We start from the raw sequence: 57671 nt of genomic DNA on the forward strand, positions 1-57671 counted from the left end.
GATCCCTGTAGCGTGGAGGATTGCGTTTCGGACGGCGGGCGCCTGCGGAATAAGCGGCGGTTCGGCCAGCCCTTTATTTCCGAAGGGCCCTGACGGCTCAAACGTCTCGACGAAATAAGTCTCAATCTCAGGCATATCCATAGCCGTTGGCGTCTTATAATCAAGCAAATTATTATTCAAGGGGCGCCCTGTCTTCGGATCAAAAAGCAGCTGCTCGCCAAGCGCATACCCAAGCCCCATCGCGATACCGCCATGGAGCTGACCATGAGAAAGCGCAGGATTCAAAATCTGCCCGCTATCATGAACCGAGTAGACTTTGTTAATTTTGACCTTTCCCAAAGGAACGTCGACATCAAGATCGATATAGCTGACGCCATAGGAAAAACAGATCGACTGCGCGGTGTAGGTCGCTTCGGCGGTAAGATGCTCCGTCATTGTCACATGATCGTTGGTATGATTCATGAACGTACAAAGCTGTCCAATAGTGCAAATAATTTGCCCGGTCTCAATATTCTTAATCTTCTCGCTCTCGAGACAGAGGGACTCATAAGCCTGATCATATACCGCCGCGGCGCGCGCCAGAAGCTTTCCACGCAAGAGTTCCGCCGCTTTTCTGACAGCGCCGCCAGACACATAAGTCTGGCGGGAGGCATACGCGCCGCTGTCATACGGAGATACGTCCGTATCGCAGTATGGAATTAACGTCAGGCGATTTTCTGGAATCGTCGTAATCTCGGAAACCATCTGGCAAAAAACCGTGTCTGAACCTTGCCCGATCTCAGTTGCCCCAACTTGAATCACAGCGGTTCCATCCTCATTCATCACAATTCGGCAGGACGCGTTCTCAACTTGAATTGGCCAGACGCCGGTCTTATATGAGAAGCAGGCCATTCCGATACCCTTTTTGATATTCTTCGACGTCTTATTAAATTCGGAATATTCTTTCCGCTTACGATCCCAGCCGGAAACTTCGCGGCCCCTCTGAATACAGCCCTGCATTCCACAACTGGACACAACAAATTTATCAAACGGGTCAACAAATCCGTCGGTTTGAATATTTTTCAGCCTCAGGTCAACCGGATCCCATCCGTGCGCAAGCGCGATATCGTCCATTTCGGACTCCATCGCAAAAGCCAGCTGCGGAATACCGTAACCCCTGAGCGCCGCGGCCGAAGGCAGATTCGTGTATGCCGTCGACGACTCCCCAACCTGAACGCCCGAGGTCGGGTAATTTTGGAAATTGTTCGTTATTGCGTAAGCGGTAACCGCATGCGTATGCGCCGCATACGCCCCTCCATTTGAATTGATCCGCAAACCGCGCTTGATCATTTTTCCCGCTGCGTCGACCTCGGATTTAATCAGCATATCAAAAGCATGCCGAACGCGGGTAGAAGTAAAAGTTTCTTCTCTCGTAAGAATGATCGCGACCGGACGTCCGCCCAATTTCATTGTACATAAAGCAACGATCGGCTCGTACATGGTGTCCTGTTTATTTCCAAAACCGCCGCCGATATAAGGTCGGATGACGCGGATATCGCCGACCGGAATCCCAACAGCTTCCGCCACATTTCGCCGCAGCGTAAAAGGAACCTGGTTGCAGGAACAGATAATCAACTTCCGCCCTTCCATATAAGCGAAGCAACCGTTCGGCTCAATATGACAGGCGTTCACCATCGGGACATAATACTGAACGCCAACCAGATCCTCCCGCCCGGCAATTTCCTTCTCCGTCGAAAACTTCCCTGTATAGAAATTTACTTCTCCTTCCGGCGAAATATTGAAATCCATTCGAGACAATTCGTTCCCAGGTCTGAATTCATGAATTGTACAGGGGTGATGAATCGCCGCAGCCGGCGTCAGCAAAGGCTCAAATACCTCGTACGTTACTTTAACTTTTTCAGCCGCAAGTCTTGCGTTCAACGGCGTATCCGCGACGACAACCGCGATATCGTCTCCATAATATCTGACGCGCTGTTCAAGAATAAGCTTATCCTTCGTATCAGTGTGGTTCGGATCCAGAGAAAGCGGATGCCCCGAAGTCGCGAATAAATTTTTCGGGACGTCGAAACACGTCAAAATTAATTCAACGCCCGGCATTTTCAACGCTTCAGAAGTATCGATCGACTTTACCATCCCATTCGCGATCGTACTGCGAACCATCTTGCCGTGAAGCGCACCGACAGGGATCAGATCCTCAACATATTTTGCTTCCCCGGTCGCTTTCTGGACAGCGTCCAGGCGAACGACATTTCTTTTAATACCCAAAACAAACCTCCTTTGACAAACTACCTGAATGTTCCCGCTATATGCAAATTAAATCAATCGACGATATCGTAATACCAATCTAACGAATAAGAAATATGATCAAACTTATTAAGATAGCTCCCGTCAATAAATCGCTCCCAATCTTCAACGTAGTAATCTCCGTTTTCATATACCAGCCGAACCGTATATTCCATCCCAACGATCCGAGCCGCCTGTTTGAAAACGACCCGAGCCGCCTTCCTGTCTGGGGCAATTGTCAATTCCGGATAAAAAATATAAAGCGGGGTAATATAAGGATAGCTTCGTTCCTTCGCAAAAGCCTCGCAAAACGCCTCCTCGCTGATGGCGGAACGAATTTCAGCGGTCAGGAATCGATAAATTTTCTCAGGCTCCCGATAATCATGATTAATCGCGTCCGCATACGCATTGGCCCTCTCTTCCGCCCGATCGAGATCGGGCTCGTACGAGGTCCAGCCTGAAGCGAAGAATACAGCGAACAGAATCGTAATACCCGTTAAATATTTAAACACGATTACCGCTCCATCCGTGAGTAAGGAATCGTATATGCGCTCGGGAACTCCGCCTTTTTGGAAGCGAAGATCAGCGCCGCGATCGTCAGAGCATACGGCAGCATCAATAGCAGCTGCGATGGAATTCCTGATCCCAGCGCCTGAAGCCGAACCTGAAGCGCCGAAGCAAACCCAAACAGCAGCGCGCCGCCCATCGCCCGATAAGGATCAAAACGTCCAAAAATAACGACGGACACCGCGATATACCCGAAACCGCCAATAACGGATTCCGTAAACATATTCAAATAAGCGATGGTCATAAAAACCCCGCCGGCGCCAGCGTAAGCGCCGCCGATCACCACCGCCGCATAGCGAATCCAGGGAACGCTGATTCCCCTGGAATCGGCGGCTCTTGGATGTTCCCCCACCATCTTAATCTTCAACCCGAACATTGTCTTTTCCAGAAAAAACCAGGTCAGCGGGACCATCGCGAAAGCAAGATACACCAGAATATTATGCTGAAATAAAATCGTACCGAGATATGGAATTCCTGAAAGCCATGGAATATTGACGGCGGGGAAAGACGTAATCTTAGCGGGAAGCGCGCGAATTCCGAAAAGAAGCCGATAAATATACGCAGCCAACCCCGTCGCGAGCACGTTCATCCCGATTCCAGCAATAACCTGATTCACACGGAGAGTTACGCTGAGCCACGCCATCAGCAAAGCGTAAACGGCGCCGGTAATAATTCCCACAATAAAGCCGACCCATAAGCTGGCGCCGGACGCCACGGCGGCAAATCCGAGGATCGAAGCAATCAGCATCGTCCCTTCTACCCCGAGATTTAATATCCCGGCGCGCTGCGTATAAATCTGACCCAGCGCAGGCATCAGGATCGGCGTAGCCAGCCGAATCGTCCCCGCGAGCAGGCTGGTAAAAAAACCGATCGACAGAATTTCATTCAGCATGTCCACCCGCTTCTTTCTTACACATCAGACGCATGATATTAAAGCGCTCGCTATGCTCGCTGAAAACGCTCTTCGCAATCACAAATATAATAATCAGACCCTGAATAACGTCGACAACCGAGTACGGAATGTCCGTCATCCGTTTCATCGACGCCCCACCGCAAAGCAGCGCAGCGAAAAAGATCGCTGCGGCGATAATGCCATAAACGTTCAAAGATCCAAGCAGCGCAACAATCGTAGCAGTATTGCCTAAACCTCCGGCAATTCCATCCAATAAACGGAACTGTATGCCAAAAATTTCAATCCAGCCCGCAAGCCCGATCAAACCCCCGGAAATCGCCATTGTCAAAATAATGGTTTTCTTAACCTGGATTCCTGCGTACGTCGCGACCTTCTCCCCCTGGCCGGTAAGGTCGATCCGATATCCCAGCGCCGTTTTCCAGAAAAAAATCATCAGCACAACCACAGCCATCATAATAAACAATCCGGAATGCAGCCGAAAGGTCGGACCGATAATTTTCGCCAGGCGCATCCCATCCGGAATCACATCTGTCTGCGGCAAATCGCTGTATGGATCCTGCATCGGACCATTAATCAAATAAAGCAGCAAATAATGCGCAATGTAATTCAGCATTAACGTTGTAATAACTTCATTCGCGCTGAATTTCGTTTTCAGCCAGCCGGCAAGCGCAGCCCACCCTGCCCCAGCTATAACCGCCGCAACAAACGACAGCGGCACGCGAAGCCATAGCGGGACAGGAAGATAAAGAGCAATAGCGACGGAAACAATCGACCCGATCAGAAACTGTCCTCCCGCGCCGATATTCCATAACTGCGCACGGAACGCAACGGACACGCCTGACGCCATAATCAGGATTGGAATCAGTTTAACAACGACTTCGGTTATTTTCTGCTTAGACCCAAACGCCCCCAGGATCATCGCACGATAGGCCTCCGCCGGACTGTTTTCCGACATAACAACTAAAATCGCGCCAATTAACAAAGCTGCGATAACCATCAAGACAGTTCCACTGATTTCCAGAGCAATTTTGAACAACAGCCTACTTTTCAACTTGAAGATCCTCCGCCCTCTTCCCCATCATCAACGCGCCGATTTCCAGCAGGTCGCTTCCGCGCGGAAGAATCCCCATTAGCATCCCGCTGTAAATCACGGCGATACGATCCGAAAGCTGTAAGATTTCTTCCAAATCCGCGGAGATAACCAGACAGGCAGTTCCGCTGTTCCTGGCTTCGATAATCCGGGTCCGGACGTATTCCGCCGCGCCGACGTCCAGTCCACGAGTCGGCTGATTCGCGATCAGGACGCGAGGGTCGCTGTTTAATTCTCTTGCCAAAATGACCTTTTGCTGATTGCCACCGGAAAGCGACCGCGCGCGTTCATCGCCATCGACAGCGAAAATCTTATATTCTTTTTCCGCGCGTTCCCAATTCTCTTCGACTTGCTTTGATTGAATTATTTTATGACTGCAAATCGGAAATTTCCCGAAATTTTTTAAGACCAGGTTGTTTTTAAGACTCCAGTTTAACGCTAACCCGGTCGTATGCCGATCTTCAGGGATATGCGAAACGCGCTTTTCAATATAAGACGCCGGATCACGGTTTGTAACGTCTTCCCCGTCAAGTTCCATTCGCCCCGAAATCGCAGAGCGTAAACCGGTCAGCACCTCACAAAGTTCTTTCTGACCATTTCCATCTACGCCCGCTAAACCAACGATTTCGCCTTCCTTCAACTCAAGCGAAAAATCATTCAACGCCGGAACACCCTTGTCGTTCATCGCACAGACGCCCTCTAAACGCAGCCTGACCTCGCCCGACTGACGCATAAGCGGGGGAAATTGAAACAGAACGTCGCGCCCAACCATCATTCGCGTCAACTCGTCTTTTGTAACCATCTCGTCGATACGCTTCGACGCGATCAAACGGCCGTTTCGCAACACGGTTACTTCGTCGACAATCGATAAAATTTCTTCGAGCTTATGCGTAATAAGAATGATCGACTTGCCATCGTCGCGCATTTCACGTAAAGTATCAAAGAAAATTTCCGTTTCCTGCGGTGTTAAAACGGCGGTCGGCTCATCCAGAATCAAAATTTCCGCGCCCAGATAGATTGCGGAGAGAATCTCAACCCGTTGCTGTTCTCCGACGGAAAGCTGCCAGATTTTTGAATAAGGATCAATACCCATCCTGTATCGCGAGGATAACTCGCTTAGCTCGCGAGCCGTTTTATCCGTATCGAGCAAAAAACCCCGGCGAGACTTTTTTCCTAACATGACGTTTTCAACAACGGATAACGGACGGGCCAGCATAAAGTGCTGATGAACCATGCCAATCCCCAACGCGATCGCTTTCGTCGGAGACGAAATATCAACAGGCTGTCCGTTAATTGCAATCGTCCCTTCTTCTTGCCGGTACAGCCCGTACAGGACGTTCATCAAAGTCGTTTTCCCAGCCCCATTTTCTCCGAGAAGTCCATGAATCGAACCTTTCCATACATCGAAATCAACATGGTCATTTGCGTTAACGCCATTGAAAGACTTCGTAATCCCTCTCATTTTGACAGCAAGGGTATCCATATTTTCTTCCTCTAAGAAAGCGATATGCTTATTTGAAAGAAGAGCACGGCAAAGCTGCGCTCTTCTTCAGAATATAGAATCAGGGAACGACCGGAAGATCAATCGCGTTTTCGCCAAGCTTCGAATAAATATCCGCGATCTTTTCAACGTCCTCATCCGACAGCCAGCCCTTCACGTCATTCAATTCCGTCATCGTCAAGCCTTTATTTTCGACGTTAATCATGATCGTTTCTTTCTTGCCTTCATGAATAAACGAGCCATTGTTAATGGAGGCAAAGATCCGTTCCAACGCGTTGCCCCATTCATACTGCAGCCCGGAAAGAACGTTCTTCGGGGCGAGCGTGTATTGATCCTCAACGTTACCAAGCACATATTGATCTTTTTCTTCCGCAGCCTGAACGACGCCCAGTCCAATCCCATCGCCAGAATGCCAGATTACGTCGACGCCGGAATCATACATTCCAATCGCCGCTTCATATGCCCCAGTTGTATCGTTCCAGTCTCCGGTATATACTTCTTGAATATCAATATCAGGATTGATAAACTTCGCGCCAGCCTTAAATCCCTCATGCCCACGGGTAATCTCCGAACCTTCGCCGCCGCCAATCACGCCAACCTTACCGGATTGGGTCGCTAACGCGGCGACAACGCCCATCAGATAACCGCCCGCCTCGAGCTGAACGTCATAAATTTGGGAATTCGCGCGATATTTTACCCCACAACCAAGCAAGAATACAACCTCAGGATATTGCTCCGCGACGGTATCAACTGGTTCCGTAAATTGATACCCATGCCCAATAATAACGTCATATCCCGCGTCGGCATAATCACGCAAGGTCGGATCTATATCCGCAACGTCATAAACGCCTTCGACGACCTTCAATTCAATAGCGTCTGGATGCAGCGCCGCAAACGCCATCGCACCGCGATACATCGCCTGATTAAACGAAACGTCGTCCGCTTTTCCGGGCAAAACGAGAGCGACTTTCAATTTATCAGCCGCCGATACAGCGCCTGAGCAGAAGAAAACCATAACCAATACAAACACCACTGAAAGAACAGTCAATACCTTCTTCATTACTTATCTCCTTTTATTTTTACACAAAGCGCAAAATATGTAGAATATTCTAAGCTTTGAAAAAATGTCTGTCAACTGTCAAAAGGTACTAATTCAGCCGGATTTTTTCCCGTTCAAATTATGATATTGTTCACATAGTATAGACACATATTGTTTTTAACGACGCTATTCGTTGTTGTTAATTTTCTTATACTATCAATATTTTTAGAAATTAATGCAAATTAAGACTGCGCGCAAATTTATAATGAATCCGGCGTATCAATTAAAAAATATTCATTCGTTGAATAGAAGCGGGATATCTACTCTATCTTTTTTCACTGAGCACAGCGAGATTAAACGATTTAACCTGACAAAAATATATCCGGGAATACAGGATCAGTTTACCTTTTACAATCTTCGGCCCTTATCCTTTTACAATCTTCGGCCCTTATCCTTTTCCAATAAAGGTTGCATTTTCTTATTTCCCTTTCGATGCCCGGTGTTCTCTAAAAAATGTGCCTTACTCCACAATCTTACAAGCCATAATTAGTTATCTTCTCGTCCTTTTTCCTCTTCAGATGACCCCGTTAGACGTAATCTGCGGCTTCCTTGTGTTTATTATTCAGGAACACATCAAATCTATCGCTTCATTTTTCAAAGATTATTCTGGACACGGACTTGTCAATTCAGTTAATCGAGAGGAAAAAGCGCTAAATTTACTTTTCACCTCAGGGCTTTTCTTTCCCTGCACCCCACTAATAATAGATCGCATCATCCGAAAAAAAATGCTCTTTTAATTTATAAATTGCGCCCGACAGCTCTAACTCCTCCAACGGCGTTGCGTCAGATTCCAGTCGATAATACCGACTCGGAGGAATAATGATTGAATTGGATAATTGGTCTCTGACCGCGTCTTCAAACAAGCGGTTATAGCAAGCATAATATCCTTCGATAACGAAAATATCAGGGTCATAAACGACCGCGATATTGTAAAACACTCGGGCAAAATATGAAGCCAGCCTGGCCAACTCGTCGATACAGCATACGAACCCACGATCTGACCCTGAGACAATATCGCAAAAAAGAATTTCATTCAGCGGTTTACCAACAAAGGTTAAAAATGATTCGAGGTCGGGCTCAGATTGAATTCTATTCCGGATTGAAACGGGCGAAACCAGCGCCTCAAAGCAGCCATAGCATCCGCAATTGCAAATAATCGACGAATCCGGATCTATTAACATATGCCCAAATTCCCCGATAATCGGGCTTGACAGACTGATTAACTCTCCCTGATGGAAGAGGCAGCCTGCGATCCCCTCAAAAGTATAAAGCGTTACAACGCGCGAATATTGGAATCGATTCGCAGAATTTCGTATCGTCCCGATACCTGCGACGCGACTGATATTGTCAATGAAAATCACTTTCGCCTTTTCAAAGAGTTTATTCATTTTTTCGGCAATTGGAATGTCCTGTCCCCAATTCTTATTAAACGGATTAAATCGTAAAACCTGATTCCCTTCTACAACCCCTGGGACGATCAGCGATATTCCATAGATAACTTCTTCCGCAATATTCTGATCCGACATAAAATCACTCGATTTTTGTCGGATCAAGCGCAAAAAATCGTCAAAGCTCCCTTGGATTGGAATTGGAATTCTTTCCGTCGCCGCGATTGCGGCTTCGGCGGCTAACGAATAAAGACTGATCGTGAAATACCGGACCCGCGTCAAAATAACCATAAACTTTAATTCCGGCGTCAGGCTGAAAAGGACAGGTTTCTTCCCGCCGGAGTCTGTCGAATCGCCTTTCCCGATTGAAACGACGATTTTCGTTGCAATAAAATGGTCTATTGCTTTGGTTACAGTCTGACGGCTGATTCCCGTTACTGAAGAAATATCCGCAATTGAAAAAGCGCCTCCTTTTTTCAGCACGTTCATGATCAATTTGCGATTCGACACCTTTAATTGAAACGGTTTAGCTACAGTATTGTTTCCAACGAGCATTAGAGCTTTCTGATCCTTCTTTCTGGAAAATATAGAAGAATTTTCCAAATCACCAGAGCAATATGATTTTCATCCCTGATTTACGGCTTAATCTCACTTTCTTTTTACCGTCTTGGAAATTATAATACATCACAAGCCAGTTAAGTAACTTTGTTACGAAACGCACCGACATTATAAAGGAGTAAAAAAGATGAAAAAATTTTTTGGGTTTGTTCTTATTATCTGTGCTGTTTTTGGTTCTGTGCTATCCGCTTGCGCGAAGGATAAACCGCTGGTCGGCGTGATCTGGTATAACTTTGCCGATACTTTTATCCAGAATTCACGGCAATCGCTCCTGAACGTTACGAAAGCGGGAGACCTTTTCGATATCATTGACGCCGACTCGCAAGGAGACATCGGCACTCAGACAAACAATCTGAATAATATGTATTCGAATGGCGTCAATTATTTGGTTCTCAATAACATTAATACCGGCGCGATTTCTGAAATCAGTCAGCAAGCGAAAAACGAAGGTGTAACGCTGATTTTCGCAAACACGGATTCGCCCTCTGACGAAGATTTCGAGCAAAACGAAAATCTCTATTTGGTTTCGTCACGCGCCCCCCAGTCCGGAACGATTATGGGTGAAGCGGCCGCTAAGTATTGGAAGGAAAATCCGGACGCGGATCGAAATGGCAACGGGAAGATGGATTACCTCATGCTTCTGGGTTTAACATGGCATTATGATACGCAGGTACGGGCGGAATACTCGATAAAAGCGGTCGAAGACGCAGGCATTACGACCAACCGCATTGGCGGAGAAATTATCGCCGAATATAATCGCGGATTGGCGCAGGAAAAAGTCGCCGCTTTGCTGGCGAATTTCCGAGATGATATCGACGTTATTTTTGCCTGCAACGACGACATGGCGCTGGGAGCAATTGAAGCCTTGAAAGCAAGCGGATTCTTTCAAGACGAAAAAAGCTATCTGCCAGTCTGCGGAGTCGACGCCACGGTTGTTGGCTGCGATTCTATTGAAGAGGGGACTTTACTGGTAACGTCCCTGAATAATCCGGTTAAGCTAGGGAAGGCGATTTACAAGATCATAACTTTGTTGGAAGAAGGCAAAGAAGTAACGACTGAAAATTTAGGGCTGGAAGGCGCGTCAGTCGAAGAGCACCGCGTCTGGTTAGATTACACGCCGATTACGAAAGAAAACCTCTCTGATGCAAAGTACGATATTACAGATACAAGTTTTTAACTTATGACAGAAATTGACGGGATCGTCGGACGATCGCCCGGCGATCCCTGTTGGTATGGAGATCCTGATGAACGATGATAGGAACTTGCTGGAACTGAGAAATATCAGCAAAACCTTTCCGGGCGTAAAAGCTTTGGATCGCGTCTCATTTCAAATTAAGCCCGGAATAGTTCATGCGTTGATGGGAGAAAATGGAGCCGGGAAATCAACGCTGATGAAATGCATTTTCGGAATATACCGTCAGGACGAAGGCGAAATTTTCCTGAATGGCAATCTATTAAAGATTGAAAGTCCGCGTCAGGCGCTGGATTCCGGAATCGCCATGATTCATCAGGAGCTCCAGCCACTCAGAACGCGATCCGCGATGGAAAATATTTGGGTCGGAAGAATTCCCTTCCATCGCTTTTTGGGTGTTCACTGGGTTGACGATCAAAAAATGTTAAAGGATACGAAATCCCTTTTTGAAGAGTTAGGGATTGATATCGACCCAGGAACCATCGTCAGCAATCTCTCATCGTCGCATTGTCAGCTGCTCGAAATCGCGAGGGCGGTTTCGAGCGATGCGCGCGTCATTATCATGGATGAACCAACTTCCTCATTAACGGACGCCGAGGCGAAGCTGCTTTTCGGGATTATCCGGAAATTATCCAATAAAGGCGTTTCGATCGTCTTTATCTCACATAAAATTGACGAGGTCCTGGAGATATCGGAAGAAGTTACCATCATGCGCGACGGCCAGATCGTAGGAACCTGGCCAACCAATGAATTGAATAACGATTTAATCGTGAAACGGATGGTCGGACGGGAAATAAATCATCGCTTTCCGCCCAAAACGCATACGCCTGGCGACGTTATTCTGGAAATACAGGGATTTACCAGCGCAAAGAATCACAGCTTCGCCAAGGTTAACCTCTCGTTACGGAAAGGGGAGATCTTAGGAATCGGCGGTCTGGTTGGGTCGCAGCGGACAGAGCTTGTCGAATCTATTTTCGGATTACACCCTGTCCGCAGCGGGAAACTGTTTATCAACGGACAAGAGACAGTCATCGACTCCCCGAGAAAAGCGATTAAGGATAAAATGGCGCTGCTGACCGAAGATAGGCGGATATCCGGAATCTTCCCCAAACTCACAGTCATGGAAAATATAACGATCGCAAAGCAATCTTCCGATCCCGCGATTTATCGGAAAGGCCCGTTCCTATCCGATCCGCTGCGGATTCATGCCGCCAATCAATATATCGACGCTTTCGCTATTAAAACCGCGTCACTGAAGACGTTTATAAAATATCTTTCCGGAGGAAACCAGCAAAAAGTGCTGTTAGGAAGGTGGATGCTGACCGATCCGGAAATTTTAATCATGGACGAGCCAACGCGCGGAATCGACGCTGGCGCTAAATATGAAATTTATTCGCTGATCGAGAAAATGGCGAAAAATGGGAAAGCGATTATCATGATCAGCTCTGAAATGCCGGAGCTTTTAGGAATGTCAGATCGAATTGCGGTCATGTGCGAAGGGAGGCTTTCCGGCATCCTCGACGGTAAAACGGCAACGGATGAACAGGTCATGCGGCTTGCAAGCTCATACAAATTATCAGACGAGGATAGGGTTTCATGAAGAAAATACAATCGGTAAATATTCGCAGCTACTTTGAAAATTATGCGCTCTATATTATTATGTCGCTGATCATTGTCGTAATCGGTCTGATGTCGCCGAGATTTTTTTCCTTTCGAGTTCTACGCGATATTCTGATTCAGAGCTCAACACGGGTTATCGTTGCGATGGGTTGCATGTTTATTATCGTGTCGGGTTCAGCCGACCTGTCCGGCGGACGGACGGTTGGCTTAGCGGCCGTTGTTGCCGGGTCCTTAGCGCAAAAAGGCGATTATTATATTAAATTCTGGCCAAATCTGCCCGAGCTGCCATTGATCGTCCCAATTATTGCGGCCGTAGGAATCGGTTTAATGGTTGGCTTCTCCAACGGATTCGTAGTTGCGAAATTGCGCGTGCCGTCTTTCCTGGCGACATTAAGCCTGATGATGATTGCATATGGCGCGAACCTGCTTTACAGCAACAAACCGCCGAATAATTCCCAACCGTTAGGCGGCTTTTTGAAATCGTTTTCAACGCTTGGGACAGGGGCATTCCTGAGTATTCCGTTTATCATCTATATTGCGTCAGGCGTCATTCTTGCAGTTCACTTATTACTGACACGAACCGTTCTTGGACGCGAAATTTTTGCAGTCGGAAGTAATCCTGACGCCGCTCGCGTATCGGGGATCAACGTCTTCAAAATTCAGATGGTAACGTTCGGCTTGGCGGGAGCATGTTATGGTCTGGCCGGGTGTCTGGAAGCCGCGCGGACCGGTTCCGCGACAAGCCTGTACGGCAACGGCTATGAAATGGATGCGATCGCATCCTGTATCGTTGGCGGCTGCTCAATGACGGGCGGCGTCGGAAACGTTTTCGGCGTATTTATCGGCGTACTGATCTTTAACGTGATTAATTATGGTTTGACCTTTATCGGACTCAGCTCTTATTGGCAATGGATCGTAAAAGGAGTCATTATCATTGTTGCAGTCAGTATGGACATGAAGAAATTTTCAAAAGATCGTTAAAAAGAAAGAGCAGATAGATATGGATTATCAGGATTGTCTTAAGGTTCTTGCACATAAAATCAGAATTGAGCATCAGGACGGATTAGAAATCAAAATTAAACCGGTCCCGGAATCTGACCGGCGCGGAATTCCTGACGAGCGCGAAGCTGCATGGATGCGCAAAACTCAGCATAGTCTCGGAAATCATTACCTGGTTCCGGATCCAACCCGGTTAACCCGCGAAGATATTCAAGGTTTACGCGATGCAATGGGCTGCAAAAATCAGGATCTAAGCAAAAATATAATTACCTCACATCGAGTTATATCGACCGAATACGGAAATATTCCGTTTTGGGTCTATACGCCTCTCGGCGCAAAGCAATCCCCGCTCGTCGTTTATTTCCATGGAGGCGGTTTTTTTGGAGGAACGACACGCGTCGTTGAAAACGCATGTAAATTGCTTGCAGAACGATCTGAAGCTGTTGTTATTTCTGTGGATTACGTCTTAGCGCCTGAATATCGATTTCCAAAAGGTTTGCTCCAGTGCTGGGAAACGGTCCAATGGGCGTATGCCAACGCTGTGGCGTTAAATATCGACCCGACGAAAATCGCGGTATCCGGGGACTCCGCCGGGGGAAATCTTGCGGCGGCCTGCTGCCTTTTAGACAGAAAGAGAATGATAAAGCTGCAACTGCTGCTTTATCCCGCTGTAATTGCCGAATCCTTTACCGAATATGGATGGACGGAAGATGCGTATGAGATGAACGAAGACATTGAGATTCTCAAGTTCATGGTAGATGATATAAAGAAATCTGCCGGCCTCCTTGAAAAGATTTATCCGAAGTATCCGACTGATTGCTATAATCAGCTTTATTCGCCATATCTGGCTTCGAACTATGCGGATTTCCCTGAAACGTTTATCGCCGTTCCAGAGTACGATTTTCTTCGCCAACAAGCCGAAAAATTTTCGGTCCGCTTAGTCCAATCCGGCGTCCCGGTTCATTTTTACCGCTACAGCGGGATGGCGCATGCCTTTTTCGAGCATACAGGCGAATTTCCGCAGGCGGAGGACTGCACGAATGAAATGGCGAAGCTGATTAAGGCAATGTGATCCATTCATCCCCGCAGCCGGATCAACCCGCCGGACAGCCGCGTCGTCCGGTACCAGTTCATCAGGTCGAACCGCCGCGCAATCCCCTCGTCGCTCGCCGTCGCATACAACCCCTCGTCGCTGATTTCCGCGCTCACGATCGTAATCCAATGCCAGTTTTGCAGCGCGGTTTCTTTTCCCCGTGACAGCGCCAGGAAAGCGATCGGCTGATCCTCCGCGAGCGCGTCCCGAACAAACGCGCGCAGCTCCTCCGCCCGGTTCCGCTCGAAATAATCAATCCCATGAACAGGGAACATCAGCGGCGTCATCAGGACTCCGATCGATTTCAGATACGCCTCCATCCCTTCGCGGTACAGCCCGAGACTATTCAGTCCCATCGGCCCCGGAAGCAGGTAGCGGAACAGGGTCTGCATATGACGGACGAAATCCGCTTTCCCAAACGTCGCCTCTCGATAGAGCGCGCCGTATTTCTCCGGCCGTGTCCGCGCCAGATACGCCGTAATCAGCGCACCGCTCGTCGGTCCGCAGCCTGATATCCGCGCGCGTTCCTCCGGATACCATTCCTGATCCGGGCCAAACGTCATTTTCCCATCTTCGGAAACAATATTGATCTTGTCAAGCTGTTGAAGGCTGTAAGTTTCCGTCATCAATTCCCTCTGCTCAGGACAGCGAAAACCTGTCGTCATGCGTTAAACCAATCCGTCCGAATTTCGCGTTTTCTTTCAGATCGCCGAGCGCATATTCTACCTTACTTTTCGCCGAAACGAGGCAGATCCGATTAAAGCGTGCGCCAGAATCAAACGCCGGCTCACGACGAAAGCCGCGGATCGGCCCGGGCCGACGCTTCCTATTTGCACTTGACCTGATAAACGAGAATCTCCTCCGCGTAACGAATCGCGAGATACTTCGCGTCGTACGACCAAGCGCTTTGAAGAATACCGTCCCCTTCAATACCGAGCTGATATTGCTGCTTCGTTCGATCGTCGAGAATCCAGACCGCGTCGCGCTCGTCAATATAGAAAACCAGATTCTCCGACCTGGACCAGTTGCTGTAACTCATCTCTGGATAATAACGGACGTCAAGCGTTCGAACCAGCGGTTCAAAAACCCGCCCGGAATGCCCATGCTTCCGCGTCTCTTCCTCAAATACCAGCGCGCCGGTATCGCTATTAATCCGGTACACCTTTTCGCAATCGATTCCGCAGCTGGTCGATACGCGGACCTGATTTTCCGACGTCCAGCCGATAACCGATTTCTGACTGCTGTAATCGTCGGTCGACGCCGAATTTCCCGGGAAAAGATCGCTCGTCAGCTGCAGCCCCGAGCCGACGCTCGCGACGTAAACCGTGTACAGCTTATCCGACGGACGGAAAACGACGAACGCAACCCTCGAACCGTTCGGCGAAAAAGCGAAATCGCCGAAAACCTTGAGCCCGTTCGTAAATACCACGCTCAGGTCGTCGGGGTCCTCCGCAATCGTCAGCACCGCCGCATCGCCCGAGAACCATGCCCAATAGCGGTTTTCCGGCGTAACGTACGCGAGACGGTGCTGGCCCTCGGCCCATTGAAAAATTCCGCCGTCATCCGCGTCGTCGAACGTCGTTATCGACGGCGCGGCGTAAATAACGCAGCCCTGCTCCCCAACAACATCGTTCCCCTTGAGATCCAGCGTCGGCTGAACCGAGGTCGGCGTCACCAGCGCGGTCAGCGTTGCCGATTGCGGATCGACCGGCATCATTTCCGTCACCACGCTGCACCCAGACAAAGCAAGCAGCGCCAGCCCAACTCCAAAAACCCGAACAGCGAAGACCTTCCCGCTCATTTTTCAACGCCTTTCGTTTCGCTTCGGCTCGAAAGCTTCAATAATCTGGTACCCGTAGCAGTTGATAATCCGCGTCCGATAGTAAACCGTCTCGCGGACCGCGTCCTGCCGATACAGGTGGATATGCCCATGCAGGTGAAACTGCGGACGGAACGTTTTCAGGAACCAACGGAACGCCTTAAAGCCGATATGCGGCGGATCGTCCGCGTCATGAATCTGGTATGGCGGCGAATGCGTCGCGAAGATATCTAAAAAACGACCGTACAGCGCATAGTTCAGCATCAGCCGCGGAACGCAACGTAAGCACATCGACCACATCATTTCCTGCGTATACTGCGCCGGGCCGTAATTATAGCGGATACTGCCTTCCATTCCCAAAAACAGCAGGCTGTCTTCAAAACGCCTGAAACGCTGATGTAAATTATTTCCGCAGTCCCAATCCGCCGGTCCCCTCCCGTAACTCGCTTCCTGCCGTTTCGAATCGGCGTGATGGTTCCCCAGGACGTAATACAGCGGGACGTTCAGCGCGCTGGAAATATAATCCAGATAATACATCGGCAGATCGCCCAAGCTGAGAACCAGATCGATTCCCTGATGCCGATCCCGGATGGACGCGTTATACAGCTGCCCAAGCTCTACGTCTGAAATCGCCAGGATCCGCGCCATTTCCGGTTTATCCCTTTTCCACGCCGGCCGCCGCGACAACCGCAGCCGCGTACAGCTTCGTATGCGTCAGGCTGACCGACCAGTCGCTCAGGCCCAGCGCCGCCGCCTTCGCCGCCGCTTCTCCGGAGAGGATCAGGACCGGCGCCCCATTCTCCGCGGCATCGATTTCAATCTCCTTCCAGCCAATCTCGCCGATTCCCGTCCCCAGCGCTTTCGAAACCGCTTCCTTCGCGGCGAAACGCGCCGCGTACCGTTCCATTCGCCCGGCGCAGATTTCCCGCTCCCGTTCGGTATAAACCCGCGCGAAAAAGCGCTCGCGAATCGACGGGTTCAGCGTTTCCAGCCGCCGAATTTCGATCAGGTCGATACCGGTCCGAATGGCCATGCGGATCAGGCTCCCCGTTCCAGCGTTCCAGCGCTCGCGATCACCGCCCGGTCCAGCTCCATGTACCGGCGCGACGCATCGAGGATTTCCTCCGCGCCGATCCCCGCAAGCTTGCTGCCGATTTCGCGATAATAATCGAGCCCCAGCCCGCAGCGTTCTATCCTGAGCAAAGCGCTGCTGATCCCGCGGTTTGATTCGAGAACCAACGGTAAAACGCCGTTCTGAAACGACTTGACATCGGCGAGCTCTTCCGCGCTGACCGGCTCGGCCAGGTAACGGCGCGCTTCCGAAAGCGTCAGCGCCAACGCCTTCTCAAAGTTATCCGGATTCACGCCCGCCTGAATAAGCCATGTCCCGCCCAACGGGAGCGGATTCAGCGCGGAAGAAATCGAATAAGCGAGCCCGTTCTGATCGCGAACGACGTTCCCGATCCTGCCCATCATACCGAACTGCCCCAGGACGCAGTTCCCTAGGAGCAAAGCGTTATAGTCCGGATCGAGAATCGCCGGCGCGGCGAATCCGACCACGTAATTCAGCTGGCTCATGCCCGGAATTTCATAATGCTCCCTTGCGGCGGACGGCGCGCCCGCGACCGGGTCGGTCCGTTCCGAAAGCGTCGGCGCCGCGTTCCACGAACCAAACGCCGCCGCGACCGACTCCAGGACGCGCTCGGTTGGGATCCCGCCGCTGAACGCCAGGATCGTTCCGGCGGTTCGAAGGGCCGAACGGAACTGCGTTTCGACGTCGCCGCGCGTCAGCCCCGCCAGCGTCCGGACCGTCCCCATCCCATCGACGGCGTACGGATGATCTCCGTAATAGAGCTTCCGGAAAAGCAGCGAAGCCATTTCCCCGGTATCATGCGCGCGGTACCGGAGCGCCGCGGTCATCTGGTCGCGGTTCTGCTGGAATTTCGCCTCCGGGAAGGTTGGGTCCTGAACGATTTCCGCCGCAAGGCTCAGGACCGGATCAAAATCCTCCGCGATGCAGCTGATCCGCATCGATAACCCGTGCATCCCGCTCGAAAAAGTTATCGACGCGCCGATCGTCTCGAGAAACGAGCTGATCGCCTGGTCATCCCGCGTACCGGTTCCGGAGGTCAGCAGCGACGCCATCAGGCCGCTGAGCCCTTCCTTTCCCTGCGGGTTCGTCATATCCCCGCCAGGAATAAACGCGCTGATCGCCGCCGTCCGGCTCGATTCGTTTTCCCGAGCCAGGAGAATCATGCCGTTCGCGAGTTCCTTCCGAAGAATATCGTCCGCTCCCGGCGTTCCGGTTCGCTTCGTCATTGCGCGCCTCCAATTTTCGTATTTTTTTCCTCTCCGCCGCCGTCCTGATCCGGCTCTGCCTCTTCAGCGCCGGGCTCACCGCTGAACTCCGGGCCGGGAAAACCGGCGTCCTCCGGATCGTATAATCCGACGACACGGTTATCCGTCCGAAGACGGCGCTTCGCGTAATCGATAACGTCGGACGCGGTCACCGCTGCGACGCGGTCAACATAGGAATCAAACCAGGAACCGTCCGCGAACATCTCCGAATACCCCAGCCAGAACGCAATATTTGTAATATCCTCGCTGCCAAAAATAAACATCGCGCGCGCCTGCCTCGCGGCCTTCGCGACTTCTTCCGCGCTGATTTCGCCGCGGTGGATCCGTTCAATTTCGCGGTCGACGGCCGCGACCGCTTCTTCGGGGGCCACGCCGCTGTTCAGGACCAGCGTAATCGAATACAGGCCGGGATCGATCGAAGCCGAAAAATCGCCCGCGATTCCGACCGCGAGCCCTGTTTCGACCAGCGCGCGGTAAAGCCGGCTCATGCGGTTGCCGGTCCCGCCCCCGCCGAACTGATTCAGGCTCGCCGGGCCGGCGAGAATCGACGTCAGGACCGCCAGGACGAAAAACGCGTCGTCCCGCGCCGACGGCGCCCGCCAGGACAGCTGAACGTACGCCAGCTGGCCCGGACCGCTGACCTCGACCGACCGCGCCTCAGGGATTTCTCCTTCCCCGATCACGGCGCAGGGATCCGTTTCCACGCGCGGAATCGGTCCGAATCGCGCCCGGATCTTTTCGAGCGTTTCGTCCGCGTCAAAATTCCCAGCCATCGTCAGAACCGCGTTGTTCGGCGCGTAATGATTCCGGTAATACCGGTAAAGATCGTCGCGCCCCATCACGTTCAGGTCCGCCGTCTCGCCGATGATCTCGTTTCGGTACGGATGAACGTCGAACGCAGCCCGCTTGACCGCGTCGTCCAGCTTAAACATCGGATCGTTTTCAAGCCCTTCCCGCTCCGATAAAATAACCGTGCGTTCCGAATCGACTTCCTCAGGCAGGAATAAACTCCCGACCATCCGGTCCGCTTCCAGGTCCAGGACCAGATCGATTTCACCGTCTGGAACCGTTTCATAATACGTCGTCCAATCCTCCGCCGTCATCGCGTTCCAAACCCCGCCGACGCGGCTGACCGCGCGGTCAGCCTCTCCCGGACCGTATTTCGCGGTACCTTTAAATTGCATGTGTTCAACCCAATGCGAAACGCCGGTAGCCCCTGCCGTTTCGTTTCGGGACCCGACACGGTACCAGACCCAGAGACTGACGATCGGGGCAGAATGAACCTCGCGTAAAACGACGGTTAACCCATTCTCTAACGTCGTGCGAATCGTTTTATTTTTTCGCATGCGCGTGACCTCGCTTCTGAAAAATTGACCCATACTTTAACTTGTCTAATTATAAGCAGGAATTCCCTTCGCGCAGCCCCATTCCGGAACTTTTTCGCCTTTTCAAGCGTATAATGAATAAATCAAATTCAGTACAAACCGTTGACAGGAGTCTGATCTCATGAAACTTAAATACGCGCTTCTCCTTTTCCTCAGCGTCCTCCTTTTGACCGCCTGCGGCGGAAAAAGCGCTCCGGAACCGACAATTTCGGCGGAGCAGATTCAAAAATGGGCGGCCGAAACCGTCGACGCAATCGTCGCGCAAGACAAGCCGGCAACAACCCAGATCGCCGTCCTCCCACAGGCGACCCCGACCAGCCAGATCATCGCAGTCCCGCCGACGATCCCCGCGCTTCCAACCGCGATCCCGACCCTCCCCGTCGCGGCCCAGCCCAGCGGCGGTTCCTACGCCCCCCCAGCGCAGACCGCCTGCGACCGGTTCGCGTTCGTATCCGACGTTTCGATTCCCGATAAGACCGCGATGCAGCCGAACCAGACTTTCCAGAAAATCTGGCGGATCCAGAACAGCGGCAGCTGCACCTGGACAACCGCGTACCAGTTCGTATTCTACAGCGGTGAGCAGATGGGCGCGCCGGCCGCAGTGCAAATTCCGTCGACGGTCGGCCCGGGTCAGACCGTCGACGTCGCCGTCGACATGCGCGCGCCCAACGCCAACGGCGAATTCCAGGGGAACTGGCTGATGCGCAACGCGTCGGGGGCCCTCTTCGGAACCAGCGCGCAGACGACCCCGATCTGGGTCAAAATCGTCGTCAGCGGCGCGACTGGAAACGCCGTACCGGCCGGCTCCGTTTCCTCCGGCGGCGGTACCTGCACGGTGCAGAGTATTTCGCCGAACGGTTCGGAAGTCTTCGGACCGAACGCCCCGATGACGTTTTCCGTAACTGTCCGGAACGACAGCGCCGTAGCCTGGGACACGGCGAATTATGACCTTGCGCTGATCGAAGGCAACAACATGCTCCGGAACCCGGCGCTCACGGCGCAGGACATCCCGACAACGATCGCCCCGGGGCAGACGCTCACCATCTCGTTCGAAGGGATCACGCCGAATACCGGCGGACTTTTCACGATGACCTGGGGAATCGTCCAGAATAACGTGATCAACTGCCAATTCACTTTCCGCGTCAACGTTCGTTAAAACGCGGGGTTTATATAGGGGAAGGACGGCCTGGCAAGCTCCGTCCTTCCCCGCACATCCGCTACAGCAGGACCTCAGCCCAATCCGTCCCTGTAATCAGGTTCGGGAAAATTTTCCGGGCGTTGCCCCTTTTTCATTTATGCCTTTAAGAGACGGCAACAGTCGATAAAGCGGCGTTGCCCTTTACCGGTGACGCGCACGGTTTGGGTCAGGTAAGACGCCTATTGATTTTTCAGCACCCAAACGATAAAATAAAGGCAGCTGGAAATAAAAGGTGAGCTATGAATATTAAAATCAGTCGTGAAAATTATTTACTTGAAGGATTCGACAGAATACTCTCGCCGACAGGTAAACTTTACAGGAGATATCAGGGGAGATTTACCCGGAAACCTGAGATTCGGCTCAAAACGTTCGCAGACGACGCGGCGAAATTAAGAAATGACTGGGGAAACGTGGGATTCGATTTAATCAGGGCCGCAGAAAAATCCAAGGCTGGAGTTAAATAAAATGAGCAATCCCGACGATACCAGCTTAGAGAATAAAGAAATTGATAGCCAAAACAGGATCTTCGATTCGGATACAGAGCTAAGTCAACTCGCAGAAGCAATTGTTGATGATCTGGATATTCCGACCGAAAGCAAAAACCAGAAGATTGAACAGGTTATCAGGACCTTATCAGTATCCAGACAGCTAATTAAAAGCCCGGTTCCGCCGCCTGACTGGCTGGCAGGCTATAAAGAGGTAGAACCTACCGCCCCGGAACGGATTCTTCGCCTAGCTGAGAACGAACAACAACATCGTCACGCAATGGAGAAGCTGCTGGTAGAATCCCAGATAGAAAGTCAACGAACGGAATCTAAATTAGGCGAGAAAGAACAAGAGACCGATCGTTGGTTAGCGAATCGGGGTCTTATATTCGCTTTCATCATTGTTTTGGCATTTCTCAGTTTTATCGCTTTTTTAATCTGGAAGGATAAAACTGTCGAGGCATTTTATTCCGCGATGATCGGATTAGCGGTTTTAATCGCGAATTTTATTTTTCGATCGCGAATTTTTTCTTCCGATAGAAACGGGAAAAATCGGGATAAGACCTGATTTCGAAACGTATATTATGGATGAGCCTGATAAAACCCTTTGCGGTCTGAATCGACTGAACAAATTCGGCCCGGGAAAAAGGCGATCGGAACCATACCGAGGCAGCTTGTATTTCCCCCGATCGTCTTTTTTTCTCCATCCTTCCCCGCACATCCGCTACAGCAGGACCTCAGCCCAATCCGTCCCTGTAATCAGGTTCGGGAAAATTTTCCGGGCATCCTGAACCGCGCGCGACCGCGACCCCATGTCCATATACGCCGCCGCGCCGAAATGAATCAGGAGCGTCCGTTCAGCGTTCGCCGCCAGCGACAGCCGCGCCGCGCCCTCCGGATCGAGATGCCCTGCCGGTCCCGTTTCTCCCGGAAGGAACCCCGCCTCCGTGATCAGCAGGTCGGCGTTCTTCGCCAGCCGCTCCGCGTTTTCACAGCGCGCCGTATCTAAAACGAAGGCGACAATCCGTCCCTCGACTTCCAGTCGGTATCCTGTCGCCGGGACCGCGTGCACCAGCGGCAGCGCCTCCGCCCGAAACGGGAGCGGCCCGCCCGGAAGCGTCTCGGCTTCCACGATCCGGCTCGCAAAAGGGGCCTTCTCCAACGGCGACATGAACGGGGGACGCAGGATCGCCTCCAGCTCCGCCTTTCCGCCGAGCGGCGTAACGATCGTCAATCCCGCCTCAAACGGGAACAGGCCGATCGTATGCAGCCCGCTGATATGATCCAGATGCAAATGCGTCAGGAAAAGAAACGCCGGCTTCTGGAAATCGACGAGCGAACGCGCCCGCGTCAGCCCTGATCCGGCGTCCAAAAGAATCGTCTCGTTCTCCGTCTCCACGAGAACGCAGGTTGTCATCCCGTTCGCGTCGTCGTACCAGCCGTTCGCTCCCAAAACCGTAACCTTAACCATGCACACCTCCTTTACGCCTGGTTCGAAAAAAGCGGGCGTCAGCTGCCCGACCCGCTTTTTCCGTTTTAAACTTCCCAATTCATAGCCGAACGATTACTTGAGCATCGACTTTTCCCAAATCTTCATTGGCTCGAACCCCAGAAGCTCGACAACCGTCGCAGCGATATTCGCCAGACCGTACTGCCCGTCGGCGAATTCAACCTTCCGTGTCCGGTCATAAATAATAAACGGAACCGGGTTGAGCGAATGCGACGTTTTCGGCTCGTACCCGCCGTCTTTTTTCTTCTTCAACATGTCGTCGGCGTTGCCGTGATCGGCGGTCACGACCAGCGTGAAATCAACCGAATCCATCAGCTCCATCAGCCGTTTCAGTCCCAGATCGACCGACTCGACGCCAATCATCGTCGATTCCATAACGCCGGTATGCCCAACCATGTCGCCGTTCGGATAATTCAACCGCAAGAAGCCGTACTTCCCGGACCTGATCGCCTCAATCATTCGATCGGTAATCTCCGCCGATTTCATCCAGGGCCGTTGGTCGAACGGAACGTTATCCGACGGAATTTCGACGTACGTCTCGAGTTCTTCCGAGACCTTCCCGCTCCGATTCCCATTCCAGAAATACGTCACGTGTCCGTATTTCTGCGTTTCGGAAATCGCGAATTCGTTGACGCCCTTTCCGACGAGGAACTCGGTCAGCGTATTCGAGATCGACGGGGGATTAACGAGATATCGGTCCGGAAGCTTCAGGTCGCCGTCATACTGGAGCATTCCGGCGTACAGAACCTTCGGACGCCGGCCGCGATCGAATTTATCGAACGCGTCATAGTCGAACGCCATGCTCAGTTCGATCGCGCGGTCCCCGCGGAAATTGAAGAAAATGACGCTGTCGTTATCCTCGATCGTCCCGACCGGCTTCCCGTTTTCGACGATAACGAACTCGTGCATGTCCTGATCGATCAACGGATCGATTTCGGAGCGGTACGTCTGAATCGCTTCGGTCGCCGAAGCGAATTTCCGTCCCTCCCCGTGAACATGCGTATCCCAGCCGCGCTTGACCATCGGCCAGTCCGCCTGATACCGGTCCATCGTAATATACATCCGCCCGCCGCCGGAAGCGATCCGCGCGTCAAACGAAGCGTCGTTCAGCCCGGCGAAGAAGCGCTCGATATCCTCAACGTAGGTCAGCGCCGACGTCGGCGGAACGTCGCGTCCGTCGAGAAGAATATGCAGCCGGACTTTCGCGACCCCGTCCTTTTTCGCGTGCTCGATCATCGCTTTGACATGGTTGATATGCGAATGTACGTTGCCGTCCGAAAACAGCCCGATCAGATGCAGCGTCGTACCGTGCTTCCTGACGTTGTCAACGAGTTCGCGCCAGACTTCTGACTCAAACATCTTCCCGCTGGCAATACTTTCATTAACGAGCTTCGCCCCCTGCGAATATATCTGGCCGCAGCCGATCGCGTTATGCCCGACTTCGCTGTTGCCCATATCGTCGTCCGACGGCAGCCCTACCGCCGTTCCATGCGCCTTCAGGCGTACGTTCGGACAGTTTTGCAGCAGCCAATCCAGATACGGCGTATGCGCCTTACGAACGCAGTCGCCAGCTTCGTCTTTTCCGAAACCGACGCCGTCCATAACGACTAAAACCAAAGGTTTTTCCATATAACCCTCACTTATAGATGAATCATTTTTCGGGAAAATCCCGAGCTGTCAGATAAGTTTCCGTCCGCCCCGCGGCTTTTTTCCCGCGCCGCGAACGCTCAAAAGCAAAACGGGAAGAAGAGATCCTCCTTCCCGCTCGCCTCCCAGGATTAAGGCATTGGGTTATTATTCGCCCATGCGTCCGTAATCGTCACGACAAAGTCGATCGAACTGTTCGGGTCGTAACTCATCCGTACGAACTCGATCGGAACGTTCAGGACCGAACGCAGGAATTTTCCGGTAAACGGCTTCCCGGTAATGATCTCCAGCCCGTTCGCGTAAGAGTTCTGAGCCGGCCCCTGATTCGCGATTTCGATCCCGTATGTCTGGAAGTACGCGACCGTCCGATCGAAAATTGCCGGATCGCTCGCCCCGTTCAGGAGCGTTATCCGCGCTTTTTCACCCGCGACCAGGACCGATTCGTCCTGACCCTCCCCGAGCATCGTCGCCGGAGAAGCCGCGACCGACGCGCCGAAAATCGCGTCGCGCGATTCGCGGATCTTATCCGGGATCGGAACCAGAATATCCTCGCCGTTCGGGCTCTTTTCGAGCTCGACCTGATACGGCGGCGCGATCACAGCGCGGGAAATCTCCCAAGGCTCGAGATCGGTTACCGTCCAGGCTAATTTGACCATGTCGCTGATCGATAAGTTCGTCTTGACCGCTTTCGTCACGGCGTCGTAAAGCTGCTGCGGATTGGCGAGCAGCTTCGGCAGCTGCCAGATCAGCTGTTCATAGATCGCGTATAAAACGTCCTGCTGCCGCTGCGCCCGTTCAAAGTCGCCGCCAAGGGTATACCGGTGACGCGCGTAAGCGAGCGCCGTCGCGCCGTCGAGGTCCTGAACGCCGGCATGGAGCGTAACCGTATTCGCCGGACCGATCGGGTCAACCGTAATATCCTCCTTAACGTTGATCGCCAGCTTGTCGATCGCGTCGATAAAGTCGGCGAATCCTTCAAAATTAATCACCGCGTAATATTGAATATCGACGCCGAGGAAAAGCTCGACCGTTTCGATCGCCAGCTGCGGACCGCCGCCGGGGAGATTTTCCGCCTCGGCAAGGTAATACGCCGTGTTGATCCGCTGATAGCCATGTCCGGGGATCGAGACCCATAAATCGCGCGGAATCGAAAGCATCCCCGCGCGGCCTGTCACCGGATCGTACGTCACCAGCATCATCGAGTCGGTACGCGAGGCGCGCTCGTTCGCTTCCCAATCGCGGTAATCGAGCCCCATCGCCAGACAAGTGATCCGCGATTTCCCGTCCCAGGACTCATGTTCCACCTCGGCTAAATCCGCGACTGAAATCTCGGACTCTTTTCCGGCCTCATCTTCGTCGTTCCGCAGCGTTACTTCGCCCGACTCGTTGACAAGCGGAAGGCCGGGAAGCTTGACGATCGAGAACGTCCGCGCGTAATGATTGACCGTTCGAAACGCGAAGATCCCGAGAATAATCCCCAATACGGTCAGCACGCCGAAAACAATGAACTTCGTCCGCGGATTTCGCGGCTTCTTCGCCTTCGGAGGCTTCTGGCGCCTGGGGTCGTTCCCGCCAAACGCGGACGAAGCCGGAGGAGCCCCGTTGGGACGGTATCCTTGCGCGCCCGCCGGGTTCGGGACCGGCCCCGGCTGCTGCTGCCGCGGCGGACAGGGCTGCCCCTGCGCCGACGGATTAACGTTTCGATACGGTTGATTTTTTTCCATCCGTCGCAAACTCCTTATGACACTTCCTCAGATAAAACCGGCGGGATCGCCAACGATTCTTCGGGCGTTTCGATATACTTCGAACCTTCGTCGATCAGCATGACCGGAATATCCTCTACGATCGGGTATTTCCGTCCGCAATCGCCGCAGATCAGATAACTTTCTTTATAATTTCTTAAAGATCCAGCGCCATTTTTTACGCAGACCGGACAGCGCAGAATTTCCAGCAGATCCTTTCGAATCATGATCCCTCCGGTTTTTTCTCTCCATTTTTACTTATTCTACCATAGGGGGATTTTCCGAGACTCGAATTCCGCCCAGACTCCGACGCGTCGTCTAATCCGGCGCAGCGGTCGGCGACGGGGTCGGAATATTTTCCGTCCCAGGCCCATACTCATAAATCGCCTGCCAAGGCTTATAGTTGGTAACGAAGCGGTCCTGAAGATGGACCAGTCCGTCTTCATACACCGTCCGGACGACGTCGACGTCCGCACCCTTAATTTCCCAGTCGACCTGCTCGATAACGCCCGTCGGGAGCTCAGGATTCTCCCGGTAAATCGGCTCGCCCGGCTCGGTCAGGTTCGTCGGCCCCGTCGTCTCCAGCTCCACGTAGCGGTTGACTTTGGTGCTGTAAAATTTCCATTGAATCGTATAAGCCCCCGGATTCACGTACACTTCCATCAAAATCCAACTCGGCGTATCGTTCGTGAATTTCAGGTCCAGAACCGGGAAGAAAACCGATGCGTCGAGACCCGACAGCCCCGGATCGATATTTCCATTCGCCAGCCGTTCATAGTAAAAAACGCGGTAGGCATGCTGATGACGCTCTTTGATCGGAAGCCCATAGTTCAGCGCAGTCCGGAACAGCGTCGTGCTGACCTGACAAATTCCGCCGCCAACCCCCTGAACCGTTTCGTTCCCGACGATAACCGCCGCCTCAGCGAACCCGTTTTCAATATCGATATCGCCGATATTCTCCGCCATCGAAAACGTCTCCCCCGGCTTAATGAGCATGCCATGAAACGGAGCCGACCCGGCGACGATATTCTGAATCCGTTCCGGCGACGAGCCGTAAAAGTAGGTATACTGCGAAAAAGCCAACTCGCGGATCCCCAGCGATTCCGCCGTTGCGTTCGAACGGACCTCGGGCTCCGAAATCTCTAAAACCAGCTCCGCTTCGCCGCGACCGCCCTGAATCGCGTCCTGAATATTTCGGAGAGAGGCCTCGATATCGAGCTCCTGCCCGACGACGGCCTCCGCGAACGGTTCTAACTGCCGCGTGTCGTCGTTAAAAATGAACTTCGCGTTCCGCGGCTTGCGGAATAAATCGACGCTGAGCGAGACGAGCCGGTTATAAAACGGGTCGCGCCTGATCGTCATCTCGATCGATACCTCGTCCCGGTAGATCGTCGGCGTAAAGTTGATCCATCCGGCGAGCAAATCGCCCGCAATCTCGTCGATTACGCGGTACCCGTCGCCTTCGCGGACGAACAGCTTGAACGGAGCGCCTAAAACCTGTTCGAGCTGCGCTTTCTTTTCCGCGAGCTTATCCGCCGTCGTTTCGAGCGTCACGACCGGCAGCTCCAGCTCTGTCGTCCGCATCGTCTTCGCCAGCATCCCCAGCATCGCCAGCGTCACCGGCCGGTCCAGGAGCCGCCCCGCCTTTCCGGCTTCGATCCGAACCAACGAGCCCTGAAGCGTAAGCGACGGCTGTTCCATGGGGACGTCGATATATTTAGCGATATCTGAAATAAAATTGAACGCGACCCGCTGATCAAACAGCAGGACCGGCTCCAGATTCACTCCGATCGTCCGCGCCATGACCCGCTGGCGCAGGTTCTTCATCTCATCGCCGCCGCGCCCGAAACCGTACGCGTTCGCGACCGTCGCCGGAAACTGAATCTGCATCCCCAATTCTTCCGGGATCCCATGCCAGACGTTGTCTTCATACCGGAACGCGAACGCCGCCGCAAACGGAAACGTCAGCTTCTCGCGCAGCAGCGCCTCCGCCTCACCCGTCGTCAGCCCGCCGAGCGGGACGCCGGAAACGTGGACCCCTGGGAAAATTTTCTCATGATACGCCTCGCGCGTATAAAGCGCGTATCCAACGAACGTCAGTCCCGCCGCCACGCAGCCGGCGACCAGAATGAACGCCGCTCGCAGCAGCCCCATTTTTAAAGCTCCGGGAGCTCCCCCTCGCGGCGGCCTACTCGCCCCCGTTCGGGAGGCCTTTTTTTCTTCAGAATTCATCAATCCCGTTCCGCTCCATGATCTCGGAAAGATTCACGTCGTAACAGCGAATCTCCGCTTGATTATACAAAAGAAATTCGTCCGCCGGACCGAAAAACGCTTCGATCCGTGCGTTGGTCAACCCGTCGCGCTGGGTTTCGTCAACGAGGAGGCAGCGCGCGTTAAATCCGGCGCGGTACCAGTCGGCCCGCGACGCGACCGCCGGACCGATCGTCCCATTCTCATAAACGATCGGCGCCGCCTGAATCCGGTTCCCCGAATAGTAATTTAACGCCGCGGATTCCCAATAAGTTCCGTATATCCGCGCCGCGCCCCGATCCTTCAGCGCGTCGGCGAGCTCAACCAGCCGGTTGTCGCTCGGCGGCGAAGCGCGAAATTCCGCCGACAGGTTCGACCATCCGATCAGGACCAGAGCCGTCAGCGCTGCGTTCCGCCGCCAGCCCGGAGAAAGGCGCGGGGTCGCCCGGACCGCAAGCTCCATCCAAAGAAAATACGCCGGAGCAAGGTAACGGAACGCCGCTTCGCCTTGCGTAACGTCCGTCAGCGTAAAACTGGCGACGACCGCGCCGCCGCCGAAAAAGAGGAGCTTATCCGCCATGGCCCCCCCGCGCCAATCGCGTATCAGCCGCACGCCGCAGCGCGCCGCCATCCCCGCCGTAAACAGCGCCATCGCGCCCGCCCCGATCCACTCCACCGGCGTCAGCTCCGGAACCGCCAGCCAGGGTCTTCGCGTAAACAACCGCAGCCAGGTATCCGCCCCATTCATCAGGTACCGCCCCAGATCCGCCACGCCGATCACCCCGTTTTTCGTCGCCGTCAGCGTCAGCCCGCCGCTGCGTTCGAGCCAGATCAGGAACGCTTTCGAAAGAAAAACGCCCCCGAGCGCGGCCGCCCCAAGTTTCAGCGCGCGGCGCCGCCTCAGGGAAACGGCGTCAGCCGCCGCGACGACGAGACAGGGCGCGGCAAAGAAATACAGAACGAAGCCGTCGGCGACGCAGCCAAGCGCGACGCAGACGGCGAACCCGACCCAGCTCAGCGCGCTGGGTTCGGACGGACGGTCCGTCAGCCGTGAGGCCAGCCAAACCAACGCGAAAATCTGCGCAATCGCGACGGCATGCATCCCGACCGTCGCCATCGAATGCCACAGCGCGCGCGGGATCAGAGCCACCGGCAGCAGCGCTGCAAAACAGACCCATCCCGGCTTGATTGCCGTCTGGCGCTCCGAACGGAGCGTCAGGAACGCGAACGCCGCGACCAGCCCGCAGCTGATCGGTCCGATCAGGTACAGCGCCGCCTTCCGGCCCAGAACCAGCCGCAGCGGCAGCGCCCACAGGATATCCCCGGTCAGCGCTGAAAAGAAACCGCCGCGCCAGCCAGCGAGCGTCCAGTTCCCGTCCAGCATGTCCTCGGCTGCGAGAATGAAGTACATATTGTCCGAATTAACCGTGAAGCGCGTCGCGATCATAAAAAAAACGTAAAGCGCCGTCAGCGAAAAAACCGCCGCCGCGCCGATCCGGAAAAACCGGTTGTCGGATGCCTCGCGCAAATCCTGACGTTTCGATAAATTCATATTTCCTGGCTCTCTTTCGCCGCCGTTCCCCGCGTTTGATTTTTTTCTTCGACCCGACCTTGTTTCCAACAGGGCGGGCCGTTCCCGTTGATTATATTCCGAAACAGGCTGGAAACCCGGCGCGGTTCCTCCGGACCATCCGCGAAAATCCTTTGATCGAATTGCGCGGGGACGGATTATAATTAACCCGAGTTAAAGTGACCCCGGTTCACACGTTCGTTGAACACACTGAAAAAAAAATCCACTGGAGGGAACAATATGAGCCTGAAAATCAAATTCGGCACCGACGGATGGCGAGCTCGAATCGCCGACGAATACACGTTTGAGAACTGCCGCCGCTGCGCGCAGGGTTTCGCAAATTATCTATTGAATCGCGGTAAAAAAGGCGCGCGCGTTGTCGTCGGCTACGATAAACGGTTCCATTCCGAAAATTTCGCGGCGCTCTGCGCGGAGGTTCTCGCCGGGAACGGATTTAAAGTTTTCCTGACCGACGGGCCGACCCCAACCCCGGTCATTTCGTTCGCCGTCGGCGACAGCAAAGCCGCGGGCGCGATCAATATCACCGCCTCGCATAACCCGGCCGTCGACAACGGTTTCAAAGTCCGCGACGAAACCGGCGGCGCGATCGACCCCGCCGGATTGCTCGAAATCGAAGCTGCGATCCCTGACGACGTCGGCGACGTCGTTTCGATCCCGCTCGGCGAGGGACTGAAAAACGGCTCGATTGAATATTTCGACGCCTCGATCAACTACATCGAACACCTGAAAGACCTGATCGACCTGGAGCCGATCCGTAACGCCGGGCTGAAAATTGTAGTCGACTCGATGTGGGGGAACGGCGGCGGATGGTTCACGCGTCTCCTCGGCGGCGGGAAGACTGAAATTATCGAAATTCATGATACGCGCAACCCGCTTTTTCCTGAAATGACCCGACCGGAGCCGATCCCGCCGAACGTGAACGTCGGGCTGAAACGCACGGTCAAGGAAGGGGCCGACGTCTGCCTGATCATGGACGGCGACGCGGACCGCTGCGGAATGGGGACCGAAAAGGGCGAATTCCTGAACCAGCTTCAGGTCATGGCGCTCCTGACACTGTATCTTCTTGAAATCCGAAAAGAAACCGGCGCGATCGTCAAGACGCTTTCGACAACGACAATGCTGAATAAGCTGGCTGAAAAATACGGCTGCCCGCTTTACGAAACCGGCGTCGGCTTTAAATACGTCGCGCCGAAATTCACGGAAACCAACGCGATCATCGGCGGCGAGGAATCGGGCGGCTATGCCTTCCGCGGGAACGTCCCTGAACGCGACGGGATCCTGGCGAATCTGTACTTCCTTGACTTCATGGTCAAAACGGGAAAGAAACCGTCCGAGCTTCTCGCCTGGCTCTTCGAAACCGTCGGAGCGCATTATTACAAGCGAATCGATACCCAATTCAAGGGCAGCAACGCCGACAGGATCGCGGCGATCAAGGCCAATTATCCGAAGACCCTCGGCGGAATCGAGGTCGTCAACGTCAATACCACCGACGGCTTCAAGTTCGAGATGAAAGACGGCGGCTGGATGCTGATCCGGTTCTCGGGAACGGAACCGATTATCCGCGTTTACACGGAAACAACCAAACCCAGCGCAGTGGACGCGATTCTCGCCGACGGGCTGAAAACCGCCGGAATCGAATAGCCGCTTTAAACCTGCATTGGAACCGAAACGCTTTTGGGTCGATACCCATTGTCACCTGAACCTCGATGCGTTCGAAGAGGACCTGGATCAGGTTCTCTTCAACGCGCGCCAGGCCGGCGTCGAACGCGTCCTGATTCCCGGGATCGACCTGGGAACCTCCGAACGGGCGAAAGCCTTAGCCGCGAAAGAAACGGGACTGACGTTCGCCTGCGGGGTGCATCCAAATACCGACGCCGTCGTCGACGACGAAACGCTGCGCGCGCTGGAAGGGCTGGCGCGGGATCCGCGCTGCGCCGCGGTCGGCGAAATCGGACTGGATAACTATTGGAACGACTGTCCGTCCGAACGGCAGCGCGAAAACCTCCTGCGCCAGCTCGATTTAGCCGAACGGCTCCAGCTCCCGATTATTCTGCACTGCCGCGATGCGTTCGCGGACCTCTTTCCGATCGTCCAACAATGGATCCGGCGCGCGCCGGGGAACCGCGGCGTGTTCCATGCGTTCGACGGCAGCGCGGAAGAGGCGCGCCGAATTACCGACGCCGGCTTTTTCGTCGGCTTAGGCGGCGCGATCACGTTTAAAAACAAGCCCCTCCGCCGTGAAATGGCGCGGACGGTCCCGCTTGAAAAAATCGTTCTTGAAACTGACGCGCCCTACCTGACGCCCGCGCCCTATCGCGGGAAGCGCAACCAGCCCGCCTATGTCCCGCTCGTCGGCGCGTTCCTCGCCGAACTCCGCGGCCTTCCCGTCGAAGACGTCATGACGCGGACGAGCGCGAACGCGTTCGAGTTATTCCGCCTATCTTAGAGAATTATTAATTTTCTAAAACCGTGCAAATTGTCGGATAAAATAGAAATCTATCAAATTGCAGCGGTTCTTTACCGCTGAAGCTTGACAGAAGCAGTGGATTCAGAAAGGAAAAAAATAAACAATGAACGAACCTATTCATGTTACGGATGCGAACTTTGAAAACGCCGTATTGAAATCCTCGCTCCCGGTCGTCGTCGACTTCTGGGCGCCGTGGTGCGGACCCTGCCGGATGGTTTTGCCGATGATGGAAGAGATCGCGAAAGAATACGCCGATAAAATTATTGTCGCGAAGGTCAATACCGACGAACAGACCGAACGCGCGATGGATTATCGCGTGACGACGATCCCGACGCTTTTATTCGTCAAAAACGGCGAAGTCAGGCAGCGCCATTCCGGTACGCTGAGCGGCGAAAAGTTGCGCGAGATGGTCGACGCGCTGATCGCCGCGTAACGCTTTGGAGCAAAAAAAGCGCTGCTGAACAGGTCGGGGCGCCACCAGCTTCACTCTTAAAAAAAGAACCGGCGAGGAGAGCTTTTCCAGAATCGAGAAAACCGTCTCTTCGCCGGTTTCGTTTGTCCTCAGCCCCGCTCAGCTTTCAGCCCCGCCTCTTTTTCATCAGATAACGGAACCACGACCGCGTACGTCCGCTCGTTCAGCGCGATCTCGCGGACCGCGATCGGGATCGAGAAGAGCCGCGATAAATTTTCGTCGTTCAGCAGCGCGTCGCTCCGCCCGACCGTCGTCTGGCCGCGATGAATCAGGAGCGTCTGATCCGCCAGACGCAACGCATGTTCCGGATAGTGCGTATTAAACAAAATACTGATCGAGGATTCGGACGCCAGCCGTTTCAGGATCCGCAGGATATTCTGTTGATTCTTATAATCCAGGTTCGACTCCGGTTCGTCTAAAATCATGATCGACGGCTCGGCGCAGAGCGCCCGCGCGATCAGGACCATCTGCAGCTCGCCGCCGGAAATCCGCGTGCAGAGCCGATCGCGGAGATGACCGATTTCGAGCGTCTCCATCGTCTCCCGCGCCAGCCGAACGTCTCTTTCTCCCGGCTTCGCGAAAACGCCTAAACGCGGCGCGCGTCCCAGCAGGACCATCTGCTCGACGGTATACGCGACCTGCTGGCTCCGCGCCTGCGGAACGTAGGCCATCAGCCGCCAGATCTCGCGCTCGCCCTTTCGCCGCATCGGCTCGCCGAACAGCAGCGTTTCCCCCTCGCTCCAGGGGAGCAGGCCCATCAGACAGCGTAAAAACGTCGTCTTCCCGGCTCCGTTCGGGCCAAGCACCGCGCATACCTCACCGCGGCGCAGCGATAAGTTCACGTGATGGAACTGGTCTTCCGATCGTTTCGCCCAGCGAAAACGGGCGTCCCGGACCTCCAAAGCAATCTCGCTCACAGCCCTTCTCCTTTCGACGAATGGAGCAGGAAGATAAACAGCGGAGCGCCCAACGCCGCCGTCAGGATCGACAGCGGAATTTCCGCCGCGTACGCGCTGCGGGCGAAGCTGTCGATCAGGAGAAGGAAACTCCCGCCGAAGCTGATACTCGCCGGAATAACGTCGCGATGATCGCTCCCGAAGCACATCCGGCAGATATGCGGAATGACCAGCCCTACCCAGCCGATCTGCCCCGCCATCGAGACCGCCGCCGCGACCATCATCGTCGCCGCCAGCGAAAAAACCAGCCGCATGCGCTGGACGTTGACCCCCAGCGTCTGCGCCTCGTCGTCGCTCAGCGCCATAACGTTCAGCCGCCAGCGCAGCGCGAAAATAATCGCCATGCCGGCGACGATCAGCGGCAGGCCGTAAACGAGCGTCCCATACCGCGCCGACGCCAGGCTCCCCATCAGCCAGAACGTAATCGCGGGAAGCATGGCCTCCGTCTCGGCGACCGTCATGATCAGCGAGATTCCCGCCTGAAAAAGCGCCGCAACGACCATTCCCGACAGGACGATCATGATCGTCGTCACCCGTCCGCGGATCCGGCTCACAAAGTACGTCAGGCTGACCGCGATAAACCCGAAAGCCATGGCCGACAGCTGCACGACGATCATATTCTGCCGCATGTACAGCGCCAACGCCGCGCCGAAACCCGCCCCCGCCGCCACCGCCAGCGTATCGGGCGAGGCGAGCGGATTCGAAAAAACGCTCTGGAAACAGGCGCCGGAGACCGACAGCGCCGCCCCGCAGGCCAGCGCCAGAATAATCCGCGGCAGCCGCAGGCTGATCAGAACGCTGAACATCCGCTGGTCCCATTGCCCATCCCGAATACCGGCAATAAAAAAGTTAAAAATAGCGGCTACGCTGATCTGTAGCCGCCCCAAACCCCAACAAAAGATTGCCAGAACCAACGGCAGGAAGATCAGGAACAAATTCCGCGCCCTGCGGCTCCTGCCCTGGATCGTCGTTCCCGCCGGCATTATTGACCTTACATGCCGGCAGTCGGATTCAGAATTTCATGAATATCCTCGTCCGTCAGCTCATAATGAAAGAGATTCTGATAGTAATTACGAATCTCCTCTTCCATGTCGATATCCTCGAACAGGTCCGGATGCATCGTCTTCGCCATGAACAGCAGGTTCAGCGGCGCGTCGCTCGACGGCGGGAACCACGTATACGTCCCGCGCGGAATCTTATAAACGCGCCCGTTCTGAACCGCGGTAATCCCGGACCAGTCGTCCCCTTCCTTCGCCTGACTGTTCAAAATCTGGTCGACCGTGTAAGCGCTGAAGTTGTTGAGGTATAAGACCTCCGGATTCCATTCGTAAACCTGCTCCATGTTAACCGGGCCGACAAACGCGCCGACCTCGTAACCGAGATTCTTCCCGCCTGCCGTCGTAATCCAGTAGTTCGCAAAGCTCGTCCCGCCAGCGACCAGGACGTTTTCGTTGTAATTCACGAGGATCAGCGCGTTCGGCTTCTCATCGTCTTTCAAGTCGCCCACGCGGCTCCGAACCGTCTCCAACGCCTTTTCGCCGTATTCCTTAATTCCGGGAGCCTGATCCTCCTTATCGAGAACCTCGGCCAGGAGATCGACCCAGGCGTTGAACGTATCGATCGTGCTGTAATCCTCGAAAAGCGTCGTGCTGAACCCGACCGCCGGTATCCCCGCGTTCTTCAATACTTCGTAATTTTCTTTAACGTCGGCGTTGTAAAAATAAACCTGCGGATCCAGCTTCAGCAGCTCTTCAACGTTGATATCGTCGGTCCCGGACGTTGAGAACGACGACGAAATATCCGCCATGCCGGGGAAAATTTTGTTCATAATCGAACGCTCGATACTGTAACGCGAATCTTCGTGGATCCCGACTAGCCCGTCGATCGACCCGGTGAACATCGGGTAAACCGCCGCCAACGGCGTCAGGCTCCCGATCACGATTCGATCGAGCTTCGCCGGAAGAACGACCGTATTGCCCGCGTGATCAACAATCGTCCGCGTTTCGCTTTCCTGCGCATCGGCGTTCCCGGCGGAACATCCGGCCGCTAAAACGGCGATCATCATCGCCACAACCATCCATGAGAATAATCTCTTCATAGCTTAAAAACCTCTCTTTTTCTTCCGGAACGCAATTCCGATCCGGTAAGTTTAATCAGATAACCCGGGAATTCGACCGGACGAAAACATCCGCCGAAGTTCCTCGAGGAATTGCCCTGCCTGATCGCGGACCGACCGCTCGTCCGCGCCGTAGAGATGCGAGGATAATGAAAACTGCGGCCATGCGATAAACTCCGCGTCCGGGCTGCTGAACCGTTTCAGCAGCGGGTCCGCGATAATGAACGCCGCGTCCGACGCCGCGAAACGCGCCCGGAGAGCCTCCTCCGATTCGACATGATCCACGCGCCCGTGCGAACTGAAGCCCAGGTCTTCCTGAAGAACGACCGTGTCCACCGTCCATCCGTCCGCGGCTTCGTTCAAGAGATCGGCGATACTCGCGGCTAAATACGGTTCGGCGACAATCAGCGCCTTCCGTCCGGTTTCCGCCGCTCCCGTTTCGCGCGCCTTCTCCGGCGCCTGGCTCTCGTCAGCTCCGCCGTCCGCCAGCAATCGCCGGATCATCCGGTCCCGGCTCGCATCCGTCAGCGGCAATCCGCGCAGCACGCGCACAGACGGATCATATCGGCGGACCAGCTCCGCCGCCCCCTCGCCGGCTTCGGAGAAAACCCAGATCCAGTCCGTCCGCCGCAGCCGCTCCAGCTCCGACAGTCCGCACCCGATCGTCACGGAACAGATCGATTCAACGCCTGCCTGATTCAGCCCGCGCCGAATCCAATCCACATACGACCGGTCCATCCCATCGATCGCGGAAAGCCCGAACAGGCTGACCGTCGCGCCACGGTTCCCGTCCGGCTCCGTTTTCGGTCCGGTCCGCAGGAAGCGCCTGACCAGCGCCTCAAGACAGCGCGCGTACCCCTGGTTATACAGGTGCGCACCGTTCGTCGCCAGCCCGATCGTCGGGATTTTCGTCAGCGATTCAACCTCCGTCGCGATCCCCTCAAAATCCGTACCGATCACCGCAGGAACCGGACTCCCGCAGATCAGGATGACTTTCGGACGGATCGCGTCCAGGCAGTCTTCAATTCCACGGATCAGCCGGTCGTCCCGCCCCAGAACGGCGTCCAGCTCACGCAAATTGGAGCAGAAGACCGGAGCGGGACGATCGTACCAGCGCGGCTCGTCATAGCCCGTGTAATTTCCGGTACAGCCCGCCGCGTCATGAATAATAATCAACGGATCCAGCTCATATAAACAGGAGCACGCGCCCGAATAATCCGGCGAGATCGGCGGTAAAAACCGCGTCCAGGATTTTCTCATACGGTATACCCGCTCTCCTTAACCGCGCGTTCCAGATCGATCGTTTCTTCCGCGGCATGACGCAAGTCGCGCAGCAGCTGCAGCATGGCGTCGTAGCCATAGCCGAACTCATCGGCGCAGTATGGAACGACATGCGCCGCGCCGGTCAGATAAGCGGCCTCAAATCCGACCGCAACGGCGTTCAGAACCGTTTCCCGTTCCTTAACGCGGGCGGGAGCCGACGGGTCGAGAATTTCGATTCCGGGATTCGCCGAGATCAATCGTTCGCGGCTCTGATCCTCGGTTTTCAGCCATTCGGAAGCGTAAACCTGACGGACCGGGAGCCCGCGCCCCGTTAGAAACAGGGCCATCGAGAATGGCCGATACGTCGCGGCATAATCGATAACGATCGAATAACCGTCGAGCGCCTCCGCAGACCGCCGCGCCTCGGCTTCAACCTCGGCGCGAAGCGGGCGGAAATCCGGCGGATCGATTTTCAGCGCCGCCGCGATCGCCGAAAAATTCGCTTCGATTTCCGAGTCAAGATACGAATAAGGGCAGTACACAAACGGAATCCCCAACCGCGAACGCATCTCCTCCGCAGCGCGGATACCCAACGGCTGGACGACGACGTTCAACGCCGCGCGCGCCATCGACTGGAAGCCTTCAAACGTCTCGAAATCGCTGATATGCTGAACCGTGAAACCAGCCGCGGAAAGCCATCGGCAAATCAGGTTCGCCCTCGGGATCGCGATATTATTCGCGATAAAGTTGACCCGCCCGCGAATCGTCCCCGAGTCATCCGGAAGCGGACGGGCCGCCGGAACGCGAAGCAGCGAAAACAGGTCGCTCAGAATCGCGACCGGCGGAGGAAGCGGCGAATCGGCTCGAATCGGGTTCATATGGCTGACCGCGAAAATCAGGTCCGGAAAACGAGCGGATAACGCATCGATCATCGCGGCATGATCCGTTCCCAGCAGGTCATCCATGCAGGTAAAGAACATGCGGATAACCTTCGCCTGAACCGGCAGCTGCGGAATTGCGGCCGAGATTTCTTCAATGACCGTGGACTCGTAGGCTCCCGTCGCCAGGTTCGCATCGTTCAACGCGATAAAGCTCAGCCGGTCCTCCACGCCTAACTCGATCGACGACAGGATAATATGACGCATGCAGGCGGGCATCCCGATAAAAAACAGGTAAGACTCGGGCAGCAGCAACGCACGCCGGACAACGCTCCATCCGCCGCGCGCCGGCGTCATGTACGTCAGGCAAGCCGGCATCGCCGTCACAGCCAGTTCATTCCGCATCTGTTGCCTGTTTCACGATTCTTTCAGCCAACGTCAGATAGGCTCCCGCGATGGGCGACGACGGAAAAGCCTCGACGACGGTCATATTCATCGCCTCCGCCTCCTGGACGGTTCCGGAGCGCTCGATACTCGCGATCACGGAAACGCCGAATTCCTCAGCTAATTCCTGAACCCGCGCTTCTTCGCCGGCGACGTTTCGCCGGTTCAGGATTATTCCGCCCAACCGGGCGTAGGAGCGGCGTTTGAACTGCTCAACCGCGGTTCCGATATTCGCCGCGGCGTACAGCGCCATCTTTTCACCCGAGGTTACGATATAGACGTCCCTGGCGTATCCGTTTCGAATCGGCATGGCGAACCCGCCGCAGACGACATCTCCCAAAACGTCATACAAAACGATATCCGGCTTCAGCTCGTCTTTATAGTTCAATTCTTCCAATTTCTCAAACGCGCTGATAATTCCGCGCCCGGCGCATCCGATCCCCGGCGTCGGACCGCCGGCTTCTACGCAGAAAACGCCGCTCGGGCTCTCGTGAACCAGGTCCGAAAGCTGAATCCGCCGATCGGACAGCTGCATCAGGTCCAGAACAGTATCGATTTTCACCCCGCGCATCAAGCCCGAACAGGAATCCGCCTTAGGGTCGCATCCAACCTGAAGCACGCGCAGCCCCATCCGCCGCCAGGAAACCGACAGGTTCGCGCTGCAGGTCGATTTCCCGATGCCGCCTTTACCATAAATTGCAATCGATCGCATTCATCCGCCCTAAGCCTTATTTCGGTTAGCCAGCTTTAATTAGCTGTTTCTAACTCGGGGATGAGTTTATCAACGAGAGATTTGTTTGTCAAGGCCAAATCTTAAAACAGATCAAAAGCCATATTCCGCTTTTTCAAGACATATACTAAAATAAAATTTGAACAAAGGTTTGGAACGGAACGATCCCCCTGAAAAAAATCCCCGACCGGTTTTCGATCGGGGAGCTGCGCTTCGGAAGGCCTTCCCGGGCTGGATTATTCGGATCGCCGCGTGATTCTCGCGCCGAGCGCGCGCATCTTTTCTTCAACGCCTTCGTATCCGCGTTCGATCTGACGGATATTCCGGATCGTCGACTTCCCGGGCGCGGCCAACGTCGCCAGGAGGAGCGCCATCCCCGCCCGAATATCGGGCGATTCAAGCTTCTCCGGATAGAGCCGCGTCGGTCCCTGAACGATACAGCGATGCGGGTCGCAGAGGACGACCTGCGCGCCCATCGCGACCAGCTTATCGGTAAAATACATCCGGCTCGGGTACATCCAATCATGGAACAGGACCGTCCCATGGACCTGAGTAGCGATCACAATCGCAATACTCATCAGGTCGGACGGGAACGCGGGCCAGGGCATCACGCTGATCTCCGGAATCGCGCCGCCCAGATCCGGTTCGACGATCAGGCGCTGATTCTCCGAAACGAGAATATCGTTCCCGATCGTCTCCCAGCTTACGCCGAGACGTCCGTAAACCGACCGAACCATGTCCAGATACCGGTTCCCCGCGTTCCGGATCAGGATTTCGCCCCGGGTCACGACGGCGGCGCCGATATACGAACCGACCTCGAGATAATCCGGCCCGATCGTAAACTCCGCGCCATGCAGCTCGTCGACCCCCTCGATCGTCAGAACGTTAGAGCCGATATTGCTGATTTTTGCGCCCATCCGATTCAGCAGCTCGCAAAGCTCCTGAACATGCGGCTCGGAAGCAGCGTTACGCAAAACCGTCGTCCCCTGCGCCAGGACACAGGCCATGATCGCGTTTTCAGTTCCGGTAACGCTCGCTTCGTCGAGCAGGATATTCGCGCCAGTCAGCCGCTTTTGGACTTCGAAATGATAGCTGCCATCGTAGTAGGCGTTAACGCCGAGCCCGCGCATCGCTAACAGGTGCGTATCGACGCGGCGGCGGCCGATCACGTCCCCGCCGGGAGGCGGCAGGACGAGCGAGCCGAAACGACCGACCAGCGGCCCGGCTAAAAGGATCGAAGCCCGCCCCTGACGGCATAAATCAGGATCCAACTCTTTGATATCGACGTTCCGCGCCTGAAATTTCCAGCAGCCCGGCGACACTTTTTCCATCTCCGCGCCCAGGCTGGCCAGCAGCTTGCGCATGGCGATGACGTCGTTAATTTCGGGAACGTTGCGTAAATAGACTGGCTCGGCCGTCAGCAGTGTCGCGCAAATCAGCGGAAGCGCTGCGTTTTTATTTCCGGAGGGCGTGACTTCGCCTCGGAGAGGAACGCCTCCTTCAACCAAAAAAGAATCCGTCATTCGATCCACTTCCTTCGTCAGTAGTCAACTACGCCTATTATACCGTGAACGCAGGAACCGACGCCGGCTGTGAACCGTGAGGGAAGAATTATCTACACCTCTTTCTGCGTCATCGCTAATTTCGCACGATAGGTATCGAGGACGACGGCAAAAACGATAATAAAACCGGTCACAATCTGCCGTGCGTTATCGTCCAGCCCCACAATCAGGAGCCCGTTATTCAGGACGCCGATAATACACGCGCCGAGAAACGTCCCAATCATCGACCCTTTCCCACCGCTCATGCTCGTTCCCCCGATCACCGTCGCGGCGATCGCGTTCAATTCGAACCCAACCCCAAGAATCGGGCTGGCGATATTCAGCCGCAGCATATACATAATCGCGGCAACCCCGACCGTAAAACCGCAGAAGACAAAAGCCAGAATTTTATAGGCGCCCGTGTTGTGGCCTGAAAGACGGACCGCTTCTTCATTATTCCCGATCGCGTATATCATGCGGCCAAAAACGGTATACCGCAGGATAACATGACCCACCAGCATCAGAACGAAAGCGATAATGAAAATCGACGGGATAACGTTAAAAAAAGTCATCGTCCCGAAGCGATTAAAGCAGGCGGGGAAGTCAAAAATCGTCCGGCTTCCGCTGATCTGAAGAGCGGCTCCGCGCGCAATATTCAGCATACCGAGCGTAACGATAAACGAATGAATTTTCCAGCGGACCGAAACGAATCCGTTAAACAATCCGCAGAGCATGCTGATACCGACGCCAGCCAGGCACGCAAGCCCGATCGCCGCCCATATCGGAAGCGCGCCATGGATCATCGCTTTCCCGGCCAGAATCGTCGCCAGCGCTAACGAAGAACCGACCGAAAGATCGATCCCGCCAAGAAGGATCACGTACGTCATCCCGACGGATATGGCGGTATTAATACTGATCTGCTGCATGATATTCGAGAAATTCGTGACCGTCGCGAAACGCGGCGCGACAAGACTGAAGACGGCAATCAGAATAACCAATACAAGTCCGATCCCGCCTTCCTGAAGGATGAAATTAATAAATTTTTTAGATTTAATCATCGCTAAGCTCTTTCTACCGTCAGCGGATATATTCTTCGTATGCGTAGGACAATATTTTTTCCTGATCGAAGTCATCGCGAGTCAATTCGCCGGTAATTTTACCGTTCGAAAAAACGAGAATACGATGCGAAACGCCGATAAGCTCGTCAAGATCCGAAGAAACGACGATTATCGCTTTCCCCATTCGCGCCAATTTCCAAAGCAGCAGGTAGATCTCATATCTCGCGCCAACGTCGATTCCCCGCGTCGGCTCGTCAAAAATCAAAACCTCCGCATCGCGGAAAAGCCATTTTCCAAGAACGACTTTCTGCTGATTGCCGCCTGAAAGATTGCGGACAACCTGATCGATCGAGGGGGTTTTTGTCCCGGTTTCTTCGACCAGCCGAACCGCGGCGTCCCGCTCCTCCTGCTGAAGAAGAAAGCCTTTCTTCGATACCTTCGCCAGGTCCGCAAGCGTGATATTGACGGCAATATTCATGTTCAGAATCACGCCCTGACTTTTCCGATCCTCGGTCAACAGGCTCAGTCCATACCGAACCGCGTCTTTCGGCGACCCGATTTGAATCGGACGTCCATGGAGATAAAGCTGGCCCGAAGCGATTTTATCCGCGCCAAAAATCGCCCGAACCGTTTCGGTCCGCCCCGATCCGACCAGTCCGGAAATCCCCAATATTTCGCCCGCGCGGACCGAAAAAGAAACGGAGTGCTTCCCCCCCTGGATCATCAGGTTTTCAACGCGCAGGACCTCATCCTTCGGCGTCACGCTCGAATCGAACGGATACTCGACGCCGATATCGCGTCCAACCATCAGCTTTACCAGATCGTTGATAGTTAAAGAAGCCAAAGGCTGCGTCGTAACATATTCTCCGTTCCGAAGAACGGTCACGCTATCGCCGATCTCGTAAATCTCCTGGAGCCGATGCGATATGTAAATAACCGTGACGCCCTGCCTTTTCAGCGCCTTGATAATATCAAAAAGTGTCCGGATTTCCTTTGAAGTCAGCGTCGCGGTCGGTTCGTCCATAATCAAAACCTTACTCTTATGAAAAACCGCCTTCGCGATTTCGACTAATTGCATCTGCGCCACGCCGAGCATCTCCACTTTCGTCCTCGGGTCGATCTTAAAGCCAACCTGCGCAAGCGCCGCTTCAGCTTCCTTATATAATTTCCCGTAATCGACGAAACCATGGTTCGCGGGCAGCTTCTCAAGAAAAATATTTTCCGCGATCGACAGGTACGGCAGCAGGTTAAATTCCTGATGAACAACACGGATTCCTCTTTGGAACGCGTCAAAAGTCGATCGTGGCGCGTAGGGCGCTTCCTCGAAGAACATCTCTCCGCCATCCGGAAAGTAAATCCCCGTCAGCAGCTTAACCAGACTGGATTTCCCCGCCCCATTCTGCCCGACAAGAATATGAACTTCGCCGCGCTGAATCGTCAGACTGACGTCGCGCAGCGCAACCACTCCCGGGAAGGCTTTTGTGACATGTTCCAACCTTAATATAGGATCAGCATTCATAAAAAGCCTCAGAAAAGGAAGGAGACCGAGCCAAACGGTTCGGTCTCCCTGCCTGATTCGGATTATTTCAAGTCGTCGATCGTAATTAATTTGACCGGCGTCTTTTCCCAGCCAACCGGTTCAAGCTCGCCGTCGATCACGCGCTGACCAACTTCAATCGCCATCTGAACCATCTCGGCGCCGAACTGATCCACCGTCGCAAGGACCTTGCCTTCCTTAATCAAGTCCTGGACCGCGGCAATATTATCGAAGCCAACCAGCAGGATATCGTCGCGTCCGGCGGCTTCAACGGCTTTCTGCGCCCCGAGGACCATCGAGTCATTCGCGCACATGATACCCTGGACTTCCGGATGCGCCGTAAGCAGATTAGCGACCAGCGTATTCGCTTCTTCGGTTTCCCAGTGAGCTGTATTCGAGACGAGAAGCTCAAGCTTCCCTTCCTCTACAGCTTTATCAAATCCGGCCTTCCGGGCAATCGCGTTATCGGCGCCGGGGTTGCCTTCGATAATAAAGACCTTCCCGCCTTCGCCCAGTTTTTCGGCCAGAGCCATCCCGGCAAGATAAGCGCCCTCTTCGTTATCCGGGCCAACAAACATGAAATCCTCCAGGCCCGCGGCCTTCAGCCGGTCCTGATCCAAACGAACGTCAAAATTGACGACAGGGATTCCGGCCTCCTGCGCTTTGACGACGGACGGAACTAAAGCGGAAGAATCCGCCGGGGCAAGAACGATCATATCAACGCCTAACGAAATAAAAGTATCCATAATCGTCAGCTGAGTATCGATATCCGTTTCGGAATTCATCCCCTTGATATTCAGCTCATAACGTCCGTCTTCCTCGGCCCACTTTTCAGCGCCTTCCTGAAGCGTCTTGAAAAACTCATTCGCGAGCGACTTCAAAACAACACCGACAACCGGCTTCTTGTCCTGAGCGGCGACCGCGCCGACCGATCCAAGTAAAAGCGCGGCAACTAATACGATAGATAATATACGACGAAATTGCTTCATGTTTTTCTCCTTTGAGGCGATACGCCCTGATATAAATTGAATACGTTTACTGAACAGCTCATACGCTTATTTAAGAGCTGCTTACACGCTTAAAAGTTTTCCCCGAAAAGATCCGACATGAATGTCCAGAAGCCGTCCCGATCCACATCCAGTACAATCGTCGCTTCGGAAGAATTGTAGGGGCCCTTCCCCAGATCCCACGTAACCGCCTTTCCATAAGTATAACCCGGCGATGTTTCTATGGCAATATCCCTGATTTCGCTGGTTTTAATCAAATCAGGGCATAAAAATACGCCTACCGTAATCGGGTCCCAGCAATAACTGGTACTCGTTGGGTTCTCTTCGTAGCGCGGACCATACTTCTCAACCAACAATTCCGTAACCGCGGAATGATTCTTTTCAGCGTACAGATCATACACATCCTTGGCCATCAGCACCTTAGGCGCGACGTCATGCGGCACGACTAACTGATAATTCCAGTTCGCTCTCAACGCAACGGCGGCGGCGTCCGGATCATACCACCAGTTGAATTCAGCGGTTGGCGTCGTATTTCCGGGAACGTCGATTGCGCCCCCCATGTAAACGATTCCGGCGGCGTTTTCCGCGAACGTCGGATCCTTCATGACCGCGATCGCCACGTTCGTACAGGCCCCGACCGCGAAAATCGTAACCTGCCCCGGATACTTATGAACCTGCTCGATCATAAAATCAGCGGCGTGCATTTCTTCCGCCGACGTTTCCGGTAAGCCCCATTCCTCATTTTCAAGAGGTCCAAGGTTCTTATAATCCGTCGTGTAATGCTCCAGCTGCCTGTAACCGCCGGTCCATCCAAATTGCCCGTAAACCTGAGCGTCCGCCTCCAGATTCCGGAAACCTTTTAACGGAATATCCGTCCCCATATAAACGGGGATATCCGTCCGTCCCAGCCTTTCGAGCTGATTTAAAATTGCCGCGGTCCCAGGCGCAAGAAGCGAATTTCCACCGACCGCCGTAATCCCCAGCAATTCGATATACCCGGCCTTATCCGCTTGAAGCAAGGCGAACATTGCGATCGAATCATCGCCCATGTAGCCCATATCCGTGTCGAAAATGACTTTATTCTCTTCCGCTGTCGTCACAATATCAAAATTTTCCGATATTTTTCCGTCTGCGAAAACGTTACCACAAATTAATAAAAGTAAACCAATACAGACCAGCCAGAATTTCCTTTTCATTCTTTTCTCCTTTTTAAATCAACTTGCATCTCCATGAAGCAGCCGGACGCCCGCCGCTTATTTATTTCATATGGATCCGGTTCGTTCCGTCACAGGGCAGGATAAAAACAGAATTCCCCATCTTCAAGCTCGATTGCGTCTAAAATCCCCGGTCTTAGATCGCCGACCCACCTGTCCCCTTTCGGGACAACAACGCTGAACGTTCCCTGAAGAATTTCAGGCTGAGCCGGATCCATTAAAAGAACTTCGCTTTCGACGTCCGTCCCGCGGGATTTCTTCGATGCATAATAACCGGCTGTCGAAGGTTCAGAGCTGATGATTTCAATCAGGTTAATAGCGTTCAGCTTCATCGGTTCGCCGGCTTTTATTTTTTTATCCAACGAAAAGCTCAGGGTATATCGCTCAGATACAAAATGATGCAAAACGCCTGTCATGCTTTTAACCGAATCCTTGTATTTGAATTCCTGCCGCTCATGATGAATCGTGCAAATCAGCCATCCTTCGCCCGCCTCCGGCACATACTCCTTTTCAAAGCTTTCGGCTGAAGCGGCGACGCTGCTGACCAGGATCATCAGGACCGCCAGGGCAACCATGCATTTTCTCACTGAAAACCTCCTTTTAGAACATCAGCGGAATCTTCACCCCCCGATAAAAAAGAGCCAGCGCTGTTACGCTAGCCCACGGGTAAAAATCTCTCGCTTTTTATATAAGAAGCTGCCTCCGGCTAGCAACTTACCTGCTATTCTAAATGAGTCAGAATGGGACACAAAGTGATGAATGTCTTAAATACACCCTTACTTTAAGCACTCTTCCCGAAGCTTACGCCCCCCGTGGCGCGGAAATAAAAAAAGTGGGAAAACTGTGGGCGCAGAGGGACTCGAACCCCCGGACCTCTTGTGTGTGATACAAGCGCTCTAACCAACTGAGCTATGCGCCCAAACGTCTATGTATTATAGCAATCTTCCGCCGAATCGGCAAGCGTTCCTCACGAAAACCGCAGCCGGTTCCGGATATCCGCCGTGACCAGATCGAGCGCGACCATGTTCCGGCCGCCGCGCGGAATAATCAGGTCCGCGTACCGTTTCGACGGCTCCACGAACGCCTCGTGCATCGGGCGCACCCGATCCAGATACTGTTCGTACACCGATTCCATCGTCCGTCCGCGCTCGCGGATATCCCGTTTCAGCCGGCGCATGAAACGCAAATCAGCGTCCGTATCGACAAACAGCTTAATATCAAACTGATCGCGGAGCTCCGGGATCGCGAAAATCAGGATCCCCTCGACGAGAACGACCGGCTGCGGCTCGAAACGCTCGACCTCGCCGGTCCGGGTATAGGATTTAAAATCATACAGCGGAACGTCGATCGGCTTCAGCGCGCGGAGATCTTTAAGATGCTGAATAAGCAGGTCAGTTTCGAGCGAATCCGGATGATCAAAATTGATCCTGACCCGCTCCTCAAGCGGGATCGCGCTCAAATCGCGGTAATAGGAATCGTGCGACAGGTGCAAAATCCGCCCCGTCCCGATCCGGAGGATCAGCTCGCGCGAAAACGTCGACTTCCCCGACCCGGTTCCGCCCGCGATTCCGATAATCATCGGGATAGATTCCGACCGTTCGCTCAGCTCGCCCATCGCCGCCGCGGTTCTTATAAAACGAAGTACGGCGCGATCAGCTCGCCGGCCTTATGCCAGATACCGTTCATGCCGACCTCAAGAGCGCTCTGAATATTCGCTTCCAGGTCGTCAAGGAAAACCGACCGGGCGGGGTCCAACCCGAACCGATCGAGCAGCAGGCGGTAAATCGCATGATCCGGCTTGATCAGCTTTTCCCGATACGAGATGATCCGGCCGTCGAAATGCTGAAGGAAGGGATAAGCCGCCTCCACCTTTGCAAAAGTCCGCTCAGAGAAATTGGAAAGAACGTAAACCCCGGTCCCGGTTTCCTTAATCCGGTACATCGTATCAACGTTCTCGGGAATCAGGTAGAAATAATCCGCCCAATTGCGCACGTAATAATGAATTTCATTGTCAATTTCGGGATCGAGCGCGGACGCGGCGTCGGCGAGCTCCTCGTCGGTCATCGTGCCCCGGTCGATTTCGTGCCAGATCGGGTTGCTGAAAAGCGCCGTCTCGATCCGATCGTGAAGCGCGGGATCGATCTTCAGCAGCTCCAAATAACGGCGCGGATCATACTTTAATAAGACATTCCCCAAATCGAAAACAACGGTGTCCATTTCCATTAAATTCTGACGTAATCGAATCATTTTTCTCCTCTTCCTGAAAGAATTATCCAAGTCCCCGCGGATATCCGCGGCGCTTCTACTTTTCCCGCGGACGATTCCGCTTTAAAATTGCCGGAAGCCCCAGCAGGATTGCACCGGCAGTCAGCATTCCCGCCAGCACAGCCAGCATCATCCAGTCCTCCCTGCCGCCCGGCGGGATCACGACGTTTTGTAAATTAAATAAAACGGCCGCGATCAGGACAATCCCGGCAAGCTGCGAACCGGTTAATCGGCGCGCGCTTCGCTCCTCCTCGCCGGAAGAACGGTCTGGAGCGTTCCGCCGCTCGCGCTGCGGCATGCTATTCCCCGTCCTTGCGTTCCCCGGAAGCCAGCTCCGCGGCCGCGGCTTCGCGGATTTCGTCTAAGCCCGCGTCCTCTTCTTCCAGGTCCGGCGCCCGAGACGGGACCGGATCGACGGTCCCCTCGATCGTCAGCGAACCAGGTCCCGATTCAGCCACGATCTCCTCGCCGGCGCGCTTCCGTTTCTCAATCCACTCCTTAATCCAGGGCCAGACCGCGAGCAGCCCTGCCGCCAGATAAATCACGTTCGAAACCAGCGACAGCCAGTATTCGCGCGTTCCCGGCGTCAGATCAAGCGCCTTCGGATTGGAAAGAACCTTATATCCATTCGTTATCGCGAAATACAGTAAATACACACCTAACCCGCGCGTCAGGTTCTGCATCATGGTCGGCTTTTTCGCCTTCGCTCCGCCAGCCGCTTCTCCCGGATCCGCGCCGTTCTTCGACGGCGGTTCCCTCGCGGCCGCTGGCTTCACCTCGCTGAGAAGGTCCGCCGCCGGCGTATCGACGAATTCATTTATCTTCACGCCGCAGCTCGGACAGATCTCCGTGCCCGCGGGGACGGGTTCCATGCAATTCGGGCAAATTTCATCGTGCAGTTCACTCATCTTAAATCCATACCTCTGACTTCGCTTAATTGGCTGCTCTATGCCGCTTATCATTCTACCCGAAAACTCAGCCGATGACTTCTTTCGCGATATCCATCGCCGCTTTCGCGTCTTTTCCGTAATAATCCGCGCCGATCCGCTTCGCGTAATCCGCGGTCAGGACCGCCCCGCCGACCATAATTTTACAATCGGACTTCGCGCGGATCACGTCGATCGTCTCCGCCATATTCTTCACGGTCGTCGTCATCAGCGCGCTCAGCCCGACTAACGAAACGCTTTCCCTCTGGATCATCTCGACGATCAGGTTCGGTTCAACATCCTTGCCCATATCCAGAACCTGATACCCGCTGTTTTCAAGCAGGACCTTTACAATATTCTTCCCGATATCATGAATATCGCCCTTAACCGTCGCCAGGATAATCTTCCCGCGGCTGATCGATTGCCCGTCGCTCTCCTTGACGATTTTCCGCTTCAGGACCTCGAACGCAACCTGCGCCGCGCCGGCGGACTGGATCAGCTGAGGCAAAAAGATTTCGTTCTTTTCATACCGGAGCCCAACCTTATCCAACGCGGGAATCAGGATCGACCCGATAATTTCGTCCGGCGTCTTTTCCGTCAGCGCTCTTTCCGTCGCCGCCTCCGCCGCTCCGCGCAGCCCTGATTCAATCGCCTCGCCCAGCGTCATCTCCATCCCGGCGGACGCCGGCGCCGCCTTCGGAGCCGGGGACCCGCTTTGATGAGCAATGTATTCCGCGGAATTCTCATCCGTATTATTCAAAACGTTAAACGCGCGGACCGCCCCGATCATCAACGCATTATTCGGATTGATAATCGGAAGATCGAGCCCGGCGTACATCGCCATCGTCAGAAACGCGACGTTGATCTTCTCACGATCCGGAAGTCCGAACGAAATATTCGAAACGCCGAGAACGGTTTTAACGCCGAATTCGGCCTTGACCCGACGAACCGCTTCGAGCGTCTCCAGCGCCTGATCCTGCTGCGCTGAGACCGTCAGCGTCAGGCAGTCGATCACAATATCGCTCCTGCGAATCCCGACCGCTTCCGCGCGGCGGATAATCTTTTCAGCGACGGCGACGCGCTGGTCAGCGGTCGTCGGCAGCCCGGCTTCGTCGAGCGCCAGCCCGATCACGGCCGCTCCATATTTCTTAACGAGCGGTAAAACCGCCTGCAGGTTCGCTTCTTCGCCATTAACCGAGTTGACCAGCGGCTTCCCGTTATACGCGCGGAGCGCCGCCTCCAGCGCTTTCGGATCGCTCGAATCGAGCTGCAGCGGCGCATCGGAAACGCTTTGAATCTCGCGGACAACGTCGACGAGGACACGCGGTTCGTCGATCCCGGGAACGCCGACGTTGACGTCAAGAATATCCGCGCCTGCCTTCGTTTGTTCTAACGCCTGCGACAGGATGTAGCTCATATCATGATTAAACAGCGCTTCCTTGAAGCGCTTCTTCCCGGTCGGATTAACCCGCTCGCCCACAACGCGAACGCGGTCGATCGGAACGACGCGTTCCCCGGAACAGATCGCCGCCGGAACCGCGGCTCGACGCGGAACGAGCGGATGCCCCTGAAGCGCGGCGACGAGCGCGCGAATATAATCCGGCGTCGTTCCACAGCAGCCCCCGATATATTGCACGCCGATTTCGGCGAACCTTGCCGACGAACGGGCGAACTCGTCCGCGCCCAGATCATACTCATTGGTAACCAGGTTCGGCAGCCCGGCGTTTGACTTAACGATCAGCGGCTTCTCCGTCCATTTCGCCATCTCTTCCATCAGCGGGAAAATCTGGTCCGGCCCCAGAGAGCAGTTAATCCCCAGCGCATCGACCCCGAGCGCGTCGAGCGTCAGCGCAGCGGCGCTGACGGGAACGCCGGCGAACGTCCGTCCGTTCGCCTCAAAGGACATCGTCGCGAAAATCGGAAGCCGCGTGTTCTCCTTCGCAGCAAGAATCGCGGTCTTCAACTCAAGCAAGTCGGTCATCGTCTCGAAAATCACGAAATCGACCCCAGCCCGCTCCCCGGCAATCAGGACTTCTTTGAAATACGCATATGCGTCTTCGATCTTCAAGTCGCCGTTCGGCTCCAGCATCTTTCCAATCGGTCCGCAGTCCAGACCGATCTTCGTTCCCATTCCCTCCGCGTCCCGGGCCGCCTTCGCGTTAGCGACGGCGGCGTCGACCAACTGATCGACGGTATAGCCGCTGTCGCCCAGCTTATATCGATTCACCGAAAACGTCATCGCGTAAATCATGTCCGATCCGGCGCGGATATACGCCCGATGAATCTCCTGAACGGCTTCAGGATGAGATAAATTAACACTTTCCGGAACCTTCGCGCCTAAAAGCCCGCGCCGCTGGAGCATCGTCCCAGCGGCCCCATCCAGAAAACAGATTCGATTTACGCTTTCCAACATGTTCGTCCCGCCTTTCGCAGTTCGCAATTAAAGCGCAGCCTGCAATCATCGCACCGGTTATACTCCGTTTCGGGCGGCCGGTCGGTAACGCCCAGAATCGCGGTTACCGATTTCGACGGCGTCATCAGGACGCTCCCGGTGATCATCAGGCCAATCCGCCGCGAAGTATCCAGAAGATTCAGGATTTCCGGCTGAAGCTCGAGCGGAAGATCGCCGTATCCCGGACTGTACCGTCCGGTCAGGTACTTCCCCTGCGCCTCGACCGCCGCGCGGATCTCGGCTTCGAGCGCGTCCGCCGCAGCCTCGGCCGCCGCCGCGCCGCAATAATCCAGTATCACACCCTCCTCCGGCGCGGAAATCATCTTCGTCCGGATCGCGCGGTCCATTCCCGCCCCGACCGTAACCGCCATCATACAGACCGTATCCGCCGCCTCAAAAAGGAAACGCTGGATCGATCCGCCGCCGAGCGTCAGTCCTCCGTCAACCAGCCTCAGCCCCGCTTCCGTCCGCTCGAACCGGTAGGGATGAAAAATTCCGACCGGACGGATAATCCGAAGCGTCTCCGCTAAACAGCGGTCAATTAAGGCGTCCATATCGGAAGAAATAACCGTCCCGGGCCGGACGTTCAGGAATCGCAGGACCTCATTTTTGGAAACGGACTCGACGGTCAGCTGCATCGCCGCCACCGTTATTTATTCTCAGCGGAGAGAAGACTCCCGATATTCCGGTAAATCCGCCTCGCCGTTTCGACGCTGTTCATCGTGTATAAATGAATCCCGCGGACGTCGCGCGAAATCAGGTCGATCATCTGCTCGGTTGCGAACGCGATCCCTGCGTCGAAAAGCGCTTCCGGATCGTCCCGGTACCGGTCGTGAATCCGGCGCATGCGTTCAGGGACCGCCGCCGAGCTTAATTTTACGACCCTTTCGAGCTGCGTCTTCGTCGTAATCGGCATGATCCCGGCTTCGATCGGCACGTCAATCCCTGCGGCGCGACCTTGTCCTGAAAATAATAAAACTTATCGTTATCAAAGAATAGCTGCGTAATCAGATGCGTCATGCCGCTGTCGATCTTGATTTTCAGATTCTCGATATCGGCTTCGAGCGACGGCGCTTCCGGATGCTTCTCGGGGTAGCAGGCGCCGCCGATATGGATCTCGCTGTCATGCCGGCGAATAAAGCGGACCAGATCGCTGGCGTGAGCGAAGGCGTACTTCCGACTTCCGTCAGCGGGAATATCGCCGCGCAGCGCGAACACGTTCTGGATTCCCTTCGCGCGCGCGCTTTCGAGAACGGCTAAAACGTCCGCCTCGTCGGAATTGACACAGGTCAGATGCGCAACCGATTCGATCCGGTACGTTTCGATAATCAGAGAAGCGATTTCGATCGTCTTTTCTCGCTGCGCCGCGCTCCCGCCCGCGCCATAGGTGACGCTGATAAAATCGGCCGGGACCTCGCGCATCCGCAGCAGCGTGTTATAGACCGTAGTGTAGGAAGTGTCCTTTTTCGGGGGAAAGACCTCCAGTGAAAAAACCGTCTTCTTGTGGTCAAAAATCTTCGAAATCTTCATGAGCCAATTTTAACTTATATTCCATGACTGCCTGATTCGCAATTGGGCAAACATGCTGAATTGTGCAATCAGGAAAATGGGCAAGCATGGAAAAACACACATACCATTTGCTACCACCCTACGAATTAAACCAAATTTTATCATTCCACAATGTCACAAGCTTTGGACTTTGCTTCCATGTCCAATCTATTTCTTCCAAATTATTTCACATAAAAACGCATTTAAGCCATGATTAATGACTCAAAATGAAATTACTTAAATCATCTTGGGTTTATTTGCAACAGGCGATATCATATAAGGGACGATTAAAACACAACGGAGGAACACACGATGAACTTCGCAGGGCGAATGAATTCAGTTCTTTTCCAAAATAGAGAAAAGGATATATTTTACGCGATTGATTCCTTAAAAAAAATCGAAGGGATTACACACCTGGAGTTTAATTTCCCGGAGCATATCGCTCCTTATTCGATACTTAAAGTCAAAGAAGCTGTTGCACCGTTGAAAGTCAACGGCGTCGCAACCCGCTTCAGAGATGATTTCATCCATGGCGAGTTTACCAATCCAAATCCAAAGCTCAACGAAAAAGCTATGGATTTATGCAAACGTGCAATCGACGCCTGCCGTGAGTTAAACGGAGAAGTCGTGACAATCTGGTTAGGATTCGACGGGTTCGATTATCCGTTCCAAGTCAATTATGAAAAAAAATGGAACGACATCGTCCGACATTTTCAAGATATCGCAGATTATGCCAACGATCTTAAGATCAGTATCGAATATAAACCGTTTGAACCAAGAAGTTACTCGATGATCGATGGAATCGGCTTGACGCTTCTGGCAATCGAAGAAATTAACCGTCCAAACCTTGGCGTCACACTCGATTTCTGTCACCTACTGATGAAGAAAGAATCGCCAGGATACGCGCTGACGCTCGCCGCGAGAAAGAACAAACTATTCGGACTGCATTTGAATGACGGTTACCGGGACATGGACAGCGGAATGATATTCGGATCCGTAAATATTCCGCAATCTATCGAGTTTATTTATTATCTCAAGAAATACGCTTATGACGGCGTCGTTTTTTTTGATACCTTTCCGATTCGTGAAAACGCGCTGTCGGAAATTGCGCTGAATATTGAATCATTCAGGTTTTTCGAGGAAAGAATCAAGAAAGTCGGATTAGAGGAAATAGAAAACGTCATCAATAAGCAGGATGGATTATCCGCGCAAAAATTAATGCTGAGCCTGATTAAATAGAAAAGGAGAAAAAAATGAAAAGATTTATGTTTGTATGGTTTATCGTAGCGATTGCCTGCACAATCGGTATCGGTGCCGTTTTCGGACAGGACGAAGGGTTCAACCCCGATAATGAAGCCGGAATCATGATCGAGGAAATCCGTGAAAGGTTCGGCGATACCCCGCGCCCGACCGAAGAAATTATTCTCGGCGCAGTCGCGAAAAATTTCCAGAACGAATATTGGCGAACGCTGAAGTCCGGTTATGAAGAAGCGCAGAAAAAAGCAGACGCAGCCGGGATCACAATCAAGGTCGACGTTCAAGCTGCGTTAGACGAAAATGACGAACAGGGACAGCTCGCGGTCGTCAATAACATGATCAACAAGCGATACGGGGCGTTATTGCTGTCGCCGCTCTCGGACGGGAACCTCGTTCCCGGCGTCGAAAGCGCGAACGAGAAAGGAATCCCGGTTATCAACGTTAACGACGGTCTCATCGCAAACGCGCCAAATTTCGTCGGGCCAAAGGCGATCCAAAACGGCGAATTAGCAGCGGAATGGATCGCCGGGAAGCTAGATGGAAAGGGTCAGGTTGCAATCGTCATCGGCATGCCGAAGGCATTTGCCGCTCGCCAACGTACACTGGGATTTAAAACCTGGATGGCTGAAAACGCGCCAGGAATTGAAATCGTCGGGGAACAGAACGCAGATTGGGACAGGAATAAGGCAAAGGAACTTGCTGAAACCTGGATCAAGAACTTCCCCGATCTGAAGGCAATATTCTGCAACAACGATGGGATGGCTTTAGGCGTCGTCGAGGCGGTTGAAAATTCCGGGAAAGAGATCCTTGTGGTTGGCGTCGATGGGATCGGCGAAGCTTACGATTCGATTCGCGCCGGAGAACTGGACGCAACGATCGATTCATTTCCATTCTACAAATCGCAAATCGCGGTTGAATGCGCGCTGCGGATTATCGGCGGGCAGGAGATTCCGCGCGTCGTTTGGACCCCGCAGGCATTGATCGACAGCACAAACGTCGACATGCCCGCCGCTGAAATTATAAAATGGGCGGATACAGCCTATACCGATTAAACGAAATTAATTTTCAATATCACCCGGCGGTCAATCATAATCTGACCGCCGGGAAAATTCGGAGAGGAAGACAATGAATGCCGCTGTACAGTTTAGCCATATTTCAAAAGACTTTCCTGGCGTAAAAGTATTAAAGGATGTCAGTTTTTCAATTAATAAAGGGGAAATTCACGCCCTTTTAGGCGAAAATGGTGCCGGAAAAAGCACGCTGCTGAATATTCTGCATGGGGTCCACCCTGAATATGCCGGCGACGTCCTGATCGACGGACAGAAAATGAACTTCCGCAATCCGCATGACGCAATCGTTCGCGGAAAAATATCAAAGGTTCATCAGGAATCCAATGCGGTCAGAGACCTGACCGTTGGACAAAACGTAACATTAGGCTATGAACCCGTTAAAAGAGGCTTTGTCGACTATAAAACGCTAAATTCGTCGGTCGATATGCTGCTCAAGCGGTTAAACTGCCACTTTAAATCGAGCGACATGGTTTCAAAGCTGAGCGCGGGTGAAATTCAGATGATCGGAATCGCGAAGGCGCTGTTTCATAATTCATCCATTATCTCGTTAGACGAACCAACAACATCTTTAACTACAAATGAAACAGACGCGCTTTTCAATATTCTTCGTGAACTGAAGAAGCATGGAATTACAATCATCTACGTCAGTCATCGTTTGGAAGAGATATTCGAACTCTGCGATCAAGCCTCAATTCTTCGAGACGGACAATATATTACGACGCTTAATGTTCAAAATACTGACCGGGAAACGATTATCCGAAACATGGTCGGATATAACGTCTCGACAATAACCGCACGCCGAAACGCAGACCTGGAGAATCGAGAAACGGTATTAAAAGTTTCCAACTTTACCCGGATTCCGGATTTCGAAAATGTCAGCTTTGAGTTGAAGCAAGGCGAAATTCTCGGTTTCAGCGGTTTAGTCGGCGCAGGGCGAACCGAAATCATGCGCTCGATTTTCGGCGCAGATAAAGCGGACAGTGGGAAACTCTTCCTTCACGGCGAAGAAGTCAGAATCCACAATACAACAGACGCGCTGAACCATGGATTCGGATTTCTTCCAGAAGACCGCAAGACGCAGGGATTTATCCAATATGCGACGAATGCCGAAAATATGTCCCTTTCAAGTTTAAAAAAATACATGGTCGGGATTTTCGTTGATCCCACAAAAAAACAAAAAAACTGCGTCCGGTACATTGAAAAATTAAACGTAACTCCCAGGCGCCCAGACTTCGAGACACAGAACATGTCCGGAGGAAACCAGCAAAAAATCATCTTGGGAAAATGGCTCTCGACAGAGGCCGATATTCTGATCTTCGACGAACCGACAAAAGGCGTCGATATCGCCGCAAAAGCGGAAATTTACAAAATTATGAAAGAGCTCGCCGCAAACGGAAAATCGATCATCGTCATTTCGTCTGAATTGCCTGAAATCATGGGGATCAGTGATCGAATTATTGTCATGTGCGAAGGGCGGATAACCGCCGAGCTGAATCCAGAAGAATTTGACGAAGAAAGAATTCTGAATTACGCAATGGAGGAAAACCATGATTAAAAGCAGTCTCAAACAATACTCGCGCGAAGCTGCGGTCCTTGCCGCCCTGTTTTTACTGATTATCATTTTCTCGATGATCGAACCGGTTTACCTGACGCCAAGCAATATGATCGATATTATTAAGCAGGGAACGATTAACGGCATCCTCGCAATCGGCATCACATTCGCGATCATATCCGGAGGAATCGACCTTTCAATCGGCTGTACCTTCGCGATCGTTATTGTCACCGTCGGACAGCTGACCGTCGAAAAAGTTCCAACGTTGATCGCGCTTTCAGCGGGCGCGATTTTAGGCGGCATCATGGGTTCGCTGAACGGTTTACTGATCACAAAACTGAAGCTTCAGCCCTTTATCGCAACATTGGGAACGATGAGCGTGTATCGTGGACTTGCGTACGTTTTTACCGGCGGATGGCCTGTCCTTGGAATTCCCGATACATATCGAAAAACATTCACAACAAAATTGTTTTGGGATATCCCCGTTTCAATCTTAGTCCTGTTCGCTATCGCGATTCTGACGCATATTGTCCTGAGCAAAACGAGATTCGGAAATTACCTCTACGCCGT

52 protein-coding genes, 1 tRNA gene and 1 pseudogene (2 of these 54 cut by a window edge) are annotated in these 57671 nt (G+C 53.7%); 15 read left to right on the forward strand and 39 right to left on the reverse strand.

The window, feature by feature from the left end:
* The 7 genes from BEQ56_00265 to BEQ56_00295 form a co-directional block, all read right to left on the reverse strand.
* Positions 1-2265 carry the 5' portion of a xanthine dehydrogenase molybdenum-binding subunit XdhA gene (locus tag BEQ56_00265; GenBank protein AOH42056.1) on the reverse strand. 75 nt of this gene lie to the left of the window's left edge, so the window shows 2265 of its 2340 coding nt (coding positions 1-2265); its start codon is at positions 2263-2265; its stop codon lies off the left edge, out of view.
* A 53-nt stretch (positions 2266-2318) separates the two neighbouring features.
* Positions 2319-2768 (reverse strand): hypothetical protein, encoded by a 450-nt coding sequence (locus BEQ56_00270; protein ID AOH44323.1) that lies wholly within the window; start codon positions 2766-2768, stop codon positions 2319-2321.
* 29 nt (positions 2769-2797) lie between these two features.
* Complete coding sequence (locus BEQ56_00275) at positions 2798-3742, reverse strand: branched-chain amino acid ABC transporter permease (protein ID AOH42057.1); 945 nt, start codon at positions 3740-3742, stop codon at positions 2798-2800.
* The gene (locus BEQ56_00280) at positions 3732-4760 is read right to left on the reverse strand and encodes an ABC transporter permease (protein AOH42058.1); all 1029 of its coding nucleotides are present in this window, start codon (positions 4758-4760) and stop codon (positions 3732-3734) included. The genes BEQ56_00275 and BEQ56_00280 overlap by 11 nt, the downstream gene beginning before the upstream one ends.
* Positions 4761-4803: 43 nt before the next feature.
* Positions 4804-6336, reverse strand: a complete 1533-nt coding sequence (locus BEQ56_00285) for a heme ABC transporter ATP-binding protein (protein ID AOH42059.1) — start codon at positions 6334-6336, stop codon at positions 4804-4806.
* Positions 6337-6415: 79 nt separating this feature from the next.
* Entirely contained in the window at positions 6416-7414 is a 999-nt protein-coding gene (locus BEQ56_00290) for a BMP family ABC transporter substrate-binding protein (GenBank protein AOH42060.1), read from the reverse strand.
* Positions 7415-8148: 734 nt separating this feature from the next.
* Positions 8149-9396, reverse strand: coding sequence for a hypothetical protein (locus tag BEQ56_00295; GenBank protein AOH42061.1), 1248 nt, complete (start codon positions 9394-9396; stop codon positions 8149-8151).
* 190 nt (positions 9397-9586) lie between these two features.
* Between BEQ56_00295 and BEQ56_00300 the strand changes: the two genes are divergently transcribed.
* From BEQ56_00300 to BEQ56_00315, 4 genes are all read left to right on the forward strand, one after another.
* On the forward strand, positions 9587-10636 hold the full coding sequence (locus BEQ56_00300) for a hypothetical protein (GenBank protein ID AOH42062.1): 1050 nt from the start codon (positions 9587-9589) through the stop codon (positions 10634-10636).
* A 67-nt stretch (positions 10637-10703) separates the two neighbouring features.
* On the forward strand, positions 10704-12251 hold the full coding sequence (locus BEQ56_00305) for a sugar ABC transporter ATP-binding protein (GenBank protein AOH44324.1): 1548 nt from the start codon (positions 10704-10706) through the stop codon (positions 12249-12251).
* Entirely contained in the window at positions 12248-13252 is a 1005-nt protein-coding gene (locus BEQ56_00310; GenBank protein AOH42063.1) for a hypothetical protein, read from the forward strand. Before BEQ56_00305 ends, BEQ56_00310 begins: the two co-directional genes overlap by 4 nt.
* A 19-nt stretch (positions 13253-13271) precedes the next feature.
* Positions 13272-14342 carry a hypothetical protein gene (locus BEQ56_00315; GenBank protein AOH42064.1) on the forward strand — a complete coding sequence of 357 codons (1071 nt, stop codon included), beginning with the start codon at positions 13272-13274 and terminating at the stop codon, positions 14340-14342.
* 5 nt (positions 14343-14347) lie between these two features.
* Here BEQ56_00315 and BEQ56_00320 read toward each other — a convergent pair whose 3' ends face one another.
* The 6 genes from BEQ56_00320 to BEQ56_00345 form a co-directional block, all read right to left on the reverse strand.
* Entirely contained in the window at positions 14348-14989 is a 642-nt protein-coding gene (locus BEQ56_00320) for a hypothetical protein (GenBank protein ID AOH42065.1), read from the reverse strand.
* A 200-nt stretch (positions 14990-15189) separates the two neighbouring features.
* Positions 15190-16164 carry a hypothetical protein gene (locus tag BEQ56_00325; GenBank protein ID AOH42066.1) on the reverse strand — a complete coding sequence of 325 codons (975 nt, stop codon included), beginning with the start codon at positions 16162-16164 and terminating at the stop codon, positions 15190-15192.
* 3 nt (positions 16165-16167) lie between these two features.
* The gene (locus tag BEQ56_00330; GenBank protein AOH42067.1) at positions 16168-16830 is read right to left on the reverse strand and encodes a hypothetical protein; all 663 of its coding nucleotides are present in this window, start codon (positions 16828-16830) and stop codon (positions 16168-16170) included.
* Between the two features lie 7 nt (positions 16831-16837).
* The gene (locus BEQ56_00335) at positions 16838-17215 is read right to left on the reverse strand and encodes a holo-[acyl-carrier-protein] synthase (protein AOH42068.1); all 378 of its coding nucleotides are present in this window, start codon (positions 17213-17215) and stop codon (positions 16838-16840) included.
* Between the two features lie 5 nt (positions 17216-17220).
* On the reverse strand, positions 17221-18501 hold the full coding sequence (locus BEQ56_00340) for a hypothetical protein (GenBank protein AOH42069.1): 1281 nt from the start codon (positions 18499-18501) through the stop codon (positions 17221-17223).
* On the reverse strand, positions 18498-19919 hold the full coding sequence (locus BEQ56_00345) for a hypothetical protein (GenBank protein AOH42070.1): 1422 nt from the start codon (positions 19917-19919) through the stop codon (positions 18498-18500). The genes BEQ56_00340 and BEQ56_00345 overlap by 4 nt, the downstream gene beginning before the upstream one ends.
* Positions 19920-20046: 127 nt before the next feature.
* Between BEQ56_00345 and BEQ56_00350 the strand changes: the two genes are divergently transcribed.
* The 3 genes from BEQ56_00350 (at position 20047) to BEQ56_00360 (ending at position 22176) form a co-directional block, all read left to right on the forward strand.
* Entirely contained in the window at positions 20047-21081 is a 1035-nt protein-coding gene (locus BEQ56_00350) for a hypothetical protein (protein AOH42071.1), read from the forward strand.
* Positions 21082-21362: 281 nt separating this feature from the next.
* Positions 21363-21587 carry a hypothetical protein gene (locus BEQ56_00355; protein ID AOH42072.1) on the forward strand — a complete coding sequence of 75 codons (225 nt, stop codon included), beginning with the start codon at positions 21363-21365 and terminating at the stop codon, positions 21585-21587.
* Between the two features lies 1 nt (position 21588).
* Positions 21589-22176: a hypothetical protein gene (locus BEQ56_00360; GenBank protein ID AOH42073.1), complete on the forward strand. Its 588-nt coding sequence runs from the start codon at positions 21589-21591 to the stop codon at positions 22174-22176.
* A gap of 156 nt (positions 22177-22332) precedes the next feature.
* On the opposite strand, the gene BEQ56_00365 is transcribed toward BEQ56_00360, so the two are convergent.
* From BEQ56_00365 to BEQ56_00390, 6 genes are all read right to left on the reverse strand, one after another.
* The gene (locus BEQ56_00365; protein AOH42074.1) at positions 22333-23079 is read right to left on the reverse strand and encodes a hypothetical protein; all 747 of its coding nucleotides are present in this window, start codon (positions 23077-23079) and stop codon (positions 22333-22335) included.
* Positions 23080-23172: 93 nt separating this feature from the next.
* The gene (locus tag BEQ56_00370; GenBank protein AOH42075.1) at positions 23173-24747 is read right to left on the reverse strand and encodes a phosphoglycerate mutase (2,3-diphosphoglycerate-independent); all 1575 of its coding nucleotides are present in this window, start codon (positions 24745-24747) and stop codon (positions 23173-23175) included.
* A gap of 149 nt (positions 24748-24896) precedes the next feature.
* Positions 24897-26489 (reverse strand): hypothetical protein, encoded by a 1593-nt coding sequence (locus BEQ56_00375; protein ID AOH42076.1) that lies wholly within the window; start codon positions 26487-26489, stop codon positions 24897-24899.
* 14 nt (positions 26490-26503) lie between these two features.
* Positions 26504-26734 (reverse strand): hypothetical protein, encoded by a 231-nt coding sequence (locus tag BEQ56_00380; protein ID AOH42077.1) that lies wholly within the window; start codon positions 26732-26734, stop codon positions 26504-26506.
* Positions 26735-26825: 91 nt separating this feature from the next.
* Positions 26826-28661, reverse strand: coding sequence for a hypothetical protein (locus BEQ56_00385; GenBank protein ID AOH42078.1), 1836 nt, complete (start codon positions 28659-28661; stop codon positions 26826-26828).
* A gap of 67 nt (positions 28662-28728) precedes the next feature.
* Positions 28729-30285: a hypothetical protein gene (locus BEQ56_00390; protein ID AOH42079.1), complete on the reverse strand. Its 1557-nt coding sequence runs from the start codon at positions 30283-30285 to the stop codon at positions 28729-28731.
* Here BEQ56_00390 and BEQ56_00395 point away from each other — a divergent pair.
* The 4 genes from BEQ56_00395 (at position 30273) to BEQ56_00410 (ending at position 33248) form a co-directional block, all read left to right on the forward strand.
* Complete coding sequence (locus BEQ56_00395; protein AOH42080.1) at positions 30273-30491, forward strand: hypothetical protein; 219 nt, start codon at positions 30273-30275, stop codon at positions 30489-30491. The two genes, BEQ56_00390 and BEQ56_00395, sit on opposite strands and share 13 nt — an antisense overlap.
* Before the next feature lie 82 nt (positions 30492-30573).
* Positions 30574-31989: a phosphomannomutase gene (locus tag BEQ56_00400; protein AOH44325.1), complete on the forward strand. Its 1416-nt coding sequence runs from the start codon at positions 30574-30576 to the stop codon at positions 31987-31989.
* A 16-nt stretch (positions 31990-32005) separates the two neighbouring features.
* Positions 32006-32794: a hypothetical protein gene (locus BEQ56_00405; GenBank protein ID AOH42081.1), complete on the forward strand. Its 789-nt coding sequence runs from the start codon at positions 32006-32008 to the stop codon at positions 32792-32794.
* 124 nt (positions 32795-32918) lie between these two features.
* Positions 32919-33248 (forward strand): thioredoxin, encoded by a 330-nt coding sequence (locus tag BEQ56_00410; protein ID AOH42082.1) that lies wholly within the window; start codon positions 32919-32921, stop codon positions 33246-33248.
* Between the two features lie 128 nt (positions 33249-33376).
* On the opposite strand, the gene BEQ56_00415 is transcribed toward BEQ56_00410, so the two are convergent.
* The 20 genes and pseudogenes from BEQ56_00415 to BEQ56_00510 form a co-directional block, all read right to left on the reverse strand.
* Complete coding sequence (locus tag BEQ56_00415; GenBank protein ID AOH44326.1) at positions 33377-34195, reverse strand: hypothetical protein; 819 nt, start codon at positions 34193-34195, stop codon at positions 33377-33379.
* Between the two features lie 5 nt (positions 34196-34200).
* Positions 34201-35226 (reverse strand): iron ABC transporter permease, encoded by a 1026-nt coding sequence (locus BEQ56_00420; GenBank protein ID AOH42083.1) that lies wholly within the window; start codon positions 35224-35226, stop codon positions 34201-34203.
* Between the two features lie 8 nt (positions 35227-35234).
* Positions 35235-36341, reverse strand: a complete 1107-nt coding sequence (locus tag BEQ56_00425; GenBank protein AOH42084.1) for a hypothetical protein — start codon at positions 36339-36341, stop codon at positions 35235-35237.
* A gap of 51 nt (positions 36342-36392) precedes the next feature.
* Positions 36393-37619, reverse strand: coding sequence for a hypothetical protein (locus tag BEQ56_00430; protein AOH42085.1), 1227 nt, complete (start codon positions 37617-37619; stop codon positions 36393-36395).
* Positions 37616-38905, reverse strand: a complete 1290-nt coding sequence (locus BEQ56_00435) for a hypothetical protein (GenBank protein AOH42086.1) — start codon at positions 38903-38905, stop codon at positions 37616-37618. The genes BEQ56_00430 and BEQ56_00435 overlap by 4 nt, the downstream gene beginning before the upstream one ends.
* The gene (locus BEQ56_00440; GenBank protein ID AOH42087.1) at positions 38895-39656 is read right to left on the reverse strand and encodes a nitrogenase iron protein; all 762 of its coding nucleotides are present in this window, start codon (positions 39654-39656) and stop codon (positions 38895-38897) included. Before BEQ56_00440 ends, BEQ56_00435 begins: the two co-directional genes overlap by 11 nt.
* Before the next feature lie 254 nt (positions 39657-39910).
* Positions 39911-41197, reverse strand: coding sequence for a UDP-N-acetylglucosamine 1-carboxyvinyltransferase (locus BEQ56_00445; protein AOH42088.1), 1287 nt, complete (start codon positions 41195-41197; stop codon positions 39911-39913).
* A gap of 92 nt (positions 41198-41289) precedes the next feature.
* Positions 41290-42303: a sugar ABC transporter gene (locus BEQ56_00450; protein ID AOH44327.1), complete on the reverse strand. Its 1014-nt coding sequence runs from the start codon at positions 42301-42303 to the stop codon at positions 41290-41292.
* A complete protein-coding gene (locus BEQ56_00455) occupies positions 42293-43792 on the reverse strand; it encodes a D-xylose ABC transporter ATP-binding protein (protein AOH42089.1) in 1500 nt (499 codons plus the stop codon). Before BEQ56_00455 ends, BEQ56_00450 begins: the two co-directional genes overlap by 11 nt.
* Before the next feature lie 62 nt (positions 43793-43854).
* Positions 43855-44799: a LacI family transcriptional regulator gene (locus BEQ56_00460; protein ID AOH42090.1), complete on the reverse strand. Its 945-nt coding sequence runs from the start codon at positions 44797-44799 to the stop codon at positions 43855-43857.
* 89 nt (positions 44800-44888) lie between these two features.
* A complete protein-coding gene (locus BEQ56_00465; GenBank protein AOH42091.1) occupies positions 44889-46013 on the reverse strand; it encodes a hypothetical protein in 1125 nt (374 codons plus the stop codon).
* A gap of 89 nt (positions 46014-46102) precedes the next feature.
* Positions 46103-46606 (reverse strand): hypothetical protein, encoded by a 504-nt coding sequence (locus BEQ56_00470; GenBank protein ID AOH42092.1) that lies wholly within the window; start codon positions 46604-46606, stop codon positions 46103-46105.
* A 269-nt stretch (positions 46607-46875) separates the two neighbouring features.
* Positions 46876-46950: transfer RNA gene (locus tag BEQ56_00475), tRNA-Val, on the reverse strand.
* A gap of 48 nt (positions 46951-46998) precedes the next feature.
* Complete coding sequence (locus BEQ56_00480) at positions 46999-47646, reverse strand: uridine kinase (GenBank protein ID AOH42093.1); 648 nt, start codon at positions 47644-47646, stop codon at positions 46999-47001.
* Between the two features lie 14 nt (positions 47647-47660).
* Positions 47661-48278 (reverse strand): hypothetical protein, encoded by a 618-nt coding sequence (locus tag BEQ56_00485; protein AOH42094.1) that lies wholly within the window; start codon positions 48276-48278, stop codon positions 47661-47663.
* Positions 48279-48333: 55 nt separating this feature from the next.
* On the reverse strand, positions 48334-48594 hold the full coding sequence (locus BEQ56_00490; GenBank protein ID AOH42095.1) for a hypothetical protein: 261 nt from the start codon (positions 48592-48594) through the stop codon (positions 48334-48336).
* Between the two features lies 1 nt (position 48595).
* The gene (locus BEQ56_00495) at positions 48596-49168 is read right to left on the reverse strand and encodes a hypothetical protein (GenBank protein AOH42096.1); all 573 of its coding nucleotides are present in this window, start codon (positions 49166-49168) and stop codon (positions 48596-48598) included.
* A gap of 103 nt (positions 49169-49271) precedes the next feature.
* Complete coding sequence (locus BEQ56_00500; GenBank protein ID AOH42097.1) at positions 49272-51635, reverse strand: homocysteine methyltransferase; 2364 nt, start codon at positions 51633-51635, stop codon at positions 49272-49274.
* Positions 51620-52312, reverse strand: coding sequence for a hypothetical protein (locus BEQ56_00505; GenBank protein AOH44328.1), 693 nt, complete (start codon positions 52310-52312; stop codon positions 51620-51622). Before BEQ56_00505 ends, BEQ56_00500 begins: the two co-directional genes overlap by 16 nt.
* Before the next feature lie 11 nt (positions 52313-52323).
* Positions 52324-53204 (reverse strand): annotated as a pseudogene (locus BEQ56_00510) (methylenetetrahydrofolate reductase [NAD(P)H]).
* Positions 53205-53534: 330 nt separating this feature from the next.
* On the opposite strand from BEQ56_00510, the gene BEQ56_00515 reads away from it, so the two are divergent.
* The 4 genes from BEQ56_00515 to BEQ56_00530 all read left to right on the forward strand — a co-directional run.
* Positions 53535-54461 (forward strand): AP endonuclease, encoded by a 927-nt coding sequence (locus tag BEQ56_00515; protein AOH42098.1) that lies wholly within the window; start codon positions 53535-53537, stop codon positions 54459-54461.
* A gap of 26 nt (positions 54462-54487) precedes the next feature.
* Entirely contained in the window at positions 54488-55531 is a 1044-nt protein-coding gene (locus tag BEQ56_00520; GenBank protein ID AOH44329.1) for an RbsB protein, read from the forward strand.
* A 73-nt stretch (positions 55532-55604) separates the two neighbouring features.
* Positions 55605-57104 carry an ABC transporter gene (locus BEQ56_00525; protein ID AOH42099.1) on the forward strand — a complete coding sequence of 500 codons (1500 nt, stop codon included), beginning with the start codon at positions 55605-55607 and terminating at the stop codon, positions 57102-57104.
* A protein-coding gene (locus BEQ56_00530) for a ribose ABC transporter permease (GenBank protein AOH44330.1) crosses the window boundary here: on the forward strand, positions 57100-57671 show its 5' portion. It continues 391 nt past the right edge of the window; 572 of the gene's 963 nt are visible here — the first part of the coding sequence; its start codon is at positions 57100-57102; the stop codon falls past the right edge of the window. Before BEQ56_00525 ends, BEQ56_00530 begins: the two co-directional genes overlap by 5 nt.

The organism is Anaerolineaceae bacterium oral taxon 439 (assembly GCA_001717545.1).
Lineage (GTDB): Bacteria > Chloroflexota > Anaerolineae > Anaerolineales > Anaerolineaceae > Flexilinea.

Coding starts and splice junctions, on each gene's coding strand:
- BEQ56_00385 (AOH42078.1), bottom strand. CDS start 28,661: ATGGGGCTGCTGCGAGCGGCGTTCATTCTGGTCGCCGGCTGCGTGGCG.
- BEQ56_00280 (AOH42058.1), bottom strand. CDS start 4,760: ATGGTTATCGCAGCTTTGTTAATTGGCGCGATTTTAGTTGTTATGTCG.
- BEQ56_00430 (AOH42085.1), bottom strand. CDS start 37,619: ATGAGAAAATCCTGGACGCGGTTTTTACCGCCGATCTCGCCGGATTAT.
- BEQ56_00375 (AOH42076.1), bottom strand. CDS start 26,489: ATGGAAAAAAATCAACCGTATCGAAACGTTAATCCGTCGGCGCAGGGG.
- BEQ56_00495 (AOH42096.1), bottom strand. CDS start 49,168: ATGGAACCCGTCCCCGCGGGCACGGAGATCTGTCCGAGCTGCGGCGTG.
- BEQ56_00515 (AOH42098.1), top strand. CDS start 53,535: ATGAACTTCGCAGGGCGAATGAATTCAGTTCTTTTCCAAAATAGAGAA.
- BEQ56_00360 (AOH42073.1), top strand. CDS start 21,589: ATGAGCAATCCCGACGATACCAGCTTAGAGAATAAAGAAATTGATAGC.
- BEQ56_00340 (AOH42069.1), bottom strand. CDS start 18,501: ATGACGAAGCGAACCGGAACGCCGGGAGCGGACGATATTCTTCGGAAG.
- BEQ56_00455 (AOH42089.1), bottom strand. CDS start 43,792: ATGAATGCTGATCCTATATTAAGGTTGGAACATGTCACAAAAGCCTTC.
- BEQ56_00285 (AOH42059.1), bottom strand. CDS start 6,336: ATGGATACCCTTGCTGTCAAAATGAGAGGGATTACGAAGTCTTTCAAT.
- BEQ56_00335 (AOH42068.1), bottom strand. CDS start 17,215: ATGGCCATTCGGACCGGTATCGACCTGATCGAAATTCGGCGGCTGGAA.
- BEQ56_00370 (AOH42075.1), bottom strand. CDS start 24,747: ATGGAAAAACCTTTGGTTTTAGTCGTTATGGACGGCGTCGGTTTCGGA.
- BEQ56_00275 (AOH42057.1), bottom strand. CDS start 3,742: ATGCTGAATGAAATTCTGTCGATCGGTTTTTTTACCAGCCTGCTCGCG.
- BEQ56_00490 (AOH42095.1), bottom strand. CDS start 48,594: ATGCCGCAGCGCGAGCGGCGGAACGCTCCAGACCGTTCTTCCGGCGAG.
- BEQ56_00525 (AOH42099.1), top strand. CDS start 55,605: ATGAATGCCGCTGTACAGTTTAGCCATATTTCAAAAGACTTTCCTGGC.
- BEQ56_00325 (AOH42066.1), bottom strand. CDS start 16,164: ATGAGCGGGAAGGTCTTCGCTGTTCGGGTTTTTGGAGTTGGGCTGGCG.
- BEQ56_00445 (AOH42088.1), bottom strand. CDS start 41,197: ATGACGGATTCTTTTTTGGTTGAAGGAGGCGTTCCTCTCCGAGGCGAA.
- BEQ56_00290 (AOH42060.1), bottom strand. CDS start 7,414: ATGAAGAAGGTATTGACTGTTCTTTCAGTGGTGTTTGTATTGGTTATG.
- BEQ56_00500 (AOH42097.1), bottom strand. CDS start 51,635: ATGTTGGAAAGCGTAAATCGAATCTGTTTTCTGGATGGGGCCGCTGGG.
- BEQ56_00300 (AOH42062.1), top strand. CDS start 9,587: ATGAAAAAATTTTTTGGGTTTGTTCTTATTATCTGTGCTGTTTTTGGT.
- BEQ56_00380 (AOH42077.1), bottom strand. CDS start 26,734: ATGATTCGAAAGGATCTGCTGGAAATTCTGCGCTGTCCGGTCTGCGTA.
- BEQ56_00485 (AOH42094.1), bottom strand. CDS start 48,278: ATGATTCGATTACGTCAGAATTTAATGGAAATGGACACCGTTGTTTTC.
- BEQ56_00505 (AOH44328.1), bottom strand. CDS start 52,312: ATGCAGCTGACCGTCGAGTCCGTTTCCAAAAATGAGGTCCTGCGATTC.
- BEQ56_00350 (AOH42071.1), top strand. CDS start 20,047: ATGAAACTTAAATACGCGCTTCTCCTTTTCCTCAGCGTCCTCCTTTTG.
- BEQ56_00345 (AOH42070.1), bottom strand. CDS start 19,919: ATGGGTCAATTTTTCAGAAGCGAGGTCACGCGCATGCGAAAAAATAAA.
- BEQ56_00460 (AOH42090.1), bottom strand. CDS start 44,799: ATGAAGCAATTTCGTCGTATATTATCTATCGTATTAGTTGCCGCGCTT.
- BEQ56_00365 (AOH42074.1), bottom strand. CDS start 23,079: ATGGTTAAGGTTACGGTTTTGGGAGCGAACGGCTGGTACGACGACGCG.
- BEQ56_00295 (AOH42061.1), bottom strand. CDS start 9,396: ATGCTCGTTGGAAACAATACTGTAGCTAAACCGTTTCAATTAAAGGTG.
- BEQ56_00425 (AOH42084.1), bottom strand. CDS start 36,341: ATGAAGAGATTATTCTCATGGATGGTTGTGGCGATGATGATCGCCGTT.
- BEQ56_00480 (AOH42093.1), bottom strand. CDS start 47,646: ATGGGCGAGCTGAGCGAACGGTCGGAATCTATCCCGATGATTATCGGA.
- BEQ56_00435 (AOH42086.1), bottom strand. CDS start 38,905: ATGCGGAATGAACTGGCTGTGACGGCGATGCCGGCTTGCCTGACGTAC.
- BEQ56_00410 (AOH42082.1), top strand. CDS start 32,919: ATGAACGAACCTATTCATGTTACGGATGCGAACTTTGAAAACGCCGTA.
- BEQ56_00355 (AOH42072.1), top strand. CDS start 21,363: ATGAATATTAAAATCAGTCGTGAAAATTATTTACTTGAAGGATTCGAC.
- BEQ56_00440 (AOH42087.1), bottom strand. CDS start 39,656: ATGCGATCGATTGCAATTTATGGTAAAGGCGGCATCGGGAAATCGACC.
- BEQ56_00470 (AOH42092.1), bottom strand. CDS start 46,606: ATGGTTGCCCTGGCGGTCCTGATGATCCTGGTCAGCAGCGTCGCCGCT.
- BEQ56_00315 (AOH42064.1), top strand. CDS start 13,272: ATGGATTATCAGGATTGTCTTAAGGTTCTTGCACATAAAATCAGAATT.
- BEQ56_00310 (AOH42063.1), top strand. CDS start 12,248: ATGAAGAAAATACAATCGGTAAATATTCGCAGCTACTTTGAAAATTAT.
- BEQ56_00320 (AOH42065.1), bottom strand. CDS start 14,989: ATGACGGAAACTTACAGCCTTCAACAGCTTGACAAGATCAATATTGTT.
- BEQ56_00420 (AOH42083.1), bottom strand. CDS start 35,226: ATGCCGGCGGGAACGACGATCCAGGGCAGGAGCCGCAGGGCGCGGAAT.
- BEQ56_00465 (AOH42091.1), bottom strand. CDS start 46,013: ATGAAAAGGAAATTCTGGCTGGTCTGTATTGGTTTACTTTTATTAATT.
- BEQ56_00305 (AOH44324.1), top strand. CDS start 10,704: ATGAACGATGATAGGAACTTGCTGGAACTGAGAAATATCAGCAAAACC.
- BEQ56_00395 (AOH42080.1), top strand. CDS start 30,273: ATGCCTCGCGCAAATCCTGACGTTTCGATAAATTCATATTTCCTGGCT.
- BEQ56_00520 (AOH44329.1), top strand. CDS start 54,488: ATGTTTGTATGGTTTATCGTAGCGATTGCCTGCACAATCGGTATCGGT.
- BEQ56_00330 (AOH42067.1), bottom strand. CDS start 16,830: ATGGCGCGGATCCTGGCGATTTCAGACGTAGAGCTTGGGCAGCTGTAT.